The 56,230-nt window shown below is 74.8% G+C and carries 54 protein-coding genes and 1 pseudogene (1 of these 55 cut by a window edge); 36 read left to right on the top strand and 19 right to left on the bottom strand.

The window, feature by feature from the left end; translation table 11 throughout:
• On the bottom strand, window positions 1-294 hold the beginning of the coding sequence (locus AB2L27_RS01975) for a PAC2 family protein (protein ID WP_370439788.1). It extends 591 nt beyond the left edge of the window; 294 of the gene's 885 nt are visible here — the first part of the coding sequence; the start codon lies at window positions 292-294; its stop codon lies beyond the left edge, outside the window.
• Window positions 295-319: 25 nt separating this feature from the next.
• Between AB2L27_RS01975 and AB2L27_RS01970 the strand changes: the two genes are divergently transcribed.
• Window positions 320-1,054 (top strand): HAD family hydrolase, encoded by a 735-nt coding sequence (locus tag AB2L27_RS01970; protein ID WP_370439787.1) that lies wholly within the window; start codon window positions 320-322, stop codon window positions 1,052-1,054.
• 343 nt (window positions 1,055-1,397) lie between these two features.
• Here AB2L27_RS01970 and AB2L27_RS01965 read toward each other — a convergent pair whose 3' ends face one another.
• Together AB2L27_RS01965 and AB2L27_RS01960 are read right to left on the bottom strand one after the other, a co-directional pair.
• Complete coding sequence (locus AB2L27_RS01965; RefSeq protein ID WP_370439786.1) at window positions 1,398-1,838, bottom strand: hypothetical protein; 441 nt, start codon at window positions 1,836-1,838, stop codon at window positions 1,398-1,400.
• Between the two features lie 355 nt (window positions 1,839-2,193).
• Complete coding sequence (locus tag AB2L27_RS01960) at window positions 2,194-3,042, bottom strand: RecB family exonuclease (protein ID WP_370439785.1); 849 nt, start codon at window positions 3,040-3,042, stop codon at window positions 2,194-2,196.
• A gap of 104 nt (window positions 3,043-3,146) precedes the next feature.
• Here AB2L27_RS01960 and AB2L27_RS01955 point away from each other — a divergent pair, with 104 nt between their 5' ends.
• A complete protein-coding gene (locus AB2L27_RS01955) occupies window positions 3,147-4,283 on the top strand; it encodes a M50 family metallopeptidase (protein ID WP_370439784.1) in 1,137 nt (378 codons plus the stop codon).
• A gap of 25 nt (window positions 4,284-4,308) precedes the next feature.
• The gene (locus tag AB2L27_RS01950) at window positions 4,309-5,346 is read left to right on the top strand and encodes a tRNA (adenine-N1)-methyltransferase (protein ID WP_370439783.1); all 1,038 of its coding nucleotides are present in this window, start codon (window positions 4,309-4,311) and stop codon (window positions 5,344-5,346) included.
• 42 nt (window positions 5,347-5,388) lie between these two features.
• On the opposite strand, the gene AB2L27_RS01945 is transcribed toward AB2L27_RS01950, so the two are convergent.
• From AB2L27_RS01945 to AB2L27_RS01930, 4 genes are read right to left on the bottom strand one after another with little or no spacing between them, the layout of a single operon-like run.
• Window positions 5,389-6,117 (bottom strand): ThuA domain-containing protein, encoded by a 729-nt coding sequence (locus AB2L27_RS01945; protein WP_370439782.1) that lies wholly within the window; start codon window positions 6,115-6,117, stop codon window positions 5,389-5,391.
• Window positions 6,114-7,199, bottom strand: coding sequence for a Gfo/Idh/MocA family protein (locus AB2L27_RS01940; RefSeq protein WP_370439781.1), 1,086 nt, complete (start codon window positions 7,197-7,199; stop codon window positions 6,114-6,116). Before AB2L27_RS01940 ends, AB2L27_RS01945 begins: the two co-directional genes overlap by 4 nt.
• Before the next feature lie 10 nt (window positions 7,200-7,209).
• Window positions 7,210-8,151, bottom strand: coding sequence for a phosphotransferase family protein (locus tag AB2L27_RS01935; protein ID WP_370439780.1), 942 nt, complete (start codon window positions 8,149-8,151; stop codon window positions 7,210-7,212).
• Complete coding sequence (locus tag AB2L27_RS01930; RefSeq protein ID WP_370439779.1) at window positions 8,148-8,990, bottom strand: sulfurtransferase; 843 nt, start codon at window positions 8,988-8,990, stop codon at window positions 8,148-8,150. The genes AB2L27_RS01935 and AB2L27_RS01930 overlap by 4 nt, the downstream gene beginning before the upstream one ends.
• Before the next feature lie 66 nt (window positions 8,991-9,056).
• Here AB2L27_RS01930 and AB2L27_RS01925 point away from each other — a divergent pair, with 66 nt between their 5' ends.
• Together AB2L27_RS01925 and AB2L27_RS01920 are read left to right on the top strand one after the other, a co-directional pair.
• Entirely contained in the window at window positions 9,057-10,418 is a 1,362-nt protein-coding gene (locus AB2L27_RS01925; protein ID WP_370439778.1) for a M20/M25/M40 family metallo-hydrolase, read from the top strand.
• 10 nt (window positions 10,419-10,428) lie between these two features.
• Window positions 10,429-11,415 (top strand): bile acid:sodium symporter family protein, encoded by a 987-nt coding sequence (locus AB2L27_RS01920; RefSeq protein ID WP_370439777.1) that lies wholly within the window; start codon window positions 10,429-10,431, stop codon window positions 11,413-11,415.
• Here AB2L27_RS01920 and AB2L27_RS01915 read toward each other — a convergent pair.
• The 4 genes from AB2L27_RS01915 to AB2L27_RS01900 form a co-directional block, all read right to left on the bottom strand.
• On the bottom strand, window positions 11,326-12,372 hold the full coding sequence (locus AB2L27_RS01915) for a YihY/virulence factor BrkB family protein (protein ID WP_463605042.1): 1,047 nt from the start codon (window positions 12,370-12,372) through the stop codon (window positions 11,326-11,328). The two genes, AB2L27_RS01920 and AB2L27_RS01915, sit on opposite strands and share 90 nt — an antisense overlap.
• A gap of 77 nt (window positions 12,373-12,449) precedes the next feature.
• Window positions 12,450-13,613, bottom strand: coding sequence for an alpha/beta hydrolase (locus tag AB2L27_RS01910; RefSeq protein ID WP_370439775.1), 1,164 nt, complete (start codon window positions 13,611-13,613; stop codon window positions 12,450-12,452).
• The gene (gene kynA / locus AB2L27_RS01905; RefSeq protein ID WP_370439774.1) at window positions 13,613-14,485 is read right to left on the bottom strand and encodes a tryptophan 2,3-dioxygenase; all 873 of its coding nucleotides are present in this window, start codon (window positions 14,483-14,485) and stop codon (window positions 13,613-13,615) included. The genes AB2L27_RS01910 and kynA overlap by 1 nt, the downstream gene beginning before the upstream one ends.
• A complete protein-coding gene (locus AB2L27_RS01900) occupies window positions 14,482-15,777 on the bottom strand; it encodes a kynureninase (protein ID WP_370439773.1) in 1,296 nt (431 codons plus the stop codon). The genes kynA and AB2L27_RS01900 overlap by 4 nt, the downstream gene beginning before the upstream one ends.
• A 165-nt stretch (window positions 15,778-15,942) precedes the next feature.
• On the opposite strand from AB2L27_RS01900, the gene arc reads away from it, so the two are divergent.
• Window positions 15,943-17,628: a proteasome ATPase gene (arc, locus tag AB2L27_RS01895; RefSeq protein ID WP_370439772.1), complete on the top strand. Its 1,686-nt coding sequence runs from the start codon at window positions 15,943-15,945 to the stop codon at window positions 17,626-17,628.
• Between the two features lie 60 nt (window positions 17,629-17,688).
• Here arc and AB2L27_RS01890 read toward each other — a convergent pair whose 3' ends face one another.
• Window positions 17,689-18,213 carry an NUDIX hydrolase gene (locus AB2L27_RS01890; protein WP_370439771.1) on the bottom strand — a complete coding sequence of 175 codons (525 nt, stop codon included), beginning with the start codon at window positions 18,211-18,213 and terminating at the stop codon, window positions 17,689-17,691.
• Window positions 18,214-18,352: 139 nt separating this feature from the next.
• Here AB2L27_RS01890 and AB2L27_RS01885 point away from each other — a divergent pair, with 139 nt between their 5' ends.
• The 10 genes from AB2L27_RS01885 to AB2L27_RS01840 all read left to right on the top strand — a co-directional run bounded on the left by AB2L27_RS01885 (window position 18,353) and on the right by AB2L27_RS01840 (window position 28,263).
• Entirely contained in the window at window positions 18,353-19,780 is a 1,428-nt protein-coding gene (locus AB2L27_RS01885; protein ID WP_370439770.1) for an efflux RND transporter periplasmic adaptor subunit, read from the top strand.
• Window positions 19,777-20,538 carry an ABC transporter ATP-binding protein gene (locus tag AB2L27_RS01880; RefSeq protein WP_370439769.1) on the top strand — a complete coding sequence of 254 codons (762 nt, stop codon included), beginning with the start codon at window positions 19,777-19,779 and terminating at the stop codon, window positions 20,536-20,538. The genes AB2L27_RS01885 and AB2L27_RS01880 overlap by 4 nt, the downstream gene beginning before the upstream one ends.
• Window positions 20,535-21,731 carry an ABC transporter permease gene (locus tag AB2L27_RS01875; protein ID WP_370439768.1) on the top strand — a complete coding sequence of 399 codons (1,197 nt, stop codon included), beginning with the start codon at window positions 20,535-20,537 and terminating at the stop codon, window positions 21,729-21,731. Before AB2L27_RS01880 ends, AB2L27_RS01875 begins: the two co-directional genes overlap by 4 nt.
• 33 nt (window positions 21,732-21,764) lie before the next feature.
• A complete protein-coding gene (gene dop, locus AB2L27_RS01870; RefSeq protein WP_370439767.1) occupies window positions 21,765-23,351 on the top strand; it encodes a depupylase/deamidase Dop in 1,587 nt (528 codons plus the stop codon).
• Window positions 23,352-23,481: 130 nt separating this feature from the next.
• Complete coding sequence (locus AB2L27_RS01865; RefSeq protein ID WP_370439766.1) at window positions 23,482-23,691, top strand: ubiquitin-like protein Pup; 210 nt, start codon at window positions 23,482-23,484, stop codon at window positions 23,689-23,691.
• Window positions 23,692-23,736: 45 nt separating this feature from the next.
• Entirely contained in the window at window positions 23,737-24,630 is an 894-nt protein-coding gene (gene prcB, locus AB2L27_RS01860; protein WP_370439765.1) for a proteasome subunit beta, read from the top strand.
• A 3-nt stretch (window positions 24,631-24,633) separates the two neighbouring features.
• Complete coding sequence (gene prcA / locus AB2L27_RS01855; RefSeq protein ID WP_370439764.1) at window positions 24,634-25,347, top strand: proteasome subunit alpha; 714 nt, start codon at window positions 24,634-24,636, stop codon at window positions 25,345-25,347.
• A 59-nt stretch (window positions 25,348-25,406) separates the two neighbouring features.
• Window positions 25,407-26,768, top strand: a complete 1,362-nt coding sequence (gene pafA, locus AB2L27_RS01850) for a Pup--protein ligase (protein ID WP_370439763.1) — start codon at window positions 25,407-25,409, stop codon at window positions 26,766-26,768.
• A gap of 94 nt (window positions 26,769-26,862) precedes the next feature.
• Entirely contained in the window at window positions 26,863-27,834 is a 972-nt protein-coding gene (locus AB2L27_RS01845) for an FKBP-type peptidyl-prolyl cis-trans isomerase (protein WP_370439762.1), read from the top strand.
• A gap of 51 nt (window positions 27,835-27,885) precedes the next feature.
• Window positions 27,886-28,263 carry an FKBP-type peptidyl-prolyl cis-trans isomerase gene (locus AB2L27_RS01840; protein WP_370439761.1) on the top strand — a complete coding sequence of 126 codons (378 nt, stop codon included), beginning with the start codon at window positions 27,886-27,888 and terminating at the stop codon, window positions 28,261-28,263.
• 48 nt (window positions 28,264-28,311) lie between these two features.
• On the opposite strand, the gene AB2L27_RS01835 is transcribed toward AB2L27_RS01840, so the two are convergent.
• Window positions 28,312-29,409, bottom strand: a complete 1,098-nt coding sequence (locus tag AB2L27_RS01835) for a DUF3866 family protein (protein WP_370439760.1) — start codon at window positions 29,407-29,409, stop codon at window positions 28,312-28,314.
• 56 nt (window positions 29,410-29,465) lie between these two features.
• Between AB2L27_RS01835 and AB2L27_RS01830 the strand changes: the two genes are divergently transcribed.
• From AB2L27_RS01830 to AB2L27_RS01800, 7 genes are all read left to right on the top strand, one after another.
• Entirely contained in the window at window positions 29,466-30,503 is a 1,038-nt protein-coding gene (locus AB2L27_RS01830; protein WP_370439759.1) for a helix-turn-helix transcriptional regulator, read from the top strand.
• Window positions 30,500-31,474 (top strand): helix-turn-helix transcriptional regulator, encoded by a 975-nt coding sequence (locus AB2L27_RS01825; RefSeq protein ID WP_370439758.1) that lies wholly within the window; start codon window positions 30,500-30,502, stop codon window positions 31,472-31,474. The genes AB2L27_RS01830 and AB2L27_RS01825 overlap by 4 nt, the downstream gene beginning before the upstream one ends.
• A 141-nt stretch (window positions 31,475-31,615) precedes the next feature.
• Window positions 31,616-31,954 (top strand): hypothetical protein, encoded by a 339-nt coding sequence (locus AB2L27_RS01820; protein ID WP_367638837.1) that lies wholly within the window; start codon window positions 31,616-31,618, stop codon window positions 31,952-31,954.
• 212 nt (window positions 31,955-32,166) lie between these two features.
• Entirely contained in the window at window positions 32,167-32,475 is a 309-nt protein-coding gene (gene tatA, locus AB2L27_RS01815) for a Sec-independent protein translocase subunit TatA (RefSeq protein ID WP_370439757.1), read from the top strand.
• Between the two features lie 82 nt (window positions 32,476-32,557).
• Complete coding sequence (gene tatC / locus AB2L27_RS01810; protein ID WP_370439756.1) at window positions 32,558-33,373, top strand: twin-arginine translocase subunit TatC; 816 nt, start codon at window positions 32,558-32,560, stop codon at window positions 33,371-33,373.
• A gap of 5 nt (window positions 33,374-33,378) precedes the next feature.
• Complete coding sequence (locus AB2L27_RS01805; protein WP_370439755.1) at window positions 33,379-34,299, top strand: diacylglycerol/lipid kinase family protein; 921 nt, start codon at window positions 33,379-33,381, stop codon at window positions 34,297-34,299.
• 34 nt (window positions 34,300-34,333) lie between these two features.
• Window positions 34,334-37,147, top strand: a complete 2,814-nt coding sequence (locus AB2L27_RS01800; protein ID WP_370439754.1) for a DEAD/DEAH box helicase — start codon at window positions 34,334-34,336, stop codon at window positions 37,145-37,147.
• A 77-nt stretch (window positions 37,148-37,224) separates the two neighbouring features.
• Here the strand turns inward: AB2L27_RS01800 and AB2L27_RS01795 are convergent, their stop codons facing one another.
• Entirely contained in the window at window positions 37,225-38,139 is a 915-nt protein-coding gene (locus AB2L27_RS01795; RefSeq protein WP_370439971.1) for a 5'-3' exonuclease, read from the bottom strand.
• Window positions 38,140-38,320: 181 nt separating this feature from the next.
• On the opposite strand from AB2L27_RS01795, the gene AB2L27_RS01790 reads away from it, so the two are divergent.
• The 4 genes from AB2L27_RS01790 to AB2L27_RS01775 all read left to right on the top strand — a co-directional run bounded on the left by AB2L27_RS01790 (window position 38,321) and on the right by AB2L27_RS01775 (window position 43,521).
• Window positions 38,321-39,220 (top strand): SCO4651 family lipoprotein, encoded by a 900-nt coding sequence (locus AB2L27_RS01790; RefSeq protein ID WP_370439753.1) that lies wholly within the window; start codon window positions 38,321-38,323, stop codon window positions 39,218-39,220.
• A 131-nt stretch (window positions 39,221-39,351) separates the two neighbouring features.
• Complete coding sequence (locus AB2L27_RS01785; RefSeq protein WP_370439970.1) at window positions 39,352-40,899, top strand: amidohydrolase; 1,548 nt, start codon at window positions 39,352-39,354, stop codon at window positions 40,897-40,899.
• A gap of 415 nt (window positions 40,900-41,314) precedes the next feature.
• On the top strand, window positions 41,315-42,961 hold the full coding sequence (gene lnt / locus AB2L27_RS01780; RefSeq protein ID WP_370439752.1) for an apolipoprotein N-acyltransferase: 1,647 nt from the start codon (window positions 41,315-41,317) through the stop codon (window positions 42,959-42,961).
• On the top strand, window positions 42,958-43,521 hold the full coding sequence (locus tag AB2L27_RS01775; protein ID WP_370439751.1) for an FxsA family protein: 564 nt from the start codon (window positions 42,958-42,960) through the stop codon (window positions 43,519-43,521). The genes lnt and AB2L27_RS01775 overlap by 4 nt, the downstream gene beginning before the upstream one ends.
• Before the next feature lie 79 nt (window positions 43,522-43,600).
• Here the strand turns inward: AB2L27_RS01775 and AB2L27_RS01770 are convergent, their stop codons facing one another.
• The 4 genes from AB2L27_RS01770 to AB2L27_RS01755 form a co-directional block, all read right to left on the bottom strand.
• Window positions 43,601-43,948, bottom strand: coding sequence for an RNA polymerase-binding protein RbpA (locus AB2L27_RS01770; protein ID WP_370439750.1), 348 nt, complete (start codon window positions 43,946-43,948; stop codon window positions 43,601-43,603).
• A gap of 167 nt (window positions 43,949-44,115) precedes the next feature.
• Window positions 44,116-45,477: an MFS transporter gene (locus tag AB2L27_RS01765; RefSeq protein ID WP_370439749.1), complete on the bottom strand. Its 1,362-nt coding sequence runs from the start codon at window positions 45,475-45,477 to the stop codon at window positions 44,116-44,118.
• 18 nt (window positions 45,478-45,495) lie between these two features.
• Complete coding sequence (locus AB2L27_RS01760; protein WP_370439748.1) at window positions 45,496-46,293, bottom strand: glycerophosphodiester phosphodiesterase family protein; 798 nt, start codon at window positions 46,291-46,293, stop codon at window positions 45,496-45,498.
• Window positions 46,293-47,603: a M15 family metallopeptidase gene (locus AB2L27_RS01755; protein ID WP_370439747.1), complete on the bottom strand. Its 1,311-nt coding sequence runs from the start codon at window positions 47,601-47,603 to the stop codon at window positions 46,293-46,295. Before AB2L27_RS01755 ends, AB2L27_RS01760 begins: the two co-directional genes overlap by 1 nt.
• Before the next feature lie 262 nt (window positions 47,604-47,865).
• On the opposite strand from AB2L27_RS01755, the gene AB2L27_RS01750 reads away from it, so the two are divergent.
• From AB2L27_RS01750 to AB2L27_RS01720, 7 genes are all read left to right on the top strand, one after another.
• The gene (locus tag AB2L27_RS01750) at window positions 47,866-49,044 is read left to right on the top strand and encodes a PucR family transcriptional regulator (RefSeq protein ID WP_370439746.1); all 1,179 of its coding nucleotides are present in this window, start codon (window positions 47,866-47,868) and stop codon (window positions 49,042-49,044) included.
• 233 nt (window positions 49,045-49,277) lie between these two features.
• Window positions 49,278-50,216, top strand: coding sequence for a TerC family protein (locus AB2L27_RS01745; protein WP_370439969.1), 939 nt, complete (start codon window positions 49,278-49,280; stop codon window positions 50,214-50,216).
• A gap of 93 nt (window positions 50,217-50,309) precedes the next feature.
• Window positions 50,310-50,633 carry a hypothetical protein gene (locus tag AB2L27_RS01740; RefSeq protein WP_370439745.1) on the top strand — a complete coding sequence of 108 codons (324 nt, stop codon included), beginning with the start codon at window positions 50,310-50,312 and terminating at the stop codon, window positions 50,631-50,633.
• Complete coding sequence (locus tag AB2L27_RS01735; protein ID WP_370439744.1) at window positions 50,633-51,448, top strand: nitroreductase family protein; 816 nt, start codon at window positions 50,633-50,635, stop codon at window positions 51,446-51,448. The genes AB2L27_RS01740 and AB2L27_RS01735 overlap by 1 nt, the downstream gene beginning before the upstream one ends.
• A gap of 9 nt (window positions 51,449-51,457) precedes the next feature.
• Window positions 51,458-52,408, top strand: coding sequence for a nucleoside hydrolase (locus tag AB2L27_RS01730; RefSeq protein WP_370439743.1), 951 nt, complete (start codon window positions 51,458-51,460; stop codon window positions 52,406-52,408).
• A gap of 52 nt (window positions 52,409-52,460) precedes the next feature.
• Window positions 52,461-53,216 (top strand): CDP-alcohol phosphatidyltransferase family protein, encoded by a 756-nt coding sequence (locus AB2L27_RS01725; protein ID WP_370439742.1) that lies wholly within the window; start codon window positions 52,461-52,463, stop codon window positions 53,214-53,216.
• 5 nt (window positions 53,217-53,221) lie between these two features.
• On the top strand, window positions 53,222-54,772 hold the full coding sequence (locus tag AB2L27_RS01720; protein WP_370439741.1) for a glucose-6-phosphate dehydrogenase: 1,551 nt from the start codon (window positions 53,222-53,224) through the stop codon (window positions 54,770-54,772).
• A gap of 27 nt (window positions 54,773-54,799) precedes the next feature.
• Here AB2L27_RS01720 and AB2L27_RS01715 read toward each other — a convergent pair whose 3' ends face one another.
• Complete coding sequence (locus tag AB2L27_RS01715; RefSeq protein WP_370439740.1) at window positions 54,800-55,015, bottom strand: hypothetical protein; 216 nt, start codon at window positions 55,013-55,015, stop codon at window positions 54,800-54,802.
• Window positions 55,016-55,249: 234 nt separating this feature from the next.
• Between AB2L27_RS01715 and AB2L27_RS01710 the strand changes: the two genes are divergently transcribed.
• Window positions 55,250-56,050: a sugar phosphate isomerase/epimerase family protein gene (locus AB2L27_RS01710; RefSeq protein WP_370439739.1), complete on the top strand. Its 801-nt coding sequence runs from the start codon at window positions 55,250-55,252 to the stop codon at window positions 56,048-56,050.
• A gap of 44 nt (window positions 56,051-56,094) precedes the next feature.
• Window positions 56,095-56,230: pseudogene (locus AB2L27_RS01705) on the top strand (Gfo/Idh/MocA family protein); the annotation flags it as partial.

The raw sequence follows: 56,230 nt of genomic DNA, 5'->3' as shown, positions 1-56,230 counted from the left end.
GGGGCCGTCGGGCAGGCGCACCGCAGAGATGCGGGTGGTGGGCCAGGTGAGGCGGCGGCGGCCGTCGTCGTCGAAGTGGACGGTCGGGCGGTTGACCTGGAAGTCGTGGTACAGCTCGGGGTCGAACTCGGTGAGCTCGTTGGCGTCCCAGACGTCGTGCAGGTGCGCGACGGCCTGGCTGGCGGACTCGCCGGCGTCGTTCCACCCCTCGAAGGCCGCGATGACGACGGGGTTGCGCAGGACGACGTCGTGCGTCGTGTCGTCCGTCGTGGGGTCGGCAGGCTGCTCTGGCACGGCTCAACCCTAGACTCCGGGGCTGATGAGTCCCCACGAAGCGCCCGCCGGACACGCCTCCGAGACACCCGTCCAGCTCCCCGCAGCCGTGCTGTGGGACATGGACGGCACGCTGGTCGACACCGAACCGCACTGGATCGCGGCCGAGACGGCGCTGCTGGGCCGGTACGGGGCGTCGTGGAGCCACGAGCAGGCGCTGGCGCTGGTGGGCAGCGCGCTGCCGGAGTCCGGGCGGATCCTGGCCGAGCACGTCGAGCGCACCACCGGGGTGCGCCTGGACGCGGCCGCGGTGGTGGACGAGCTCATCGAGGCGGTCATCGCGCAGGTGGCCGCGGCGGTGGCCTGGCGGCCGGGGGCGCTGGACCTGCTGGCGGCCCTGGGGGAGGCGCAGGTCCCGTGCGCGCTGGTGACGATGTCGTACCGGAACCTGGCCGGGACGGTCGCGGCGATGGTGCCGGGGGCGTTCGCGGTCGTGGTGGCCGGGGACGAGGTGGAGCGCGGCAAGCCGGCGCCGGACCCGTACCTGCGGGCGGCCGAGCTGCTGGGGGTGGACCCGGGCGACTGCGTGGTGGTGGAGGACTCCCCGACGGGGGTCGCCTCGGGGGAGGCGGCCGGGGCCCGCGTGCTGGCCTGCCCCCACATGGTGCCGATCCCGCCCGCTCCCGGGCGCAGCCGCGTCGTGTCGCTGGCGGAGGTGGACGTGGCGGCGTTGGGCCGCATCGCCGCGGGGACGCCGCTGGACACCGTCCCCGCGGGCTGACCTCGCGGGCTGACCTCGCGGGAGGCCGGTGAGTCCGGCACCGCCGGCCGGTCACCGGCGCGTGACGACGCTCGAGGTGCAGACGGTCCAGACGGTGCACGGCCCGCCGGTGAGCGAGCGCACCCCGCGGGGTGACCGCGAGATCGGAACAGCGATGGGAACGGCCCGGTGGAGGTCGCAGCGACGCCCTCGCCGGCCCCACACGTGCACCCACCTCGGACCGGCCGTGGGGACGGCACCGCGTCGTGCGCGACGGACACGAGATCGTGGAGTGAGCTGTGAGTGTTCCCAGGGCATCGCCGCGACGGGACACTCACCCACCGAGCACGACCGTGCGCTGTTCTCAGGCCGTGGGCGTCCGCCAAGGACGCAGGAAGTGGGCATCGCCTGGCGCCACGCCAACCTCCACGCGGGTGCCGTCGTCGAAGACCACGGTCCACACCTGAGTCCACGGGTCGAGCCAGGCCAGTTCACGACCCCGTGGCTTGCGCGCCTCCGCGTCTTCGAGGCGGCCACCGGCCAGGACCCTGCCGCGCCACCGGAGGTCACCGCTGTCGGTGATGACTGCCCCTGCAGAGCATCCCCAGGCCCGGCTCAAGCCGTGCGGGGAGCGGGCCAGTGACCTGACGCTGGCTTCGAAGACACCTTGGCCGTGGAGGCCGCGTTGAGCACGACGGCGCAAGCGGGGGGCGACGAGGCCGATGGCCGTACCGGTCACGACGGCGATGACGATCCAGTTCCAGTGCGACATGCCGCTCCCGAGCGTCGTGATGGAACCCGGCACCTCAGGCTCCCATGTCGGCTGGCAGGGGGGCCCGCACGCGGGATGACCGGGTCGTCGCCGGTGCGCTGTGACGAAACGTGCTGCACCGCGGAACTGGTGCGTTGCAACCCGTTCACCGCGAAGAAACGGGATGGAACGTACCACTCCAGCGGTGCTCCGTCGCCCCGCGCGTCGCCACGACCGGGCGTTCCGCTCCTCGGCACGAGTCCGACGCCGTGGAGGGCGGTGCGGGTGTCTTCAGCACGTCGTCCGGGCGACCGCGGCAGGACACCCACGGCTCACCCCACGTGGTGACACCGGTGGGTGTCCCGCCGCGGTCGGGCGGGCCGTCACCGGCGCGGGGCGCCGGCACGGCTCAGGCCTGCGGCAGCGGTGGCGGGGTGCCGCCGAAGCTGGGGCACAGCGCCTTGTGGTCGCACCAGGTGCAGGTGCGCCCGGGTCGGGGCGGCCAGTCGCCGGTGGCGCGGTTGCGTTCGATGGCATCGGACAGGGCGCGGACCTTGCGTTCGGTGGCGAGCAGGTCGGCCTCGTCGGGGGCGTAGCGCAGCACGTCGCCGGAGCCGAGGTAGACGAGCTGCAGGAGGCGGGGGACCTCCCCGCGCAGCCGCCACAGCACGAGGGCGTAGAACCGCATCTGGAACAGGGCCTTGGACTCGAACAGCTCCGAGGGGGCCCGGCCGGTCTTGTAGTCCACCACGCGCATCCGCCCGTCGGGGGTGACGTCGAGGCGGTCGACGATGCCGCGCAGCCGCAGGCCCTCACCGAGGTCGATCTCGACGGGCATCTCCCGGGCGGCCGGTTCCAGCCGGGTCGGGTCCTCCAGGTCGAAGTAGCGCTGCAGCAGGCGCCGCGCCCCGGCCAGCCAGGTGGCGAGCCCGTCGGTGGTGCCGGGGTCCGGTGCCTCCTGCGCGAACAGCTCACCGACGCGGGGTTCGCGCTCGAGCAGGGCGCGCCACTGGTCCTCGACCATCGCGCCCGCGCGTTCGGGGGTGCGGTCGTGCGGGGGCAGGTCGAAGAGGCGTTCCAGCACGGCGTGCACGAGGGTGCCCCGCACGGCGGCGGGGGTGGGGGCCTCGGGGAGCCGGTCGATCGTGCGGAAGCGGAACAGCAACGGGCACTGCATGAAGTCCGCGGCCCGCGAGGGGGACAGCGGGCGGCGGGACGCGACCGGGGAGCCGTCCAGCTGCGGCGCACCGGTGGTCATCGGACCACTGTAGGCGGCGGGGGTGCTGCTCGCGGCGCAGGCGCGGGCGCCGCCTAGGATCGGTGGATGCGCGTGGTGTGGTCCCGGGTCCTCGGCGGAGTCTCGTGAGGGGCGGCATCTCCCTGGGCCGCCCGTTCGGGGTGCCGCTGCTGCTGGCCCCCTCGTGGTTCCTGTTCGCCGCGCTCATCGTCGTGGTGTTCTCCCCGGTCGTGCAGCTGAGCGTGCCCGGCCCGGCGTCCTACGTCGTGGCGTTCGGGTACGCGGTGCTGCTGCTGGTCTCGGTCCTGCTGCACGAGATCGCGCACGCGGTGGCGGCCAAGGCGACCGGGCAGAAGGTCACCGGCATCGTGCTGAACGTCTGGGGTGGGTTCACCTCCCACGAGGGGCGGACGAGCCCGGGTGGCAGCCTGCTCATCGCGGTCGTGGGCCCGGTCGTCAACGGCGTCATCGCCGTCGCGGCCTGGCAGGTGCGGGAGGGCACCCTCGACCGGCCCGGCGGTGGTGGGGTCGTGTGGCTGCTGCTGTCGGCGCTGATGCTGTCCAACGCGCTGCTGGCGGTGTTCAACCTGCTGCCGGGCCTGCCCCTGGACGGCGGGCACGCGCTGGAGGCGGTCGTGTGGAAGCTGAGCGGGGACCGGGCCACGGGGACCGTGGCGGCCGGCTGGGTGGGCCGGGCGCTGGCGGTGCTGGTGTTCGCCGGTGGGCTGCTGGTGCCGCGGCTGCTGGGCTGGGGGTCCTCGATCACCGACGTGGTGTGGGCCGCGCTCGTGGGGGCGCTGCTGTGGCAGGGCGCCTCGGAGGCGCTGAGGTTCGCCGCGGTGCAGCGGCGGGTGCCGGCGCTGTCGGTGCAGGCGCTGCAGCGGCCGGCGATCGCGGTGAACGCGCGGGCGACGGTGGAGGAGGTCGTGCGGGCCGCGCGCGCCGCGATCGACGCCGGGGCCACCGCGGGGTCGGGCCGGGACCTGGAGGTCGTGCTCGTCACCGACGACGGGGTGCCGGTGGCGGTGGTGGACACCGCGGCGCTGCGGCAGGTGCCGGAGGGGCGGCGCCCGTCGCTGGGGGCCGGGGCGACGGCGCGGGCGTTGCCGCCGCGGTCCTGGCTGCCGGAGGGTCTGAGCGGTGAGGAGCTGCTGGAGGCGGTGCAGGCGCGGCCGGGGGAGCACGTCGTGGTGGACACTGCTGGGCGGGTCCGTGGACTGCTGCACACCGGTGACGTGATCGCGGCGGTCACGGCCCGCTGAGACGGACGAACGGAAGAGGGACCCTGTGATCGACCCTGCCCACCCGCCGACGGGTGCGAGCACCCGCCGTGGACCGCTGCGTGAGGGTGAGCGGGTGCAGCTGACCGACCCCCGGGGCCGGATGCACACGATCACCCTGACCGCGGGCGCGGAGTTCCACACCCACCGCGGCAAGTTCCTGCACGACGAGCTGATCGGCCGCCCGGACGGGACGACCATCGTCAACACGGCGATGATCGAGTACCTGGTCGTGCGGCCGCTGCTGACGGACTTCGTGCTGTCGATGCCGCGCGGGGCCGCGGTGGTGTACCCCAAGGACGCCGGGCAGATCGTGCAGATGGCCGACGTGTTCCCCGGGGCCGTGGTCATCGAGGCCGGGGTGGGCTCGGGGGCGCTGTCGATGTCGTTGCTGCGGGCCGTGGGCGATGCGGGGCAGGTGCACTCCTTCGAGCGGCGCGAGGACTTCGCCGACGTGGCGCGCGGGAACGTGGAGACGTTCTTCGGCGGTCCGCACCCGGCATGGACGGTGCGGGTCGGTGACCTGGTGGAGACGTTGCCGACGACGGACGTGCTGGCCGACCGGGCGGTGCTGGACATGCTGGCGCCGTGGGAGTGCCTGGACGTGGTGGCCGACCACCTCGCCCCCGGCGGGGTGCTGATCTGCTACGTGGCGACGGCGACGCAGTTGTCGCGGGTGGCCGAGGCGATGCGGGCCGCGGGGCGGTGGACCGAGCCGGAGGCGTGGGAGTCGATGGTGCGCGGCTGGCACCTGGAGGGGCTGGCGGTGCGCCCGCAGCACCGGATGATCGGGCACACGGGGTTCCTCATCACCTCCCGGCGCCTGGCCGACGGGTACACCCCGCCGCTGCGCAAGCGGCGCCCGGCGCCGGGGGCGTACCCCGTGGACGGGGAGGGTGCCGGTGAGGGCGCGGAGGTGGAGGTCGTGGAGGGCACCGAGTACGGCGACCGCCCGATCTCCGACCGCAAGGTGCGGCGGGCCGCGCGGGAGGCCGCGCGCGGGGCGCAGGCCTCGGCGGGCACGGACGAGCTCCCCGGGCGGTGACGGTCACGGGTGGGGCGCTGCGGGGCCCCACCCGTGCTCAGGTCACAGCAGCCACTGCCGGGGCGGGTTCGTCACGTCGGGGACGTCGCGGCGGTCCGTCGTGGGGGCGGCCCACCGCACGCCGTTGGCCAGCACCTGCTGGATCTCGGGCTGGTGGTACACGGGGTACTCCTGGTCGCCGGGGGAGAAGTAGAAGATCCTCCCCCGGCCGCGGGTGAAGGTGACCCCGGAGCGGAAGACCTCACCGCCGGCGAAGGAGCTGATGAAGACCAGGTCGTCGGGGTCGGGGATGTCGAACAGTTCCCCGTACATCTCCTGGCGGGGGATGACGACGGGGTGCGGGACGCCCTGGGCGATGGGGTGCGACGGCTTGACCGTCCACACCAGTTCCTGTTCGCCGTCGTTGCGCCAGGCCAGCGAGCACGTCGTGCCGAGCAGGCGCCGGAAGATCTTCGAGAAGTGCCCCGAGTGCAGGACGAGCAGGCCCATGCCGCCCAGGACGTGCCGCTCGACGCGGTCCACGACCGCGTCCTGCACCCGCTCGTGGGCGGCGTGGCCCCACCACAGGAGGACGTCGGTGCGGTCCAGGACGTCGGCGCTCAGGCCGTGCTCGGGGTCGGCCAGGGTGGCGGTGGAGACCTCCGCGTCGGGCAGGAGGCGGCGCAGGCCCGCGGCGATGGCGCCGTGCATCCCCTCGGGGTAGTACTCGGCGATGTTCGGCGGCGAGCCGTTCGCCTCGTGGACGCCCTCGTTCCAGACCAGGACCCTCATGCGACCGTCCCTCCGACCTGTTCCACGGGTTCGACCTTCCCGGAGGCCGCGGACCGGGCGGCGGCCTCCATGAGCGCGACGCTGCCGAGGTTGGACCGGCCCGTCACGTCGGGGGCGGCGCCGCCGCGGACGGCGCGGGCGAACTGCCGCAGGCCGGCGGACCGGCCCCACACGTCCACGGCCGGCAGGTCGACGGGTTCGGCGGTCTTCCCGCCCAGGCCCAGGCGCACCTCGTCGTCGCCGGGGCCGTCGTTGCCGCGGCCGGTGAGGGTGAGGTACCCGTCCTGGCCCTCGAAGACCCACTCCCCGTCCCAGTGGGTCTGCGGGGCGCGGGAGACCCAGCTGCCGCGGTAGCTGCACACGAGCCCGCCCTCGAGCTCGATGACGAGGACGGCGGCGGCCTCCTCGCTGTACTTGCTCCAGGAGGGGTCGGTGACCTTGGCGTAGACGCTGAGCGCCTCGCGGCCGGTCGTCATGCGCAGCAGGTCGACGTGGTGGATGGCCATGTCGTAGATGAGCGGGTGCGGGAACCGGTAGTGCCGGTACGTCTCGGCGGGGGCGTCGTGGTCCCAGCGGCGGAAGTCGACGTGGACGACCGACAGGTCCCCGACCGCCCCGGCGGACAGGAGCTCGCGGACCTTCTGCGGGCCGGGGTAGAAGCGGTAGTTCTGGCTGACCTGCAGGACCAGGCCCAGCTCCTCGGCGCGCTCGACGGCCGTGCGGGCCTCGGCGACGGTGCCGGCGAAGGGTTTCTCGACCAGGACGTGCAGCCCGGCCTCCAGCGCCTCCAGCGCCACGGGCACGTGGAAGTCCATCGGGGCCGTGACGAGGACACCCTCGGCCGGGACGGCCTGCGCGGCCTCGGTCAGGGAGGTGAAGCAGCGGTCGTCGGGCAGGCCGAGGGTCTCCTGGGCGGCCCGCAGGGTCGGTTCGTGGGCGTCGACGACGGCGACCCGTTCGACCTCGCCGACCGGGGGGATCGCGTTGCGTTCCCAATCCCCGCCCCACCCGCCGAGCCCGACGTGGATGATCCTCGTCGTCGGTGCGTCGGTCCGGTCCGGGGGGATGTCAGCAGCGACCACGATCACGACGCTACACGCTGGCCGGTGGGCCGGGCAGGGGGCCGGGGGGTGCCTGCCCGGGATCGTCCCAAGCCCGCACCGGCCCCGTCGCCCGCGCTGTTCCCGGGCCTTCACCGGCGAGGAGTTCCCGCAGCCGCGCCACCCGGTGCCGCACCTGCGGGTGGGTGGCGGGCAGGTCGCGCGGCGGCCCGACCCACCGGCACAGCTGCCGCAACCCCAGCAGGACCGCGCTGCGCCGCAGAGCGTCCGCGCCGACGGTCGGTCCGTCACCGCGCAGCAGGTGCGGCAGGAGACCGCCGGGCAGCGCCTCCCCGTCGTGCAGGAGGAAGTGGGCGAGGTCGAACCAGGGTTCGGCGCCGCGGGCCTCGCCGAAGTCGATGAACCCGGTGAACCGCGACCCGAGGCAGAACACCGGGGTCACGTCGAAGTCCCCGTGCACCAGCGCGGGCGCGACGTCGAGGGCCACCTGCTCGGCCACGAGGGTCGCGAACTCCTCCAGCTCCTCCGCCGTGAACAGGGCGGTGAGCCGCCCGGGCCAGGGGGCGGGCAGGTACGAGCGCACGAACTGCTCGTGGGTGGCGAACTCCGCCCGCAGGGGCCACCCGGGCCCGCGACGGAGCACGAAACCGAACCCCTCGACGGGGGAGGAGTTCACCGTCCGCAGGTGCCGGCCCGCCGCCTCGAGCACGGCGGGCGCGTCCGCCACGTCCGTCAGGGGCCCGCCGGGCACCTCGCTCGTGAGGGCGGCCCAGCGGTCGGCCTCCGGCACCCGGGTGACGGCGACGAACCTCGGGACGGGGACCCCGGCGGCCAGCAGCCGCGCGTGCAGCTCCGCGTCGGTCCACAGGTCGTCCCCGGGTTCCTCCCCGAACCGCAGGTACCAGGTCCTCCCCCGGGTCCGGACGCGGTGCACGACCGTGGAGATCCCGTCCTGCACCCGTTCGACGATCACCCCGGGTCGGCGCCGGTCGCCACCGGCCGGTCGGGGTCGGTGACCCACTCCGACCACGACCCCGGGTACAGGGTCCCGGCCAACCCCGCGACCTCCAGGGCCAGCAGGGTGTGCGCGGCGGTCACCCCGGACCCGCAGTAGACGCCGACGGGTCCGGCCGCCCCGGCCCCCGCGGCGGTGAACCGGGACCGCAGGTCGGCGGCCGGGGCGAACGTGCCGTCGGCGGTGACGTTCGCCGTCGTGGGGTGGTTCACCGCGCCGGGGACGTGCCCGGCGACGGGGTCCACGGGTTCGACGTCGCCGCGGTAGCGCTCGGGGGCGCGGACGTCCAGGACGGTGCCGGTGCGGGCGAGGTCGGCGACCTGCGCGGCGTCCAGGACCGGCAGGGCCCCCGGCGTGACCTCGACGTCGCCGGGGTCGGGCAGCGGCACGTCGGTGCTCAGCTCGAACCCGGCCGCGGTCCACGCGGCCAGCCCGCCGTCCAGGACGCGCACGTCCGCCAGCCCGGCCCAGCGCAGGACCCACCAGCCGCGCGCCGCGCTCGTGGAGGTGGCCGCGTCGTAGAGGACGACCCGGGAACCGGAGCGGACCCCGGCGTCGCGCAGCACCTCCCGCAGCGCGGCGGGGTCGGGCAGCGGGTGCCGGCCCTCCCCGTCGCGGCGGGGTCGGGACAGCTGGGTGTCCAGGTCGACGTAGACGGCGCCGGGCAGGTGCCCGGCGGCGTACTCGGCCGCGCCGTCGGGACCGCCGAGGGCCCAGCGCACGTCGAGCAGGACGGGCGGGTCGTCCCCGGCGAGCTCGTGCCGCAGCGCGTGGACGTCGATCAGCGGACCGGTCATGGCGCCACTGTGCCGCACGCCCGGCACCGGGAACCCCACGGGCAGGAGGCCCGTAGCCTGCGCCCCGTGCTCCCCGAGGACCTGCGCCAGGCCGCCGACGCGTACGTCACCGGAGGCGGTTTCGAGGCCGAGCTGGCCCGCGCCGTCGCGCACCGCACGGTTGGCGGCGACCCGGCCGGGCGCCCCCACCTGCACGCGTACCTGACCGGTCAGCTCGCCCCGGCGCTGCGCGAGGACGGGTTCGAGGTGGCGCTGCACGAGCCGGGCCCGGCGCCGTTCCTGCTCGCCCACCGGCGGGAGGACCCCGCGCGCCCGACGGTCCTGCTGTACGGCCACGCCGACGTCGTGGACGTCTCGATCCCGTGGCGCCCCGACCTGGACCCGTGGACGCTGACGCGGGAGGGCGAGCGCTGGTACGGGCGGGGATCGGCGGACAACAAGGGCCAGCACCTGCTGAACCTGGCCGCGCTGCGCCTGCTCCTGGCCCACCGCGGGCGGCTGGGGTTCAACGTCACGGTGCTCGTGGAGTCCGCCGAGGAGGTCGGGTCCCCGGGGCTGGCCCGGTTCGCGGCCGGGCACCGCGAGGAGCTGCGGGCCGACGTGCTCGTGGCCTCCGACGGGCCACGGGTGGCCGCCGACCGGCCGACCCTGTTCCTCGGCACCCGCGCGGCCGCGCAGGTCCACCTCGACGTCGACCTGCGCCCGGACGCCCGGCACGCCGGGAACTGGGGCGGGGTCCTGCGCAACCCGGCGACGACCCTGGCCGCGGCCATCGCCTGCCTGGTCGACGGGGACGGCCGCTCGCTCGTGCCCGCCCTGGCGGCGCCGGCCGTGGAGGAGGACGTGCGGGAGGCGTTGCGGGCGGTCCCGGAACCCGACAGCTCCCCGGGCTGGGGGGACCCGCACCTGAGCGCGGCCGAGCGCCTGCACGCGGGCAACACCCTGGAGGTCCTGGCCCTGGGCGCCGGTGACGTGGAGCACCCGGTCGGGGCCATCCCCGGCCGGGCGCGGGCGGTCCTGCAGTTCCGGTACGTCGCCGGCACGGACGTCACCCGGGTGCAGGAGGCGTTGCGCGCGCACCTGGACGCCCGCGGGTTCGGTGCGGTGGCCGTGCGCGCCGCCGGGGAGGCGGCGAGCCGGACCCCGCTGTCCGACCCCTGGGTGCGGTGGGCTCGCGCGGTCCTGGAACCGGCCACCCACGGCCGGCTCGTCGTGCTGCCGAGCCTGGGTGGCACCCTGCCCAACGGGGTCTTCACCGACGTGCTGGGCCTGCCGACGCTGTGGCTGCCGCACTCCTACCCCGGGTGCGGTCAGCACGCCGCCGACGAGCACCTGCCGGTCGAGGTCGCCCGCGACGGTCTGCGCACGGTGCTGGAGCTGTTCGCGGCGCTGGGCGAGGACGGCGGACCGCGGCAGCAGTCCCAGTAGGGTTCCGCGGGTGCGCCGCTGGTCCGAGGTCCCCGTCCTGCGTCGTGTCGAACCGTTCGTCGTGGCGATCCTGCTCGCGGTGCTCGTCGCCGCGCTGCTGCCGGCCGGCGGGTCCGTGGCCACCGGTTTCTCCTGGGGCACCACGATCGGGGTCGGGGTGCTGTTCTTCGTCTACGGCGCCCGGATGGCCCCGGCCGAGGCCGTGGCCGGGTTGCGGAACTGGCGGTTGCAGGGGGCGGTGGCCGCGACGACGTTCCTGCTGTTCCCCCTCCTGGGGCTGGTGCTGTCCTTCGCCGTGGGCGGGGTGCTCGACGACGGCCTCGTCGCCGGGGTGCTGTTCCTGGCCGCGCTGCCCTCCACGGTCCAGTCGTGCGTGGTGTTCACCGCCATGGCCCGCGGGAACGTGCCCGGGGCGGTGGTCAGCGCCACGGTGTCCAACCTCGCCGGCATCGGTCTCACCCCGTTGCTGGCGGCGCTGCTGCTGGGGTCCTCCGGGGCCGGCCCGGACGCGGGCGCCGTCGGGCGCATCCTGCTGCAGCTGCTCGCCCCGTTCCTCCTGGGGCTGGTGGCCGGGCGCTGGATCGGGGACTGGCTGCGCGCGCACAAGCGGCGCCTGACCCTGCTGGACCGCGGTGTCATCGTCGCCGTCGTCTACGCCGCGTTCAGCCGCGGGGTCCGTCAGGGCGTGTGGGCCGAGGTCGGCGCCGGGGAGGTCGTCGTGGTGCTGGCGTGCGCGGCGGTGTTCCTGGCCGTCGTGCTCGCCGTGACGTGGTGGGCGCCGCGGCTGTGGGGGGCGAACCGCGCCGACCGGGTCACCATCGCGTTCTGCGGTTCGAACAAGTCGCTGGCCACGGGCCTGCCGATGGCGACGGTGCTGTTCGACCCGCACGTCGTGGGGCTGGTGGCGCTACCGGTCATCCTCTACCACCCGTTGCAGATCACCGTGTGCTCCTTCCTCGCCGGCCGCCTCGGCCGCCCGCCGCTGCTGCAGGGGTGAGGCGCCGAACTCCACGTGGACGCGCTCGAAGCCCTTGTGCCGCTGGGCCTCGGCGATGCGGGTGTAGGCGCGCTGGTCGCCGTCGGTGAGTTCGACGGCGTCGGTGAACGGGGTGAGCAGGGCGCGGGGGTACAGGCGGCGGCTGCGGACGACGTCGATCTCGATGCACAGCACGGCGCAGCAGGAGGTGAGGAACAGGAACGCGATGAGCCCCAGGACGGCGGTGAAGACCTGGTTGGACACGCTGCTGCGCTCGGCGACCAGCGCGACGAAGCCTCGCCCGAAGTACTGCAGGACCTGCCAGAGCACGGCCATCGTCAGCGCGCCGGGCAGGACCTGCTGGACCGGGGGCCGGTGGGCCGCGGCCAGCCAGAACGCCATGGTGAACCCGACCCCGGCCAGCACGGTGTACCCCGCGCGGCTGGCCGCGTCGGCCCAGAACCCGGCGTCCCCCACGACGTCCCCGAGGACGACGTTCAGCACCGTCGTCCCCACGACGAACAACCCGGCGGTCACGACGAGCTGCAGGCTGCGCACCCGCGCCCGGAACGGGTTGGGGCGTTCGTTGCGGGGGATGCCCCAGGCGATGTTCACGGCGTTCTGCACCGCCAGCCCCACCCCGAGGGAACCGTAGAGCGCGCCGGTGATGCCGATGGCCAGCCCCAGGCCGCCGCCGCCGAGCGTGCCGGGGTTGCCGATCTCGTCGCGGATGACGGGGATCTGGGAGACGGCGGAGTCGACGATCGCCGCCTGCGCCCCGGGGTTGCCCCGCAGGACGAACCCGAGGATGGTCGAGAGCAGCAGCAGGAGCGGGATGAGGCTCAGCAGGCCGTAGTAGGTGATGATGACGGCGAGGTAGGCGCCCTGGTCCTCGAAGAACTTGTAGACCACCGCCAGGGGGTAGCCGACGACGGGGTGCCGGCGCTGGAACCCGTCGATCCTGGAGACCGGCGACACCGGCGACATCGACCCGCTCCCGTCCTCCGCCGACCGACCGTGGTCCGGTCGTGCGCCCCGAGGGTACGGACAGGCCCTCAGCCGCGCACGTCGTCCCGCAGCAGGGGGGTGAGCAGTTCCACGACCCCCGCCCACACCCTCGAGGAGGGGTCCACGACGGAGAAGTGGTCGCCGTCCTCCTCCACGACGTGCACCTGCTCTCCCGCGGCCCGCGCCGCGTCGGCGAAGCGGCGCGAGGCGTCGAGCAGGTCCGGGTCGTCGCCGCGGCAGCACACGACCGCCACGGGCGCCCCCAGGGGGAGGCGCGCGATCGGTGAGGACGCCGCGTAGACGTCCGGCAGCTCCTGCGGCGTCCCGCCCAGGGCCCCGGCCACGGCGTGCTCGGACAGGGCGCGGGCGTGGATCGAGTGCAGGTCCAGGCAGCCGGCCAGCGACACCGTCAGCGCCGGTTTGCCCCGTGCCGGCAGGTCGGCGGTCAGGCGCGTCACGAGCTGGCCGCCCGCGGAGTGCCCGAGCGTGACCGTCCGGGCGACGTCCAGCGGACCGGCGGGGTCGGCGAGGTCGGCGAGGTCGGCGAGGTCGGCGAGCGCCGCGTACCCGGCGGCGACGTCGCCGGTGGTGGCGTCCCAGCCGTGCCGGTCGGGACGGCGGTACTCCAGGTTCCAGGTGGCGAAGCCGCGGGCGGTGAGGTCGGTGGCGGCGGCCTGCAGGGTGTCGTTCTCCCACCGCGAGCGCCAGTACCCGCCGTGGACGAGGACGGCGACGGGGTGGGGGCCGGGGCCGTGGACGTCGGGGTCGGGCAGGCGCAGGTGGGCGTACTGGTCGGGGTCGGGTCCGTAGTCGTGGCGGGCGGCGGGGGAGGTGCGGGCGAAGTACCAGTCGTCGACGGCGAAGCGCAGGCCGGCGGTGCCGCGCCAGCGGACGTGGCGGCGGACGCGGCGGGAGGGGTCGGGGTCGCGGGCGTCGAGGTCGACGCGGACGACGCTCGTGCCGGGGTCGGGCAGGTGGGCCAGGAGCTGGTCGGCGGGGGTGTCGTCGCCGGTGAGGAGGAGGAACTCCCCGGTGCGGGCGGCGGTGGTGCTCGCGGCGCGGAACTCCTCGGCGTCGTGGGTCAGGACGAGGGAGCCGAGCAGGCCGCGGGCGCGCAGGGCGGCGTCGAAGACCTCCCGGGCGGTGCGGGAGCCGGTCAGGACGCCGGGGGTGGCGACGGCGACGAGGCCGGGCAGGGTGGGGGTGGGCATCAGGACCCGATCTCGGTGCGGACGGCGTACAGCTCGGGGAAGAAGGTCAGGTCCAGGGCCCGGGCGAGGAAGTCGACGCCGGTCGACCCGCCGGTGCCGCGTTTGAACCCGATGGTGCGTTCGACGGTCTTGAGGTGCCGGAAGCGCCAGAGCTGGAAGTTCTCCTCCAGGTCGACGAGTTCCTCGCACGCCTCGTACTCGGTCCAGTGCTCCCGCGCGTGCTCGTAGATGCGCCGGAAGACGGGGACGAGGTCGGGGGTCATCACGTGGGCGCGGGTGACGTCGCGCTCGAGCAGGACGGGCGGGACGGGGTGCCCGCGGCGGGCCAGGAAGCGCAGGAACTCGTCGTAGAGGCTGGGGGCGTGCAGCAGCTGCGCCAGTTCGGCGTGCCGGGGGCCGTCGTGGGCGAAGACGTCGAGCATCGCGGCGTTCTTGTTGCCCAGCAGGAACTCCACGGCGCGGTACTGGTGGGACTGGAACCCCGAGGAGTTGGCGAGGAACCCGCGGAACTGGGCGTACTCGGTGGGGGTGAGGGTGGCCAGGACCGACCACTGCTCGGTGAGGGTGCGCTGGATGTGCTTGACGCGGGCGATGTTCTTCAGCGCGGTCTGCAGGTCGTCGGCGCCGATGGCGGCCACGGCCGAGCGCAGTTCGTGCAGGACGAGCTTGAGCCACAGCTCGCTGGTCTGGTGCTGGACGATGAACAGCAGTTCGTCGTGGTGCTGCGGCACGCTCAGGGGGTGCTGGGCGGACAGCAGCTCGTCCAGGTGCAGGTAGGCGCCGTAGGACATGTCGCGGGTGAAGTCGGTCGTGACCCCGGCCTCGATCTCGCGCGTGTTCTCGCCGGTGTTCCCGCCGGTGTTCCCGCTCACGCCGAGCGCACCAGGTGTTCCAGGGCGGTGATCCCCTCGAGGACCTCGCCGAAGCTGGTGGACAGGGGGGCCAGGCCCAGGCGGATGCCGTCGGGGGTGCGGAAGTCCGGGACGACGCCGCCGGCCCACAACCGGGCGGTGACGGCGCGGAAGTCCGCGCCGCTGGTGCCGGCGCGGACGGTGAGGTGCCCACCGCGCCGGTCGGGGTCGCGGGGGCTGACGACCTGCACCCCGTGCGGGGCCAGGAGGGCGTCGGCCAGGTCCAGGGCGAAGCCGGTCAGCAGCAGGGACTTGCGGCGCACGGCCTCGATGCCGGCCCGGTGCAGCTGCTCGACGCCGACGCGGACCGGGACCATGCCCAGGATCGGCGGGGTGCCGGAGATCAGCTGGCGCACGCCCGGTCCGGGGTCGTAGCCGGTGCCCATGGCGAAGGGGTCGGCGTGGCCCATCCAGCCCTGCACCGGCTGGCGCAGGATCCCGTGGTGGCCGGCGGCGAGGTAGGCGAAGGCGGGGGCGCCGGGACCGCCGTTGAGGTACTTGTACGTGCAGCCCACGGCGGCGTCCACGCCCCAGGCGTCCAGCTCCAGCGGGACCGACCCGACGGAGTGCGACAGGTCCCACAGGACCAGGGCGCCGGCGCCGTGGACGGCGGACGTGATCCCCGGGGCGTCGGCCAGGTGCCCGGAGCGGTAGGCGACGTGGCTGAAGGTGGCCAGCGCGGTGCGGGGCCCGACGGCGGCGGCGACCTGTTCGGTGGTGATGCCGGCGGCCGGGTCGGTCTGGATCCAGCGCAGCCTCAGGCCGCGTTCGGCGGCGACGCCTTCCAGGACGAAGCGGTCGGTGGGGAAGTTGTCGGTGTCGGCCACGACCTCGTCCCGGCCCCGGGCCAGGCCGTGGTCGGCGGCCGCGCGCACGAGCTTGTAGAACAGGACGGTGGTGGAGTCGGCCACGACGGTCTGCCCCCCGGCGGCGCCCAGGGCGGCGCGGGCGATGCGGTCACCGAGGTCGACCGGCCAGTCCATCCAGCCGCCGTCCGGGACGTGGGTGTCCTGCCCCCAGCCCTGGATGAGCCGCCCGCCCCACTCGTGGTGGACGAAGCGGTCCACGGCGGCGGCGGTGGCCTTCAGGGGCCGGCCCAGGGAGTTGCCGTCGAGGTAGGCGGACACGGCCGGGGCGGCCTGGAGCAGGAACTCCTCGCGGTGGGCGGCGAGGGGGTCGGCGGCGTCCAGGGCGGCGGCCCGGGCGGCCCAGTGCGCCAGGTCCTGCGTCGGATCCTGCTCGGTGGCGGTCACAGGGGTCCTCCGGGTCGGCGCGGTGGCGGTGTGTCCGGCACGTTGCCGGGAGGTCACGTTCTACCGCAACGGGGCACCGGGTGCGGCGCGCGGTGCCGGTACCGCCGCGCGATCGGGGGTGCGCGGGTTAGGGTCGAATGCACCACCCAGGACGGGAGATGCGCCATGACGGAGCCCACACGCCGCTTCGGCGGTGGCGGTGAGCGGGACGCCCGCCACCTCGCCGCGCTCGAGGAACAGCTCGGGGCCGCCCGCACCCGGCTCGCCCAGGTCAGCGCCCAGAACGACCGGCTGGCCTCCACGCTGCGGGAGGCCCGCGACCAGATCGTCGCGTTGAAGTCCGAGGTCGACCGCCTCGGCCAGCCCCCGGCCCAGTTCGCCACCTTCCTGCAGCCCGGCGGGCAGGACGGGACGGCCGACATCGTCTCGGCCGGCCGGCGGATGCGGGTGGCGGTGAGCCCGGCCGTGGACCTGGAGGCGCTGCAACCGGGTCAGGACGTCATGGTCAACGAGGCCATGAACGTCGTGGCCGCGTTCGACTACGAGCGCACCGGCGAGCTGGCCACGGTGAAGGAGGTCTTGACGGACGGGCGGGCCCTGGTGCTGGCCCGCGCCGACGAGGAGCGCGTGGTGCGCCTGGCCGGGCCGCTGCTGGACGGGCCGTTGCGGGTGGGGGACTCCCTGACCGTCGACACCCGGTCGGGGTTCGCGTTCGAGCGCATCCCCAAGGCCGAGGTCGAGGAGCTGGTCCTGGAGGAGGTGCCGGACATCGACTACGAGGACATCGGTGGTCTGGGACCGCAGATCGAGGCGATCCGGGACGCCGTCGAGCTGCCGTTCCTGCACGCGGACCTGTTCCGCGAGCACGGGCTGCGCCCGCCGAAGGGGATCCTGCTGTACGGCCCGCCCGGGTGCGGCAAGACGCTCATCGCCAAGGCGGTGGCGAACTCCCTCGCCAAGAAGGCCGCCGAGCTGCGCGGGCAGACGCAGGCCAAGAGCTTCTTCCTGAACATCAAGGGCCCGGAGCTGCTGAACAAGTACGTCGGGGAGACCGAGCGGCACATCCGGCTGATCTTCGCCCGGGCGCGGGAGAAGGCCAGCGGCGGGACGCCCGTGGTCGTCTTCTTCGACGAGATGGAGTCGTTGTTCCGCACCCGCGGGTCGGGGGTGTCCTCGGACGTGGAGACGACGATCGTGCCGCAGCTGCTCTCGGAGCTGGACGGGGTGGAGCGGCTGGAGAACGTCATCGTCATCGGGGCCTCCAACCGCGAGGACATGATCGACCCGGCGATCCTGCGGCCGGGGCGGCTGGACGTGAAGATCAAGATCGAGCGGCCCGACGCCGAGAGTGCCGGGCAGATCTTCTCCAAGTACCTGACCCCGGAGCTGCCGCTGCACGCCGACGACCTCGCGGCCAACGGCGGCAGCACGCAGTCCACGGTGGACGCGATGATCCGGGCGACGGTGGAGCGGATGTACACCGAGACCCCGGAGAACGAGTTCCTGGAGGTCACCTACGCCGGGGGCGACAAGGAGGTCCTGTACTACAAGGACTTCAACTCCGGGGCGATGATCCAGAACATCGTGGACCGCGCCAAGAAGATGGCCATCAAGGACCTGCTGACGTCGCAGCAGCGGGGTCTGCGGGTCGAGCACCTCATGAGCGCGTGCGTGGACGAGTTCAAGGAGAACGAGGACCTGCCGAACACGACGAACCCGGACGACTGGGCGCGCATCTCGGGCAAGAAGGGGGAGCGGATCGTCTTCATCCGCACCCTCATGCAGGGCAAGAAGGGCACCGAGGCGGGCCGCTCGATCGACACGGTCGCCAACACGGGCCAGTACCTCTAGCCCCGACCCCCGGACCCGTGGGCCGCACCGCGCCGGGGCGGGGTGCGGCCCACGGTGCGTTCAGGGGCGGGCCGGGTCCTGCCACCACCGCGGCCAGTGGGTCAGGAGCTCGCGGGTGTCGGGCACGAACGGCCAGGCGGGGTCGGCCAGGTGCCGGCGCAGCGCGGCCGGGTCCTCCCACCACGCCTCGGCCACCTCGCTGGGCTGCAGGACCAGCGGGGTGCCGTCCCAGCGGGCCTCGTGGACGAAGGCGAGGTAGTGGGTGGTGCCGTCGCGGTACCAGCGGGTCAGGACGGGGGACAGGGGCAGGTCCAGGCCGAGCTCCTCGCGCAGTTCGCGGCGGGCGGCGTCCAGGGGTTCCTCCCCGGCGTCGACGACCCCGCCGGCGAGGCAGTCGTGGGCGCCGGGGTTGAGGTCCTTGACGTCGGTGCGGCGGTGGACCAGCACGCGCCCGTCGGGGTGGCGCAGCAGGACGCCGGTGGCGGCGTGGGGCAGGTTGCGGGCGCGGACCTGCGCGCGGGGGGCGCTGCCGGTGACGCGGCCGGTGGCGTCGGCCGGGTCGTACAGGGCGACGATCTCACTCACCGTCGCCAGGGTAGGAGCAGGAGGTGCGAGGGCACGTCGGAGATCGCGGGTCGCGTGCGACGCACGGTGGACGTGAGGTGCCTCCCACCTGCGCCCTGCGGGGGATTCCCCGGGCCTGGTGAGCGCTTAGTGTGACCGCGTGCGAGCCCTCACCCACCCCCGAACCCCGCCCAGCCCCCGGCGAGGCGCCCGGCGCGCCGCCCGGGGCCTGTCCCTCGCGGCGGCCGGGGCGGTGGCCGCGCTGGTCGTGGCCGGGTGCAGCTCGGGCGAGGACGAGGTGAGCATCGGTACCGGTGAGGTCACCCGTGGTGACGTGCGGCAGGTCGTGGACGCCGCCGGTCAGGTCCAGCCGCGGGCCTCGGCGGTCCTGACCGCCCCGGCGGCCGGCACGGTCGCGACGCTGGCGGTCACCGACGGCCAGGAGGTGCAGGCCGGGCAGGTGCTCATGACGCTGGAGTCCCCCTCGGCCGTGCAGGCGCTGGAGCAGGCGCGCTCCGCCGACGCCGACGCGGCCGGCGGCGGGTCGACGGCGAGCGCGGCGGTGACGCCGAAGGAGCTGGCCGCCCAGCAGCGCGCGGCCCAGCGCGACGCGCAGGCCCGCTTCGCCGCCGCCGAGGACCAGGCCCGCGCGATCGCGGACCCGGCGGCCCAGGCGGCGGCCCTGGCGGCGGTGCAGTCCTCCCGCACGCAGTACGAGCTGCTCGCCTCCCAGACGCAGGCCCTCCTCGACCAGGTCAACGCCGGGCTCGGCAACCTGGACAGCGCCGTCGGGTCCCTGGCCTCGGCCCAGCGCGTGCAGACGCGGGCCGCGGTCGCGGCCGCGCAGGCCAGGGTCGACGCGCTGACGGTGACGGCGCCGATCTCGGGCCGGGTCTCGCTGGGGTCCTCCGGCGGGGGCGGCGGTTCGTCGCTGCCGCCGGGGGCCGAGCAGCTCCTGGCCGGCAGCGGCGTGCAGCTGCCGGGCGTCGGGGGCGGCGCGGGCACCTCGGCCGCGGGGACGCCCGTGCTGGCCCAGGGGGCCGCGGTCTCCCAGGGCGCGACCCTGGTCACGGTCGTCGACGCCTCCACCCTCAGCCTGACCGCCGACGTCGACGAGACCGACGTGCTGCAGGTGCAGCCGGGGGTCACCGCCGACGTGGCGGTGGACGCCGTGGACGGCGCGACCTACCACGGGACCGTGACGAGCGTGGACCCCACCGCGACCAGCGGCAGCGGTGGCGGGGTCACGTACACCGTCCGCCTCAGCTACGACGGCGGCACCGGCCCGGACGGGGCACCGGCGGCGACGCCGCTGCCGGGCATGAGCGCCACCGTCTCCCTCCTGGTGCGCAGCGCGAGCGGCGTCGTGCAGGTCCCCGCCTCGGCGATCCTGCGCGCGGGCTCCGCGAACGGGTCGAAGGACTCCGACAGCGTGTGGGTCGTCCGCGACGGGCGCGCCGAGCGGCGCGAGGTGACGATCGGGGTCCGCGGGGACGCCGAGGTGGAGATCGCGCAGGGGCTGCGCGAGGGCGAGACGATCGTCACCGACGGCGCCGCCGACGTGACCTCGGGGCAGCAGGTCCCGTGACCCACGGCACCACCGACCGGACCGGTCCCACCGGCCCGCCGCGACCAGCGCCCACCCCGGCCGCCATCGAGGCCGTCGACGTCACCCGCTCCTACCGGTTCGGGGACACGACCGTCGAGGCCCTGCGCGGGGTCAGCGTCACCCTCACCGAGGGGGAGTACGCCGCCGTCATCGGCCCCAGCGGGTCGGGCAAGTCCACGCTCATGCACCTGCTGGGCTGCCTGGACCGCCCCACCTCCGGGGTCCTGCGCGTCGGCGGGCGCGCGGTCGCCGAGCTGTCCGACACCGAGCTGGCCGAGCTGCGCAACCGGGAGATCGGCTTCGTGTTCCAGGCCTTCCAGCTGCTGCCGCGCTCCAGCGCCCTGGACAACGTCGGCCTGCCGCTGCTGTACCGCGGGGTGAAGGCCCCCGAGCGCAAGGAACGCGCGGCCGCGGCCCTGCAGGCGGTGAACCTCGGGCACCGCCTGACCCACCGCCCCACCCAGATGTCCGGCGGGGAGCAGCAGCGGGTGGCCATCGCCCGCGCCCTCGTGGGCGAACCGCGGATCCTGCTGGCCGACGAGCCGACGGGGAACCTGGACTCCCGCAACGGCGCCGAGGTCATGCGGATCCTGGAGGAGCTGAACTCCGCCCGCGGTGTCGCGGTGGTCCTGGTGACCCACGACGACGAGGTCGCCGCCCGCGCGCGCCGGCAGGTGCGGGTGCGCGACGGCCTGGTCGAGCACGACTCGGCGGTCGGGGCGGTGGGGTACCCGTGAAGGGCTGGGAGGCGTTCCGCGTCGCCCTCGACGCGTTGCGCGGCAACCGGGTCCGCAGCCTGCTGACGATGCTCGGCATCATCATCGGCATCGCCGCGGTCATCGTGGTGGTCTCCATCGGCTCCGGGGCGCGCCAGCAGATCGAGCGGCAGGTCGAGGGCCTGGGCTCCAACCTCATCCTCGTCGTGCCCGGGCAGTTCGACACGAACAACCTCGGCAACAACGCCGCCGCGACCTCCACCATGCAGATCAGGGACGGTCAGGTCCTCGCCGACGTCGTCGGCGACCCGCGCGCCGTCACGGCCCGCGTCACGACCGGGGCGCAGGTCCGGGCCGGTACCCGCGAGCAGTTCACCACCGTCCAGGGCGCGGACCAGAACCTGCCGCAGGTCCTGAACCGCGCGGTCGCCGACGGTCAGTACTTCACCTCCGTCGACGTCGACTCCCGCCGCCGCGTCGCGGTCCTGGGGGCGACCGCGGCCCGGAACCTGTTCCCCGGGACCGACCCGGTGGGGCGGCAGGTGACGATCTCGGGCACCCGCTTCGAGGTGATCGGGGTGCTCACCGAGCAGGGCGAGAGCTTCGGGGTCTCCCTGGACAACGAGGTCCACGTCCCCGTCACCACCGCGCAGCGGCTGTTCTCCCTGGACCGCGTCGACGCGTTCGCGGTCAAGTCGCCGTCGGCCTCGCAGGTGCCGGACCTGTCCGAGCGGTTGTGGCAGGCCATGAAGGCGCAGTACCCCGACCAGACGTTCTCGGCGGTGACGCAGACGCAGATCCTGGGCGTCATCGGGCAGATCCTGGGGCTGCTGACGGCGGTGCTGGCCGCGATCGCGGGCATCTCGCTGCTCGTCGGCGGGGTGGGCGTCTCCAACATCATGCTCGTCTCGGTGCGGGAGCGGACCCGGGAGATCGGGCTGCGCAAGGCCCTGGGGGCCCGCCAGCGCGACGTCCTCGTGCAGTTCCTCGTCGAGGCCGTCCTGCTGACCAGCGTCGGCGGGGTCATCGGCATCCTCATCGGGGTCGCGGTCTCGGTCGGGGTGAACGAGGTGTCCCCGCTGCCGGCGGTCATCGAGTGGTGGAGCCCCGTCGTCGCCTTCGTCGTCTCCGCCGCGGTCGGGATCTTCTTCGGCGTCTTCCCCGCGCGCCGGGCCGGGCGGCTGGACCCCGTGGTGGCGCTGCGGTCCGAGTGAGGGGCGGCGCCGGTGCCCACGTAGGGTCGCGGCATGACGGTGCGCCGCGTGGTGGGGATCGAGACGGAGTACGGGATCTCGGTCCCCGGTGACCCGGGGGCGAACCCGATGCTGCTGTCGGCGCAGGTCGTCAACGCCTACGCCACCGCCACGGCCGGGGGCCGGTCGCGGCCGCGCTGGGACTACGAGGACGAGGCCCCGCTGCGCGATGCGCGCGGGTTCGAGGTCGACCGGGCCCGCGCACACCCCTCCCAGCTCACCGACGCCCCGCGCCGGGCCACCCCGAACGCCTCGGACGTGGTGAGCGCGGAGACCGAGGACCCGACGATGGCCAACGTCATCCTCACCAACGGGGCCCGCTTCTACGTCGACCACGCCCACCCGGAGTACTCCTCCCCGGAGGTGCTGACCCCCCGCGACGCGGTGCGCTGGGACCGGGCGGGGGAGGCGATCCTGCTGGAGTCGCTGCGCCGGGTGGCGGGCACGCCGGGGCTGACGCCGGTGACGATCTACAAGAACAACACCGACGGCAAGGGCGCCTCCTACGGCACCCACGAGAACTACCTCATGAACCGCTCCACGCCCTTCGGCGACGTCGTGCGCCACCTGACGCCGTTCTTCGTCTCCCGGCAGGTCTTCACCGGCGCCGGGCGCGTGGGCCTGGGCCAGGACTCGCGCGAGGCCGGCTTCCAGATCAGCCAGCGCGCCGACTTCTTCGAGGTCGAGGTGGGCCTGGAGACGACGATGAAGCGGCCCATCGTCAACACCCGCGACGAGCCGCACGCCACCGTGGACAAGTACCGGCGCCTGCACGTCATCGTCGGGGACGCCACGATGTGCGAGGTCGCCACCCTGCTGAAGGTCGGCACCACGTCCCTGGTGCTGGCGATGCTGGAGGACGGCTGGCTGGAGGGTTCCCCCGCGGGGGACCTGCTGCTGTCGGACCCGGTGCGGGCGCTGCACGAGGTCTCCCACGACCCGGGCCTGAGGCACCTGGTGCGGCTGCGCGACGGGCGCCGGATGACCGCGGTGCAGCTGCAGCGGGTCTACCTGGAGGCGGCGCAGGCGTACGTGGCCGACCGCTACGGCACCGACGTCGACGCCGACACCGCCGAGGTCCTGGACCGCTGGGAGCAGGTGCTGGGGCGGCTGGAGACCGACGTGTTCTCCGCGGCCCGGGAGGTGGACTGGGTCGCCAAGCTGCGCCTGCTGGAGGGGTACCGCTCCCGCGACGGGCTGGACTGGGACCACGCCCGGCTGCAGGCGGTGGACCTGCAGTGGTCCGACGTGCGCCCGGAGAAGGGGCTGCACCGCAAGCTCGTCGAGCGCGGGCAGGTCGAGACGCTGCTCACCGAGGAGGAGGTGCGGCACGCCGTGGACCACCCGCCGACCGACACCCGCGCCTACTTCCGCGGGGAGTGCCTGGCCCGCTACGGCGCCCGCGTCGCCGCCGCGAGCTGGGACTCGGTGATCTTCGACGTCGCCGGGCGCGGGGCGCTGCAGCGGGTGCCGACGCTGGAACCGCTGCGCGGGACCCGCGAGCACGTCGGGGCGCTGCTGGACCGCTGCGAGACCGCCGAGGACCTCGTCGCCGCGCTCACCGGGACGCGCCAGGGGTGAGGCTCCCGGGTGGGGCTCCCGGGTGACGTGCCCCGCAGATCGGGCCGCGGCCCCGGGTGCGGGGTTAGTGTCGTGGCAGGAACCGCACCGGCTGGTCCGGTGGGGCACGACACGTCAGGGGGAGCCAGCCATGCCTGGACAGGAGCAGCAGCGCCCGAGCCGGCGCGAGGACGAGACCGAGGACGTCCCCGCGGTCCCGGCCCAGGGGGCCGGACAGGCCTCCGCCACGAGCTCCGAGACCGACGCCGACGTCGACGCCCTGCTCGACGAGATCGACGAGGTCCTGGAGTCCAACTCCGAGGAGTTCGTGCGCGGCTTCGTGCAGAAGGGCGGCCAGTAGCCGTCCCCTCACCGGCCCGGCGCACCGTCCCGGCGGGCCCGCGGGGTGCCGGGTAGGGTCGCGAGGGTGAACCACTCCAGCGACCAGTCGGGACGGTTGCCGGCCGCGTTCCTGCGGCCCGGGTCGTCGTCCTTCACCGAGTTCGTGCGCGAGTACTCGCCGGACGTCCTGCCCGCCGCCCGCCCCCTGCCGGCCGGTGCGCTGCCCGGTGGCGGCCCCGGGGCGGGGGAGGCCCCGCACGCCACGACGATCGTGGCGATCGTGTTCGCCGGCGGGGTCGTCATGGCCGGGGACCGCCGCGCCACCGCGGGCCCGGTGATCGCCCAGCGCGACATCACCAAGGTGTTCCAGACCGACGAGCACTCCTGCGCCGGGATCGCCGGCGTCGCGGGGCTGGCCGTGGAGATGATCCGGCTGTTCCAGGTGGAGCTGGAGCACTTCGAGAAGCTCGAGGGGACGCTGATGTCCTTCGAGGGCAAGGCGAACCGCCTCTCGACGATGATCCGCGGGAACCTGGGCCTGGCCATGCAGGGCCTGGCCGTCGTCCCGCTGTTCGCCGGGTACGACCTGCACGCCGGCCGCGGGCGCATCGTCGGCTACGACGTCACCGGCGGCCGCTCGGAGGAACGCGACCACCACACCGTGGGGTCCGGCTCGATCTTCGCCCGCGGGGCGCTGAAGAAGCTGTACCGGCCCGGCATGGACGAGGCGCAGACCGTACGGGTGGCGCTGGAGGCCCTGTGGGACGCCGCCGACGACGACTCCGCCACCGGCGGCCCGGACCTGCTGCGCAGGATCTGGCCCGTCGTGGGGGTCGTCACCGCCGCCGGGTTCCGCAAGGTCCCCGACGCCGAACTCGAACCCGTCGTGGAGGCCGTCGTGGCCGGCCGGCGGGGCAACCCCGGGGGCAACCCCGGCATCACGGGACAGGAGGCCTGAGCGATGAGCGTGCCCTTCTACGTCTCGCCCGAGCAGTTGATGAAGGACAAGGCCGACTACGCGCGCAAGGGCATCGCGCGCGGACGGGCCGTCGTCGTCGTCGCCTGCGCCGACGGCATCGTCTTCGCCTCGGAGAACCCCTCCCGGGCGCTGCACAAGATCTCCGAGATCTACGACCGCGTCGCCTTCGCCGCCGTCGGGAAGTACAACGAGTTCGAGAACCTGCGGGTGGCCGGTGTCCGGTACGCCGACGTGCGCGGGTACTCCTACGACCGTTCCGACGTCACCGCCCGCGGGTTGGCCAACGCCTACGCCCAGACGCTGGGGGCGATCTTCACCACCGAGTCCAAGCCCTACGAGGTCGAGATCGTCGTCGCCGAGGTGGGCCGGGACCCCGAGACCGACCAGGTCTACCGGCTCACCTACGACGGGTCCGTGGCCGACGAGCACGGCTTCGTCGCCATGGGCGGGTCGGCCGAGCAGATCACCGCCAAGCTGCGCGAGCGCTGGGAGCCGGGGCTGTCCCTGGCCGCGGCGCTGCAGCTGGCCGTGGAGGCCCTGGGCTCGGACGCGGCGGCCGAGGCCGCCGGCCAGGGCCCGCGGCCCATCGCCGCCGACCAGCTCGAGGTCGCCGTCCTGGACCGCAGCCGCGAGCGCCGCACGTTCCGCCGCCTCACCGGCCCGGTCCTGGCGGGGTTGCTGGCCCCCGTCGGCTGAGCGGGGGAGTCCGCGCGTCTCGCTGCGCCGCACGGCGCCGGTGTGCCTAAGGTGGGGAAATGGATCGCCGGATCTTCGGGCTGGAGACGGAGTTCGGCGTCACCTGCGCCTTCGAGGGTCAGCGCAAGCTGTCCCCGGACGAGGTGGCGCGGTACCTGTTCCGCAAGGTCGTGTCGTGGGGCCGTTCGAGCAACGTGTTCCTCAAGAACGGGGCCCGTCTGTACCTGGACGTGGGCTCGCACCCGGAGTACGCCTCGCCCGAGTGCGACGACGTGCGCCAGCTCGTCGTGCACGACCGGGCCGGTGAGCGGACCCTGGAGGGTCTGCTGACCGACGCCGAGCGGCGGCTGGAGGAGGAGGGCATCGCCGGGGAGGTGTTCCTGTTCAAGAACAACACCGACTCGGCGGGCAACTCCTACGGCTGCCACGAGAACTACCTGGTGTCCCGGCACGGGGAGTTCGGGCGCCTGTCCGACGTGCTCATCCCGTTCCTGGTCTCCCGCCAGCTCGTGGTGGGGGCGGGCAAGGTGGTGCAGACCCCGCGCGGGGCGGTGTACTCCCTCTCCCAGCGGGCCGACCACATCTGGGAGGGCGTCTCCAGCGCGACGACGCGCAGCCGGCCGATCATCAACACCCGCGACGAGCCGCACGCCGACGCCGAGCGGTACCGGCGCCTGCACGTCATCGTGGGCGACTCGAACATGTCCGAGACGACGACGATGCTCAAGGTCGGCGCCACCGACCTGGTCCTGCGGATGGTCGAGGAGGGCGTGCCGCTGCGGGAGATGACGATGGAGAACCCGATCCGGGCGATCCGGGAGATCTCCCACGACCCGACGGGCCGCAAACCGGTGCGGCTGGCCAACGGCCGCGAGGCGTCCGCGCTGGAGATCCAGGGGGAGTACCTGGAGCGGGCCAAGGAGTTCGTCGAGCACCGCGGGCTGCAGACCCCGACCGTGAAGCGAGTGCTGGACCTGTGGGAGCGGGCGCTGCGGGCGGTGCAGACGCAGGACTTCTCCCTGGTGGACCGCGAGGTCGACTGGGTGATCAAGAAGAAGCTGCTGGACCGGTACATGGCCAAGCACGACCTGCCGTTGACGTCGGCGCGCATCGCGCGGCTGGACCTGGCCTACCACGACATCCACCGGGGCCGGGGGTTGCACTACCTGCTCGCCCAGCGGGGGATGGCCGAGCGGGTGTGCTCGGACATCGAGGTCTTCGAGGCGCTGAGCGTGCCGCCGCAGACGACGCGGGCCAAGCTGCGCGGGGACTTCGTGCGCGCCGCGCAGGAGAAGCGACGTGACTTCACGGTCGACTGGGTGCACCTGAAGCTCAACGACCAGGCCCAGCGGACGGTGCTGTGCAAGGACCCGTTCAAGGCCGTCGACGACAGGGTGGAACGGCTCATCGACAGCATGTGAGGGACGGTCGGCGCGGGCCCGGGGTGCGCGGTTACGCTGACCGGGTTCGACCCGTCGATGAGTGAGGTCCTCCGTGCGCCGCCGTACCGCCCTGATGTCCGCCTCCGCCGTCCTGGCGATGTCCCTGCTGGGCGCGTGCGCCTCCGAGGCCGACAGCCCCACCCCGAGCGAGCAGTCCGCCTCGGCGTCCGCGTCGGCTGCCGCGATCGAGCCGGCGGTGACCGACGAGGAGCTGCCGGTCGACGTGGCCGGGGAGGTGGGGACGGCCGTGAAGCCGACGGTGACGTTCACCCCGCCGCTGACGGTCTCGGAGACCTCCCGCAAGGTCGTGGTGCCCGGCGACGGGCCGGAGGTGGCGGCCACGGACACCATCGCCTTCGCCTACACCCTGTACGCGGGTTCGACCGGTGAGGAGCTGGACTCCAACTACGGCCGGACCGCGGCCCGCTTCGAGCTGTCGAACATCACGATGGGGCTGGCGCGCGGTTTCGTGGGGACCCACGTGGGGGACCGGGTGGTCATCGCCATCGCCCCCGACGACGGTTTCGGTGAGGCGGTGCAGCAGTTCGGCAAGGAGAACGTCGACGCGACCACGACGATCGTCGTCGTCGCCGACGTGGAGAAGATCGTCCCGACGATGGCCGAGGGCACGCCGGTGACCCCGCCGGCGGGGCTGCCGACCGTGGTGACGGACGAGGGGAACGTACCCACCGGGTTCGAGATCGCCGATCCGACGCCGCCGGCGGACCTCGTCGTGCAGCCCCTCATCGAGGGCACCGGCCCGGCGGTGACGCCCGGCATGAACCTGACGGTGCAGTACCTGGGGGCCCGGCTGGCCGACGGTGAGGTCTTCGACCAGTCCTGGACCCGGCCCGAGCCGTTCGAGTTCGTCATCGGCCAGGGCAACGTCATCCCGGGCTGGGACAACGGCCTGGTGGGCCAGAAGATCGGCAGCCGCGTCGAGCTGGTCATCCCCGCCGAGCAGGCCTACGGGGAGGAACCGAGCAACCCCAGCGCCCCCGCCGGTGCGCTGGTCTTCGTCGTGGACGTCCTCGACGGGTACTGAGCCCGCCCCCGGGGCCGGGGGACGGACGGGGCCGGTGGGTAGGGTCGGGGCATGAGCGAACGCACCAAGCCCGACGTGGACTTCCCCGAGGGCGAGCCGCCCACCGACCTCGTCATCACCGACGAGATCGTCGGTGACGGGGCCGAGGCGACGCCCGGCAAGACCGTCAGCGCGCACTACGTGGGGGTGGCGTTCAGCACCGGTGAGGAGTTCGACTCCTCCTGGAACCGCGGGCAGCCGCTGGACTTCCCCGTGGGGGCCGGCATGGTCATCCAGGGCTGGGACCAAGGCCTGCTGGGCATGAAGGTCGGCGGCCGGCGCAAGCTGGTCATCCCCCCGCACCTGGGCTACGGCGACCGCGGCGCCGGCGGGGCCATCAAGGGCGGGGAGACCCTGATCTTCGTCGTGGACCTCGTCGACGTGAAGTGAGCTGACGCCCTCCGAGACCCTCTGCGCCGCACGGCGCAGGGGGTCTCGTCACGTCCGGGGCAGGAGGGTGGCGGCGTGCCGGCCGGCGGCCGCGGCCGCCACGAAGCTGGCCCGGTCCTGGTCGACCCCGCGGCCCATCGTGGACAGCCGCACCGGGCTGGTGGCCAGGGCCTCGTCCAGGCCGGCCGCGGGGACCTCGACGTAGCGGTGCCGGTCGGTGCACAGGCCCCGCGCCTGCTCGCGCACGCCGTCGGCGAACGCTCCGGGGGTGTCGGGCACGGGCACGTCGACGGGGGCCAGGGCCACGCGCCCGACCGCGGTGAGGGAGTGGTGGGAGACCCCGCGGTGCCGGGGGCGGGCGTCGGCCTCGGAGACCCGCAGCGCCGCGACGGGCCGCCCGCCGAGCACCGCGGCGGCGTTCAGCGCCTCCCCGGCGGCGACCCCGGAGAACCCCCACCGCGAGCCGGTCCCGAGGTTGCCCGGGCCCTGGGCGACGACGACGACGTCGGCGCCGGTGACCAGCCGCGCGGCCAGCAGCCCGGTGTGCACGGTCGCGGTCTCCAGGTCCCCGCCGAAGGCCTGCCCCGTCGTGATGCACGCGGCGATCCACCCCGCCTCCCGCAACCCCGCCACGGCGCGGGAGAACGCCGCCGGCAGCGCCCCGCCGTCGGTCATGACGTAGGCCACGCGCGCACCAGGCGCGGCGGCGCGCACGCCGGCCACGACCGCGGGCAGCGCCGAGTGCAGGTCGGCCACGACGACGGGCGTGCCGGCGAGGTCGTCGGCCTCGGCGAGCAGCCCGTGGTGCGCCGACTCCTGGTCGTCGGCGCCCAGGACCATCGTCTGCAGCGGGGTGTACCGCGCCTTGACCAGGTGCCCCGGGCCCGGTTCGGGGTCGGCGGGCAGCCGGTCCGGCAGCGCGACGACGAGCGCGTACCCGCCGGTGCCCAGGCCGCGGGCCAGCGCGGAGACGTTGAGCAGGACCCGGTCACCGGGCCGGGGGGTGCCGACGAGGTCGGGGTGGGCCAGGGCCTTGACCTGCGTCCCGGTCTCGGGCCCGCTGGTGAGGGTGGCGTGCAGCTCCACCGAGCCGGCCCACGCCGCCCCGAGCCGGTCGACCGTTGCAGAGCGCCACCTGATCGTCACGATCTGAGGGTACGCAGGCTGCGCGCGGGCGGGGTTCCGGTAGCGTCCACCGCACCATGACCAGTACCCCTGCTGCCAGTCGTGCTGCCGGACCCGCCCCCGGCGGGGCCGCCGCCGCGGCCCGGGGTGCCCGCCGGACCGAGCGGCTGCTGAACCTCGTCATCGCCCTGTCCGCGACGCGCCGCTGGCTGACCAAGGAGCAGATCCGCGCCGCCGTCCCGCAGTACGCCGACTGCGCCACCACGGTGGCCTTCGAGCGGATGTTCGAGCGGGACAAGGAGGACCTGCGCGAACTCGGCGTGCCGCTGGAGACCGGGGGCGAGGACGCGTTCTTCGAGGACGAGGCCGGCTACCGGATCGACCGGGAGGCCTACGCGCTGCCGGAGATCCGCTTCACCCCCGCCGAGCTGGCGGTCCTGTCCCTGGCCAGCCGCGTCTGGCAGCAGGCCAGCCTGGCCGGCCCGGCCACCCGGGCGCTGGTGAAGCTGCGCAGCCTGGGCGTGGAACCGGACGAGAGCTCCCTGGTCGGCCTGGAACCGCGGGTGCGCACGGCCGAACCGGCCTTCGACCCCCTCTACGCCGCCACCCGCGACCGCGCGCCCGTGCAGTTCACCTACCGCCGCGCCGGCGGGGAACCGGCCGTGCGGCACGTCGAGCCGTGGGCGATCGTGTCCTGGCACGGTCGCTGGTACCTCCTGGGGCACGACCGGGACCGGGCGGCCACCCGCGTCTTCCGCCTCTCCCGCGTGGCCTCGGCCGTCAAGCGGATCGGGCGGCCCGGCTCCTACGAGGTGCCCGAGGGCGTCGACGCGCGCGAGGTCGTCGGCCGCAGCGTCGGGCCGGTCCAGACCCGGCCGGCGCGGCTGCTCGTGCGCTCGGGGGCCGGGCTGGCCGTGCGCCGGCGGGCCCGGTCGGTCGAGACCGGGCACGGGCAGGACCAGGGGGAGGACCTGGTGGTCCTGGACGTCAGCGACGTGGAGGTGGCCGCCGACGAGCTGGCCGCCTACGGCGCCGACGTGCTCGTCCTGGAACCGGACGACCTGCGCGAGGCCGTCCTGCGCCGGCTGCGGGGAGCGGCGGGGGTGCGCGCGTGAGCGGCAACGCCTCCACCGAGCGGCTCTCGCGGCTGCTGGCGATGGTCCCCTACCTGCTGACCCACCAGGGCATCCCCGTGGCCGAGGCCGCCGAGCACTTCGGCATCACCGAAGACGACCTCGTCCACGACCTGGAACTGCTGTTCGTCTGCGGCACCCCCGGGCACCTGCCCGACGACCTCATCGACGCGCGGTGGGAGTCCGGGCACGTCTACCTGTCCAACGCCGACCCCATCGCCCGGCCCGCGCGGCTGGCCGTCGACGAGGCCGTCGCGCTGCTGGTGGGGTTGCGGACGCTGGCCGAGGTCCCCGGCCTGCACGACCGGGAGGCCCTGGAGGGGGCGCTGGCCAAGCTGTCGGAGGCGACCGGGGAGGCCGGGGGAGCCGCGCGCGCCGTGGCCGTCGACGTCAGCGACTCCTCCAGCGCCGCCGTCCTGGAGACCGCCCGCCGGGCGCTGCGCGAGCACCGCCGCCTGCACGTGAGCTACCTGGTGCCCAGCCGCGACGAGCGCACCGAACGGGACGTGGACCCCATGCGGCTGGTCAACGTGGAGGGCCACTGGTACCTGGAGGGCTGGTGCCACCGCGCCGAGGGCGTGCGGCTGTTCCGCCTCGACCGCGTCGAGACCGCGCAGGTCCTGGACGTCGACGGCACCCCACCGGTGCAGGCGGAGTCCCGGGACGTGGCCACCGACCTGTTCCGCCCCAGCCCCGAGGACCTCGTCGTCACCGTCGACCTGGCCCCCCAGGCCGCCTGGGTCGTGGACTACTACCCGGTCGAGTCCGTGCAGGAGGCCCCCGAGGACGCCTGGGAGCAGGCCACGGTGCGGGTGCGGGTGCGCACGGCGGACACGTCCTGGGTGCGCCGGCTGCTGCTGCGCCTGGGGGCCGGGGCCCGCGTCGTGGACCCCCCGGAGCTGGCCGTGCAGGTCCGCGAGGCGGCGGTCGCGGCCCTGGCCCGGTACGCCTGACCCGCCGCACGCACAGGCCCGCCGGGGCTGTCAAGGTCGGGCCCGAAAAGCCGTTCAAGGGATCGGTGGAGCGTGCCGAAGCAGTGGGTGTCGGACGGCGGGGTCGCCGCCGGACCAACACACGGACGAGAGGTGCACGACATGACCACGATCAAGGCTTCCTGCCCCTGCTGCGGCGACGTCGAGCTCACGCCCAAGCAGGTTCGCCTCGTGGTGTGCTCGGCCAAGGAGCGGTCCTTCTACGCGTTCGGCTGCCCCAAGTGCAAGGACGAGGTCCGCAAGCCCGCCGGTGAGGACGTCGTGGCCCTGCTGGTCTCCGGCGGTGTCGCCGTCGAGCGCTGGACCATCCCGGCCGAGGCCATGGAGACCCACACCGGCTCGACCATCGCCTGGGACGACGTCCTGGACTTCGCCCTCGTGCTCGACTCCTGCGACGACCTCGCCTCCCTGGCCGCACGCGGCCTGCGCACGGTGCGCTGAGCAGCCCCCACCTCTCGCAGAGCCGCCCCGCGGACGCCCCGGCGTCCGCGGGGCGGCTCTCGTGCTCCCGGGGAGGGCGCCGGGAGTTCACCGGGAATCCACCTGCTTTCCCGGGACCGGTCACGATCAGCACGACTCGACGCGCATCCTTGTCCCACCAGCGGGCCTCGGAGACGTACGATGGCCGCGCAACGACCGACACTGGAGGACTGATGTTCCGCAACCTCGTCGACCACCCGTGGGTGCTCGTCATCCTCGTCGTCCTGGTCATCGCCCTGTTCGGCAGCAAGCGCCTGCCCGACGCGGCGCGTGGTCTGGGCCGCTCGATGCGCATCTTCAAGTCCGAGGTCAAGGAGATGAAGAACGACGGCAAGGAGGAGACCACGGCGTCCCCCTCCCCCTCCACCACCGCCACCGCTCCGACCCGCACCCAGGACAGCGAGCCCACCGCGCTCGAGGCCAAGCTCGCCGCCGAGGACGCGGCGCAGAAGAACGCCGAGCAGCAGTCGCGCGCCTCCTGACCCGCCGCCCCGAGCACCCGCCACCGACATGGCTGTGACCACCGTCCGTCGACGCCGCACGCCCCGGGACCCCGAGGGGCGCATGCCCCTCCTGGACCACCTGAGGGAACTGCGGAACCGCTCGGTCAAGGCGGGTGTCTTCCTGGTCATCGGGAGCATCCTCGGCTGGTTCCTGTGGAACGGTTGGAGCGAGGCGTTCTGGCGCGTCCCGTCCTTCCGGGGCGGCATCTTCGGCCTGCTGCAGGACCCGATCCTGGCCGAGGCCGAGCGGCGCAACACCCTGGTCTCGATCAACTTCGGCCAGGTCGGGTCCGCCTTCGACTTCGCCGTCAAGGGCGCGATCTGGGTCGGGGTGCTCATCTCCAGCCCGTTCTGGCTGTGGCAGTTCTGGGCGTTCATCACCCCGGGCCTGACCCGCAAGGAGAAGCGCTACGCCGTCGGCTTCATCAGCGCGGCGGTGCCGCTGTTCCTGGCCGGTGCGGCCATCGCCTACTCCGTCCTGCCGACCGCCATGGCGTTCCTCATCGGGTTCACCCCCGAAGAGGGCTCGAACGTCATCGACGCGCAGATCTACCTCAGCTTCTGCATGCGCATCATCCTGGCGTTCGGGCTCGGGTTCCTCCTGCCCGTCGTCCTCGTGGGCCTGAACTTCGCCCACCTGGTCTCCGGCAAGACGATCGTGAAGCAGTGGCGCATCAGCGTCTTCCTCAGCTTCCTGTTCTCCGCGCTCGTGACGCCGACGTCCGACATCACCACGATGCTGCTGCTGGCGCTGCCGCTGCTGCTCCTGTTCGGCATCGCGATGATCATCTGCGTGCTCAACGACCGTCGGCGCCAGAAGAACTCCCCCGAGCCGGACTACGGGAACCTGTCCGACGACGAAGCCAGCACCATCTGACCCCGGTGGGATCCCGGGGGCGGGTCGGCCTCCTCGTGAACCCGACGGCGGGTCGCGGGGACGGCCGCGCCGCGGGCACCCGGGTGCTGCAGACGCTGCGGTCCCTCGGCCACGACGTCACCGACCTGTCCGGCCCCGACCTGGCGCACGTCTCCCGCACGGCCCGCGAGCGCACGGGCGAGTTCGAGGCCCTCGTCGTGGTCGGCGGGGACGGCATCGTGCACGCGGGGGTGCAGGCCGTCGCCGGGACGGGCACGGCGCTGGGGATCGTCCCGGCCGGCACCGGCAACGACATCGCCCGCGGTCTGGACCTCGCGCTCGGTGACCCGGTCGCGGCCGCGGAGGCGGTGGCGCACTCCCTGCACGCCGGCCGTCACCGCCGCCTCGACGCCGTGCGCGTCGAGCACGCCGGCGGGACGGGCTGGTTCGCCAGCATCCTGGCCTGCGGGGTGGACGCCCTCATCAACGAGCGCGCCAACGCCTGGCGCTGGCCGAGGGGCCCGGCCCGGTACACCCTGGCCGCGCTGCGGGAGCTGGCCGTGGTGCGGGGCCTGCCGGTGCGGCTCACGCTCGACGGCGTCACCCACGACCTGGACTCCCTGCTCGTGGCCGTGGCCAACACCCGCTGCTACGGCGGGGGCATCCTCGTGGCCCCCGACGCCGACCCCACCGACGGCCTGCTCGACGTGGTCGTCGTCGACCGCCTCAGCCCGGTCGCGGCGCTGCAGCTGTTCCCGCGGGCGCGCCGCGGCAGGCACGTGGGGCTGCCGGAGGTCACGGTGCACCGGGCGCGTTCGGTGCGCCTGGAACCGCTGGGGACCGGACCGCGCGGGGTGCGCCCGCGGCCCTACGCCGACGGGGAACCCCTCGGCGGGGCGCCGGTGAGCTGCGAGGTCGTGCCGGGGGCGCTGAGCGTCCTGGCATGAGCGGGGCCGGTGGCCACGATGTACTGTCGCGACCATGGCAAGCCCCGCGGAACGCTACGCGGCAGCGCGCCGCCGCACCGAGGAGTCCCGCACCGAGCTCTCGCAGTTCGCCGGCACCCTCGGGTTCGACCTCGACGGTTTCCAGCTGCAGGCGTGCCAGGCCCTGGAGTCCGGCCGCGGCGTCCTCGTCGCCGCCCCCACCGGGGCCGGCAAGACGGTGGTGGGGGAGTTCGCCGCCCACCTGGCGCTGCGCACCGGGCGCAAGGCGTTCTACACCACGCCCATCAAGGCGCTGTCGAACCAGAAGTACGCCGAGCTCGTCGCCCGCCACGGCTCCGGCGCCGTCGGGCTGCTGACGGGGGACAACTCGGTCAACGGGGAGGCCCCCGTCGTCGTCATGACGACCGAGGTGCTGCGCAACATGCTCTACGCCGGGTCCTCCCTGCTCGACGGGCTCGGGTACGTCGTCATGGACGAGGTGCACTACCTCGCCGACCGCTCCCGCGGGGCAGTGTGGGAGGAGGTGATCATCCACCTGCCCTCCGACGTCGTCGTCGCCTCGCTGTCAGCGACCGTCAGCAACGCCGAGGAGTTCGGCGCGTGGCTGGACACCGTGCGCGGGGACACCGAGGTCGTGGTCTCCGAGCACCGGCCGGTCCCGCTGTGGCAGCACCTGCTCGTGGGGACGCGGCTTTACGACCTGTTCACCGACCCCGACGGGGACCCGCTGGAGGGCGACGAGGGGTCCCTGGTGCCCGGGGCGATCGTCAACCCCGAACTGGTGGCGATGTCCCGCCAGCAGGTCCGCACCGACCGGCTCGCCTCGTACCCCGGTCGGGGTCGGCGGCGCGGTCAGGCCCGGCCCGCCCCCCGGGGTGGCGGTGGGGGGCGGATCGGCGGGGGTCAGCGCCCGGCCTCGCGGGCCCAGGTGCTCGACACCCTGGACCAGGCCGGGTTGCTGCCGGCCATCACGTTCATCTTCAGCCGCGCGGGCTGCGACGCCGCCGTGGAGCAGTGCGTGGCGTGGGGGCTGCGGCTGACCACGCCGGAGGAGGGCAAGGAGATCCGCGCGGTCGCCGAGGAGCGGTGCGCGGAGATCCCCAGCTCCGACCTGGCCGTCCTGGGCTACTGGGGCTGGCTGGAGGGCCTGGAGCGCGGCTTGGCCGCCCACCACGCCGGGATGCTGCCGGTGTTCAAGGAGACCGTGGAGCACCTGTTCGCCCGCGGCCTGGTCAAGGCCGTGTTCGCCACCGAGACCCTGGCCCTGGGCGTGAACATGCCGGCGCGCTCGGTGGTGCTGGAGAAGCTCGTGAAGTGGAACGGGCAGACCCACGTCGACGTGACCCCGGGGGAGTACACCCAGCTCACCGGCCGGGCCGGCCGGCGCGGGATCGACGTGGAGGGGCACGCCGTCGTCGTGTGGTCCGGCAGCACCGACCCCGAGGCCGTCGCCGGCCTCGCCTCGCGGCGCACGTGGCCGCTGCGCTCCAGCTTCCGCCCGACGTACAACATGGCCGTCAACCTCGTCGAGCAGGTGGGCCGCGACCGGGCCCGCGACATCCTGGAGACGTCGTTCGCGCAGTTCCAGGCCGACCGCGCCGTCGTCGGGCAGGCCCAGCAGATCAAGAACCAGACCGAGGCCCTCGCCGGGTACACCGAGGCGATGACGTGCCACCTGGGGGACTTCGGGGAGTACTTCGCGCTGCGGCAGGCCATCAGCGACCGGGAGAAGGACCTGTCCCGCGCCGGGGCCGCGTCCCGTCGCGCCGAAGCCCGGGCCAGCATCGAGAACTTGTCCCGCGGTGACGTCGTGCGCCTGCCCGGTGGCCGGCGCTCCAGCTTCGGCGTCGTCCTGGACCTGGTGGCGGGCAAGGGGTTCGACGGCCCCTCTCCCCGGATCCTGTCCCAGGACCGGCAGGTGCGGACCATCGAGGCCCACGACTTCACCGGCGCCGTCGACCCGGTCGCCCGGGTCCGCGTCCCGAAGGGCTTCAACTGGCGGTCCCCGCAGGAGCGGCGCGACCTCGCCTCCTCCCTGCGCAACGCCCTCGCCGAGACCGGCGGGGGAGACCCGCCGCCGCGGCGCCGGCAGGGGACGGGCGCGCAGGAGGACGCCGAGCTGGTCCGGCTGCGCGAGGCCGTGCGCGCCCACCCGTGCCACGGCTGCGCCGACCGGGAGGAGCACGCCCGCTGGGCCGTGCGGGAGGAGAAGCTGCGCCGGGACACCCAGGGGTTGCAGCGCAAGATCGAGGGCCGCACCGGCACCATCGCCCGGACCTTCGACCGGGTGTGCGACCTGCTGGCCGAGCTGGGGTACCTCACCGCCGACGGCGGCGCCGTCACCGACGCCGGGCGCACCCTGCGCCGGATCAACGCCGAGACGGACCTGCTCGTCGCGCAGTGCCTGCGCGAGGGCGCCTGGGCGGGGTTGCCGCCGGCGGACCTGGCCGCGGCGGTGTCCACCCTCGTGCACGAGTCCCGCCGCGACGAGGGCGGGCGGCCCGAGCGCATCCCGCGCCGCACCGAGAACGCCATCGCCACCACGCACCGGCTCTGGAGCGACCTCACCGACCGCGAGGACCACCACAAGGTGCCGATGACGCGCGAACCGGACCCGGGTCTGGCCTGGGCGGTGCACCGGTGGGCCAGCGGGCACCGCCTGGACGCGGTGCTGCGCGAGGCCGACCTGGCCGCGGGCGACTTCGTGCGCCGCTGCAAGCAGCTGGTGGACCTGCTCGACCAGATCGGCGCCGCCTCGCTGGACCCGGGGGTCCGCTCGGCCGCCCGCGACGCCGTCGACGCCGTCCGCCGCGGCGTCGTCGCCCACACCTCCCTCACCGAGGCCTGAGCGCGGCGGGGTCCGCCTCGTTGCCTCCCCGCGGCCGATGATCGGCCGCGGAGAGGCAACGAGGCCGCTGGGCCCGGTCAGGTGCGGGCGTCCCGCAGAGCGGCCAGGACGCGGTCGACGCTGGAACGCAGGCCCCAGCGCTGCGCGAGCTCCTCGAGCCGCTCGGCGTCGGCGGGTGCGGCCGGCAGCGCGTCGTCGACCTCGCCCAGCGGCACGTCGCGCACCGTCTGCACGACGACGGGCGCGGCGGCGAGGTAGTCCCGCGCGGTGAGCAGCTTGGTGCGCCGGCCCGCCGTCAGCCCCGCACCGGGATCGTCGGCGGCGGCCAGCAGGTCCTGCAGCGTGCCGTAGCGGGTGATGAGCGCCACGGCCGTCTTCTCCCCGACGCCGGCCACCCCGGGCAGCCCGTCGGAGGGGTCCCCGCGCAGGACGGCCACGTCGGCGTAGGCCTGACCCGTCCCGACGCCGTACCGGTCCTGCAGCCACCCCTGGGTGACGGCCTCGGCCTTGCGGACCCCCTTGCCGCAGTACAGGACCCGCACGCCGGCGGTGTCGTCGACGAGCTGGAACAGGTCCCGGTCGCCGGTGACGACGTCGACGGGGTCCCCGCTGGTCGCGGTGCAGCGCGTGGCCAGGGTGGCCATGACGTCGTCGGCCTCGTAGCCGGCGGCACCCACCCGCGCGATCCCCAGCGCGGCGAGCACGTCGACGATGACGTCCACCTGCGGCAGCAGCAGGTCGGGGGCGTCCTCGGCGCCGTCCGCGCCGACGCGGTGGGCCTTGTACGAGGGCAGCGCCTCCACGCGGAAGGCCGGGCGCCAGTCCTCGTCCCAGCACGCCACCACCCGGGTCGGGCCCCACGCGGTGATGAGGTGGGCCAGGGCGTCCAGGAAGCCGCGCACCGCGTTGACGGGGGTGCCGTCGGGGGCCGTCACCGAGGCCGGCACCCCGTGGAAGGCCCGGAAGTAGAGGGAGGCGGAGTCGAGCAGCATGAGCCGACCGGTGGGGTGGGACACGCGGGGGAGTCTGGCAGAGGGCGGCGGAGCCCGTGGGGAGGTCATCCGGACGGTTCGCCAGGACGCGCCGTACGGGTGACGCCGACGGGCGCCGACGGGCGCATCCTGGTGGGGTAGTCCACGGATCTCGTCCACAGCCTGACCAGGGGGGAACACCATGACCACGCACTCGACCACTCGCCCGACCTCGCGGCGCCGGCGCCGCATCGGGGCGCTGGCGGCCGGCGGTGCGGTCGTCCTCGCGCTCGGCCTGGGGGCCTGCGGTGGTGGGGACGACTCCGCCTCCGGCACCTCCTCGCAGGGCACGTCGACCTCCTCGCCCGCCACCCAGCTCACCGCCTTCGAGGCCGTGAAGGCCTCGGCGCAGAACTCCAAGGAGGCCGGCAGCGCCAAGTTCGCGCTGACGATGACGGGCACCGGGGAGGCCGCCTCCATGGGTGACGTCTCGGCCGAGGGGTCCTTCGACTCGACCGCGAGCGCCGTCGAGATGACGATGACCCTGCCGCAGCAGGCCGGTGGGTCGAAGGTCACCATGCGCGTCGTCGACGGCTCGGCCTACCTGTCGGGCGCTCCGCTGACCGCCGAGGGCCAGTGGGTGCAGGTGCCGCTGGACCAGATGGGCGCCACCGGGCTGGACACCGCGCAGATGGACCCGAGCAAGCAGCTCGAGCAGCTCGACGCGGTGGCCGACGACGTCCGGGAGCTGCCCGCCCAGGACGTCCGCGGCGTGCAGGCCAGGGGCTACTCCGGCACGATCGACCCCGCCAAGGCGCTGGAGCAGCTCCCGGCCGAGCAGCGGACGGAGGAGGCCGAGCAGGCCGCCGCGCAGGTCGGGCCGATCCCCTTCACCCTCTACGTCGACGACCAGGACCGCCCGGTCCGCCTGACCCAGGAGGTCACGGTCGAGGGCTCCACGCTGAACGTCCAGATGGACTTCTTCGACTGGGGCACCGACGTCGACGTGGCGGCTCCGGACCCGGCCAGCGTCACCCAGATGCCCGGTGGGGGCGCCATGACCGGTGGGGCCACCGAGGGGACCACCCCGGCCGCCGCCTGAGGCACCTGACGAACGGTCCACGCCGGGCGGCTCCTACGCTGCCCGACGTGGACCGTTCTGCTGCCCGCCCGGCTCGTCGGCTCTACCGGGGCGGGGCGGTGTACTCCCCGGCCGACCCGTTCGCCACGGCGATGCTCGTCGAGGGCTCGACCGTGGCCTGGGTGGGCCCGGACGAGGCCGCCGCGGCGTGGACGCGCGAGGGCGACGAGGTCGTCGAGCTGCAGGGCCGGCTCATCACCCCCGCCTTCGTCGACGCCCACGTCCACCTCACCGAGACCGGGCTGCGGCACACCGGCCTGGACCTGCACGGCGTCCCCGGCCCGCGCGTGCTGCTGGACGCCGTCGCCGCGCGGGCCGTGCCCGGTGAGCTGCTGGCGGGGTTCGGCTGGGACGAGTCGGTCTGGGGCGGGGCGCCGGTCCCCACCCGGGCCGAGCTGGACCGGGCGGCCCCGGGCACCCCCGTCGTGCTGTCCCGCGTCGACGGGCACAGCGCCCTGGTCAGCACCCCTCTCGCGCAGGCCGCCGGACTGGCGGACCTGCCCGGCTGGGACGAGGACGGCCGGGTGCGCGGCCAGGCCCACCACGCGGCCCTGGACGCCCGCTGGGCCGCCCTGAGCCCCGCGGCCGCCGACGAGGCCCGGCGCAGCGCGCTGCGGGCGGCCGCGGTGGCCGGCATCGGCACCGTGCACGAGATGTCGGGCCGCTGGCTGGCCCCGCCCGGGGACCTGCCGGCCCTGCAGCGGCTGGCCGCGACCGAACCCCTCCCGCACGTGGTCGGCTACCTCGCCGAACGCGTCGGCACCCCCGAGCAGGCCCGCGAGGTCCTGGCGCAGGCGGCCCGGGCCGGGGCCGACGTCGCCGGGCTCGGGGGCGACCTCACCGTCGACGGGGCCCTGGGCTCGCGCACCGCGGCCCTGCGCGCGGACTACGCCGACGCCCCCGGCTCGCGCGGCTCCCTGCACCTGGACGCCACGGCCGTGGCCGACCACCTGCACGCCTGCACCCTCGCCGGTGTGCAGGCCGCGTTCCACGCCATCGGCGACGCCGCGCTCGACGTCGTCGTGGACGCCCTGGAGTCGGTCGCGGCCGACCTGGGGGTCCCGGCCCTCGCCTCGGCCGGGCACCGGGTCGAGCACGCCGTCGTGGCCGACGCGGCCGTGGTGCGCGCGTTCGCGCGGCTGGGCACCGCGGTCAGCGCGCAACCGGCGTTCGGGGCGACGTGGGGCGGGCCCGGTGGGGTGTACGCGCAGCGGCTGGGGGAGCGGGCCGGGCACGTGCAGGACCTGGCCGCGTTCGCCGCGGCGGGGGTGCCGCTGGCGTTCGGGTCCGACACCCCGGTGACGCCGTTCGCGCCGTGGGCGGCGGTGCGCGCGGCGGGGTTCCCCGCGCGGGAGGAGCACGCGGTCTCGGTGCGGGCGGCGTTCCTGGCCCACACCCGCGGCGGACACCGCCTGGCGGGGCGCGCCCACCCCGGCGTGCTGCGGCCGGGGGCTCCGGCCACGTACGCGGTGTGGGACGTGGCCGACCTGCTCGTGCAGGCCCCGGACCGGCGGTTGTCGGGGTGGAGCACCGATGCCCGTTCGGGGACGCCGGGGCTGCCGGACCTGTCCCCGGGGGCGCCGGAGCCGGTGTGCCGGCGCACGGTCGTCGACGGTGCCCTCGTCCACGACGGCCTCTGACCCGGCGCCCGGGCCGACACGCCGGACGACACGCCGGGGACGGGCCCCAGAAGCTCTTCCCGGGCCCCGCCGTGACCTGCTGCGTTGAACGTTCCCGCAGGTCACGGGCTGGTTGACACGAGGCGACGACGGGGTAACTTCGAGATCGCAGTCCACGACGAACGATCCCGGCCGGACCCCCGGCCCGCCGCCGCCGCAGCCGCACCACCTGCGACGTCGACCGGGCGGGTGCCCGGCCGGTGTGGACCGGGTCGAGTCCGCGTGCCCCTAGACAACGGCGCGCACCTCGTGGCCGACGGGGGGCGCGACGGCCCGACGGGTGCGTGGACTCGACCGTGACCTCGACCCTGACTTCAGGACCCGGGCGGACGTGCGGGGGGAACCTGTGACCCGTCGCGGCGGTTACCCTCACGTGGTGCCTCCCCGCCCGGTCGATCCCGCCCCCGTGCGGCTGCCGCTGAGCCTGCTGCTGGCCGTCCTGGGCGGGGTCGCCGCCTGGGCGGCGTTCCCGGGCACGGTCTCGGCCGCGGGCTGGTGGTTCACCGCGGTCCTGGCCGTGGCGCTGCTGGCGCTGGCCACGCACCGCGTCCGGGCTCGCCGCGGCTTCGGCGCCGGTCTGCTGTTCGGCCTGGCGTTCATGTTCCCGCACCTGGCCTGGAGCGGGACGTACGTGGGTCTGCTGCCGTGGTCGGCCCTGACCGTCGCGTGCGCCCTGTTCTACGCCGTCCTGGGGGCCCTGCTGCCGCGGTTGCAGCGCGCCCGGTGGGGCCTGGCGCCGCTGGCGGTGGCCACGGGGTGGGTCGGGGTGGAGGCCGCGCGGGCCCGGGTCCCCTTCGAGGGCTTCCCGTGGGGCCGGCTCGCCTTCTCCCAGGCCGACGCCCCGACGCTGGGGCTGGCCGCGCTCGGTGGTTCCCCGGCGGTGACCTTCGGCGTGGCCCTGTCCGGGGCGCTGCTGGCCCGGGCCGTGCTGGCGCTGCTGCGGCTGCCGGCCCCGGCGGGGGCACCGCGCGGGGTGCCGCGGGCCCGGCCCGCGGCCCTGTTCGCGGTGGCGGCCGTCGCGGTCGCCGCGGTCGGGGCGCTCGTCCCGCGGCCCACGGCGGCCCAGGACGGCACGCGGTTCGTGGCCGCGGTGCAGGGCAACGTCCCCCGGGCCGGGCTGGAGTTCAACGCCGAGCGCCGCGCGGTGCTGGACAACCACGCCGGGGCGACGCAGGCGCTGGCCCGCTCGGTCCAGGCCGGTGCCCTCCGGCAGCCGGACCTGGTGCTGTGGCCGGAGAACTCCAGCGACATCGACCCCTACGAGAACACCGACGCGGCCGCCGTCATCGAGCGGGCCGCCCGCGCCGTGGGGGCACCCGTGCTCGTGGGCGCCGTCCTCGACGGGCCGGGCCGCTACGTCTCCAACACCGGGCTGGTCGTGACCCCGGAGGAGGGCCTGGCCGGGGCCCGCGACGACGACGCCCGCCACTACGTCAAGCAGCGGCCCGCCCCCTTCGCCGAGTACATGCCCCACCGGTCCTTCTTCCGGACCTTCAGCGACAAGGTCGACCTCGTCAGCCGCGACTTCGTCCACGGCGACCACGTGGGGCTGCTGCGGATGGACGGGGCCCGGGTCGGGGACGTCATCTGCTTCGAGGTGGCCTTCGACGACACCGTCCGCGACTCGGTGCGCGCCGGGGCGCAGTTCCTGGTGGTGCAGACGAACAACGCGACGTTCGGCTACTCCGACGAGGCCGTGCAGCAGCTGGCGATGTCGCGGCTGCGGGCGGTGGAGTCGGGACGGGCGGTCGTGCAGATCTCCACGGTCGGGGTCAGCGCGATCATCACCCCCGACGGGGTGGCCCACCAGCGGTCCTCGCTGTTCACCACGGACGTGCTCACCGGTGACGTCGCCCTGCGCTCGACGCAGACGGTCGCCACCCGGGTCGGGCAGGTCCCGGAGCTGGTCCTGACCGGGGTGGGGCTGCTCCTGCTGCTGACCGCCCGCCGGGGGGAGCGGCGCCGCCCCCGCGGTGGCCGTCCGGTGCCGGTGCGCTCGGCCGACCCGGTGCCCACCGCGTGAGCCCCCGGGAGGCAGGGCCCGGGCCCTCGCCCCGGCGTCGGCGTCGCTGGACGACGTGGATCCCGCTCGCGGCGGTCGTGCTCGTCGTCCTGGAGGTGTGGCTGCTGGTCCAGCTCGCCCACCTCCTCGGGGGCGGCTGGGTGCTCCTGCTGCTGCTGGCCGAGACGGCCGGTGGGCTGCTCGTGCTGCGCCGTGCGGGCCGGCGGGCCCTGGAGGCGTTCCGGCAGACCTCCTCGGTGCCCTTCGGGGCGCCGGTGCCCGGGCAGGACCCCGGGGTGGTGGGCGATGCCGTCCTCACCGGCCTGGGCGGGGTCCTGCTCGTGGTGCCGGGGGTGCTCAGCGACGTCCTGGGGCTGCTGTGCGTCCTGCCGCCCACCCGGCGGCTGCTGCGGCGCGCGTTCGTCCGCCTCGTGCGCCGGCGGGTCGAGCGGGTCGTCCGCCGGGCCGGGGGCACCGTGCCCGGTCGGGTCGTGCCCGGGGACGTGGCCGAGGGGGACGTGGTGGACGGCGAGGTCGTGGACGGCGAGGTCGTGGACGACCCGCGCGAGCTGGGCCGCTGAACGACGCCGGTGAACGGCGCCGCGGAACGACGGAGGCCGGCCCACCCGTGGAGGGTGGACCGGCCTCGTCGTGCACGCCTCAGGCGCTGCGTTTGATCAGCTCGCGGCTGCGGAGCAGCTCGAGCCTCTCGTCCAGCAGCACCTCGAGCTCGGCGATGGAACGCCGCTCCAGGAGCATGTCCCAGTGCGTGCGGGCCGGTTTGCCGGCCTTCTTCTCCGGGGCGTCGGTGTCGGCCCGCAGCGCCTCGGCCCCGCACCGGCACTCCCACAGCGGAGGCACGTCGGCCTCCAGCGACATGGGCACCACGACGGTGTGACCGTTCGGGCAGTGGTACGTGACCTGCTGGCGCTCGGCCGGCTCGACGCCGGACTCGCTCTCGAGGCTGGCGCCTCCGAGGCGGGACCCTCGTAGGTTGCGCTCGCTCATGTGACCTCCCCACCGTCCCCTCCGTACGGCGGCCCCCGGGGATCCGAGGGGGTGAAGGGGACTCGTTGGTTGAACGCAGTGCCGACCGCGGCTGTTCCCGTGGCCCGCTCGACCGGACGGTGCCGGTCGTGGGCGGGCGCGGGTCGGGCCCGGGTGGACGGCGTCGCTCAACGTACTGGATCGAAACCCCGCTGTGCCTGCTGAACACCGGCCGCCACGTCCACCCGGGTGAGCAGGACCGCCCCGAGGACGAAGAACGCCAGCAGCGCCACCAGGGCCGGGCGGTAGGACCCGCTGAGCTGCGCCACCAGCCCGAACAGCAGGGTGCCCAGCCAGCTCGTGCCCCGCTCACCGGCCTGGTACAGGCTGAAGTACTCCGCCTCGGCGCCCCGGGGCACCAGTCGGCTGAACAGCGACCGGGACAGGGCCTGGGTGCCCCCGAGCACGAGGCCGATGAGGACCGCGAGCGCCAGCCAGGTCCCGAAGGCCCCGCGGGGCACGGCGAAGGCGGCCAGGACGACGACGATCCACAGGCCCAGACCGCCCAGGACGGTGCGCTGGGCGCCGAAGCGGCCGGCGACGCGGCCGAAGACGAGCGCGCCGACGAAGGCGACGGCCTGGACGAGCAGGACGGTGGTCAGCAGCTGGGCCGGGGTGAAGCCCAGCTCCTCCTGGCCGTAGACGCTGGAGGCGGCGATGACGGTCTGGATGCCGTCGTTGAAGATCAGGTAGGCGAGCAGGAAGCGCAGGACCTGGGGGTGGTGGCGCAGTCCGCGCAGGGTGCGCAGGAGCTGGCGGAACGGGGCGGCGGGGGAGCGGGCCTGGTCGGGGGCCAGGTCCAGGACCGGGCGCGGGGGCAGGGGCCGCAGGCCGAGGACGGGGACGACGGTGAACAGCCCCCACCACAGACCGGCCGAGGCCAGGGACAGGCGCACGGCCCACTCGTCGGTGAGGCCGAAGGTGGTGGGGCTGGAGACGAGGAGCAGGTTGAGCGCGAGGAGGGTGAACCCGCCGAGGTAGCCGGCGGCCCAGCCGCGGGAGGAGACCGCGTCGCGCTCCTCGGGGGCGGAGACGTCGCACAGCAGGGCGTCGTTGACGACGAGGGAGCAGGTCAGGCTGATCACGGCGACCAGGGCGAGCAGGACGCCCAGCCACCAGCGGTCCCCGCCGAGGGCGACCATGGCGGTGGCCGCGCCGGCCCCGACCCAGGCGAACCCGCCGAGGAGGCGGTGCCGGTGCCGGGTGCGGTCGGCGAGGGCGCCGACGAAGGGCAGCAGGACCGCGGACAGGAACGTGGCCAGGGTGATGGTGTACAGGGCCAGGGAGCCGGGAGCCACGGGCAGCCCGAGGACGGACAGGGCCCGGGTGCAGCCGGTGGGCTGGTCGGGGCAGGCGGCCCGGCGGGCCAGGACGGTGAGGTAGGGGGAGAACAGGACGGTCTGCGTGGTGGTGACGAAGGCGGAGTTGGCCCAGTCGTAGACGTACCAGGACCGGCGGGCCCGCCGCAGGGTCGGGTCGAGGGTGCTCACCGGGGGCTCATCACGGGATCAAGCGTGCCACTGCCCGCGGGCGGACAGGACGTCCTTGAGGACGTCGGCGCGGTCGGTGATGATCCCGTCGACGCCGAGGTCGAGCAGGGCCCCGATCTGGGCGGGGTCGTCGACGGTCCAGACGTGGACCTGCGCCCCGGCGCGGTGGACGGCGTCGACGAAGCGGGCCGAGACGACCTCGAGGCCACCGTGGCGGGCCGGGACCTGGACAGCGTCCAGGCCGGCCAGGGCACGGCGGGTGAGCGCGGGCAGGTGCAGCCGGCTGCCGACCAGGGCCAGCGCGGTGCCGAGCGAGCTCGCCGAGGTGGCCTCGTCGGTCCCGGTGGCGGCCAGGGCGGCGCGGCGGCGGCGGTCGTCGAAGGCGGTGACCAGGACGCGTCCGTGGGCGCGGGTGCGGGCCAGCACGTCGCCGAGCCCGGCCACGGCGGTCCGTGTCTTGACGTCGAGGTTGAACCGGGCGGTGGGGAAGGTCCCCAGGACGTCCTCCAGGCGGGGGACGCCCTCGCGGCCGGCCACGCGCAGGCGCCGGACCTGCGGCCAGGTGAGGGCGGACAGGTCGCCGTGGCCGTCGGTGACGCGGTCGAGGTGCTCGTCGTGGAAGGCGAGCAGGACGCCGTCGGCGGTGGCCCGCACGTCGGTCTCCAGGTAGGTGTACCCGAGGTCGACGGCGGCGGCGAAGGCCGGCAGCGTGTTCTCCAGGCCGGCCGTGGGCCCGGCCGCGAAGCCGCGGTGGGCCATCGCGATCGGCCCGTCCCACGCGCAGAAGGCGTGCCGGGCCGGCGGCCGGGGCACCATCAGCCGGTGAACTCCCAGTGCCAGGGCTCGAACTGCCCGCCGCGGTTCTGCGCCCAGGCGGGGTTGATCCAGCCGTAGAGGGCGGCGTTGCGGTCCATCCACTGGTGCTGGGGGGTCGTGGCGCTCTGGATGCCGCCGCCGAGGTCGACGGCGATGCCCAGGCCGTGCCGGCTGGTGCCGGGCCGGGCCGCGAGGGTGGGCTTGCGGGCCTTGACGTCGATCTGCTCGGCCAGCGTGCGGTAGGAGTCGGTGATCGCGATGTTGGACCCGAACTCGGCGGCGTAGGCCTGGTTCAGGGCGGCGAAGGCGTTGGCCGCGTCCGAGCGCAGGACGTGGCGGGGTGCGCTGGCCAGCGGGCACAGGGCGTTGCGGGGGATGAGGCCGTTGGCGAAGCCGGACAGGTTGATGCCGGTCTCGCAGTCGCCCACAGCGGTGAACCCGCCGGCGGTGGCGGCCGCGGCGGCCTGGGCGGCCTGGGCCTGGGCGGCGGCGAGGTTGGCGGCGAGGTCCTCGGCGCGGGCGGAGTCGGAGGTGGCGGTGCCCGAGGCCGCGGCCTGCAGGACGGCCAGGGACTCGACCTGGCTGCGCTGCTGGGCGACGAGGGTGTCGGCCTGCTGCTTGGCGGCCACGGCGATCCCGGCCTGGCGGGTGGCCTCGGCGGCGGCGTCGGCGGCGCGGACGGTGGCGTCGGCCTGGACGCGCTGGGCCTGCTCGAAGGCCTCCACGGCGTTGGTGCGCCCGTCCCCGATGCGCCGGGCCGAGGCCACGGCACTGGCCGTCTCGTCGGTCGCGCCGCCCTTGAGGACGGAGACCAGCCCGGAGTACGGCTCCAGGGACCCGCCGCCGCGGTAGGTCTGGGAGGCCCACTGCCCGAGGTCCTTGCGGCCCTGCTCCAGGGTGGCCTCGGCCTCGGCGAGGCGCTGGCGCTGCACGGTCTCCTCGTTGGCGGCGGCCCACTGGGCCTCCATGGCCTGCTGGTAGGCCTCCAGCGCGGTGGCGGCCTGAGCGGCCAGGGCGTCGAGCTGGGCCTGGGCGGCGACGAGGTCGGCCTGGGCCTGGGTGAGGCGGGCGGAGGACTCGGCCGCCTGCCGGCGGGCCTCGTCAACCTGCTCCTGCGTGGGGGCCTCGGCGGCGGGGGCGGCGGCGGGTGCGGCGGCGGGGACGACGGTGGCCGCGGGCAGGGGGGCGGCGGTCGCGGCGGGGGTGAGGACACCGAGGGTCAGGGCTCCGGCGCCGGTGGCGGCCGCCAGCAGGGCTGCCGCGCGCACGCGGGCGGGTCGGGCGGTGGTGCGGGCCGTGGGGGAGAGCACGTCGTGCACATCCAGAGCGGTCGGGGGCGCTAGCCCGGATCGGCTGTCGGTGACGCGTGGGGCACGCGGAGGGGGTGGTGCGGTCGGGTCCGGTGGAGGTCCTGTGGTGACGTCCTCGCCGGACCCTACCCTCCGCTTGCTCGGCACCGGGAGCAGCAACACGTAGGTGGGGACAGCGATTGTGACGAGCATCACGCACCGCGCCGTTCATCACCCGTCACGTTCCGTCTCCCCCCGCCGGTGCCGGTGGCATCATCCGGCGGTGCCCGAACCCCGCCCGACCCCACCCGACGAGACCCGGTTGCAGGCGGTGGCCGAGGACGCCGCCCGGGACGCCGGCGGCGTCGACCCCGCGCTGCTGGGGGACTTCCTGGAGGCGGTCTGGCGCGCCGTCGTCTCCGGCCGGCGCCTGTCCACCGCGCGCACCGCCCGCTACCGCGCGGTCGGGGAGGAGGCCGCCGCCTCCGGGGTCGCGCTGCGGGCCCTGCTCGACCTCTACCTCTCGGCGGCCTGGCGGCTGTGGCGGTCCCTGCCGCCGGTGCGCGGGGCCGCCGCCGACCCCGCCGGGGTCGTCACCGCCGGGGAGGTCGTCCTGCGCGCCAGCGACGACGCCGTCGCCGCGCTGACCGAGGGCTACCAGATCGCCCGCCGCCAGCTCGTGCGCCGCGAGGAGTCCGACCGCCGCGAGTTCGTCGACGACCTGCTCGCCGGCACCTCCGACCTGCCGGGGCTGCTGCGCCGGGCCCCCCGCCACGGCCTGGACCTCACCGGCCCGCACGCCGTCTGCGTCGTGCGGGCCCGGGCCCCCTTCACCGACGGCACGGCCCAGGTCGCGGCGATCGAACGGCGGCTGCAGGGGGCCCAGGCCGACGCCGACGCCCTGGTGGCCACGAAGGACGGTGCCCTCGTCCTCGTCTTCGCCGCCCCCGACCGCGACGCGGTCACCGAGGTCCTGGACCGGTTGCGCGAGGTCCTGGGCAGCCCCCAGCGCACCGGCTGGCGCGCCGGGGTCGGGCGGCCGGGCCCGGGCGCGGGCGGCGTCGTCGGCTCCTACGAGCAGGCGCGCCGGGCCCTGGAGCTCGGTGACCGGCTCGCCGTCACCGACCCGGTGGCCGACTCGGCCGACCTGCTCGTCTACGAGGTGCTGCTGCGCGACCGCGACACCGCCGTGGACCTGGTGGAGTCGACCCTGGGGGGTCTGCGGGGCGTGCGCGGGGGTGTGGACCCCTTCCTGCTGACCCTGGAGACCTACCTGGCCGCCGGCGGCAACGCCACCGAGGCCGCGCGCCGGCTGCACCTGTCGGTGCGGGCCGTCACCTACCGGCTGGCCCGCGTGCGCGACCTCACCGGCCACGACCCCACCCGGCCGGGGCAGCGGTTCGGGGTGCAGGCCGCCGTCCTCGCCGCCCGGGCCCTGGGCTGGCCCGGCACGGCCCCCTGAGGGTCCCGGGGTCCTCCCGTCGTGCCGTCGCGCCGTCCCCGTCTTGCCGGACCCCGGCAGGAAACGGCGCAGAACCCGTCACGTCCTCACCAGGGCACTGCCCGGTCCCGGCAGCCATCATGGACGAGGGCGGCAGCCGCCGCCCGATCCTCCACCTCCGGGAGCACGCAGTGGGTCTGGACCTCAACGTCCCCTTGTGGGCCTGGATCGCCCTGGGCGTCGTCATCGTCGTCATGCTTGCGATCGACCTGCTCGGTCACCGCGGCGCCCACGTCATCCAGTTCAAGGAAGCCGCCGTCTGGAGCGGCGTGTGGGTCGCCACCGCCCTCGTCTTCGGCGGCATCATCTTCTGGGCCTACGGGGCCGAGGCCGGGACGGCGTACACGACGGCCTGGCTGCTGGAGAAGAGCCTGTCCGTCGACAACCTCTTCGTCTTCGCGCTGATCTTCGCCTACTTCAAGGTGCCCCGGGAGTACCAGCACCGCGTGCTGTTCCTCGGGGTCCTGGGCGCGCTGCTGTTCCGCGGCATCTTCCTCGGCGTCGGCGTGGCCGTCGTCGAGCGCTTCACCGCCATCCTGTTCGTCTTCGGCGCGGTCCTGCTGTGGTCGGCCTGGAAGATGCTCAAGGACGACGACGAGGACATGGACCCGGGCAAGAACATCGGCGTCCGGATGCTGAAGAAGGTCGTCCCGCTCAAGGACGAGTACCACGGCACGAAGTTCTTCATCAAGGAAGCCGGCAAGCGGTACGGGACCCCGCTGCTGGCGGTCGTGGCCGCCATCGAGGCCGCCGACCTGATCTTCGCCGTCGACAGCGTCCCGGCCGTCCTGGCGGTCACCGACGAGATGTTCATCGTCTACTCCTCCAACGCCTTCGCCATCCTGGGGTTGCGTGCCCTGTACTTCATGCTCTCGGGGCTGCTGGAACGCTTCCACCTGCTGAGCAAGGCGCTGGCCTTCATCCTGGCCTTCATCGGCGTCAAGCTGTTCTTCCAGGCCGGTCACGAGGTCATCAGCCCCTCGATCCCGCACATCCCGACTTACGTCAGCCTGGCCGTCATCGTCGTCTCGCTGACCCTGGCGATCGTCCTGAGCCTGCGCCGGCCGGCGCCGGCCGGCGCCGACGCAGCGGACGGCGACCCGCACCGCGAGGTGGACTCCACCCAGCGCTGACCCGCCCGCCCCGCCCCACCCCGGCGCCCGTCCCCGCACCCCGCGGGGGCGGGCGCCGCGGCGTCGCGGGGGGCCTCGTGGTCCACTGTGGCCGTGCCCACCCCGCCCCCTCCGCTGCTGGTGGCCGCGACGAGCGCCTACCTGGCCAACTGCGCCCTCGGCACCGCGGTGGCGACCGGCCTCGTCGACACCTCCGGGGCCCGCTGGGTGCACCACGCGGTGTTCGTGGCGACGGCGACGCTGACCGCGGCCGCCGGGGCCGACCTCGCCCGCCGCCGCTCCGGCGCCTTCTGGCGGCTGGCGCCCGTGGCCGCCCCCCTGCTGGCGATCCCTTCCACCCCCGCCCGTTCGGGCTGGCACCCCGTGATCGCCCTGACCGCGGCACCGGCCTACGCCGCGGCCCTGCGGGGGGCGTGATGGACCTGCGCGAGGCCATCGCCGCCCGGCGCACCACGAACGGGGCGTTCCTGCCCGACCCGGTCAGCCCCGAGCACCAGCGCACCCTCGTCGAGGTCGCCGCCCGGGCCCCCTCCCAGCTGAACAGCCAGCCCTGGCGGTTCGTCCTCGTCGAGTCCCGGGCCACCATCGAGGAGGTGGCCCGGATCAGCGGGGCCTCGATGGCCACGGCCATGGGCAACGGCACGTTCTTCGAGCGGTACAAGAGGTACTTCCGGTTCAGCGAGCAGGAGATGGCCCGGCGGCGCACCGGGATGCTGTTCGACCGGATGCCGGCCCCGTTGCGCCCCTTCACCCGCAGCGTGTTCACCCGCCGCGGGCAGTGGGCGATGAACGCCCTGGGCGTCCCGCGGCGCCTGGGGGCGCAGAACCGCGAACTCGTGGCCGGTTCCCCGCTGCTGATGGGCGTCATGCTCGACCGGGCCGAGTACCGGCCCGGGGAGCTGTCCGGGTTCTACTCGCTGTTCTCCATGGGCGCCGCGATGGAGAACGTGTGGCTGACGACGACCGAACTGGGGCTGGGGCTGCAGTTCGTGAGCTTCCCCATGGAGGTCCCCGGGGCCTGGGAGCGCATCGTGGAGCTGCTGGGGGTTCCCGACGACCTCGAACTCATGGCCGTCTACCGCCTCGGGTACGTCCCGCGGACGGCCCGTCGTCCCACCATCGACTGGACCAGTTCCGAACGGCTCCCGGTGTCGCGGTACGTGTTCCGCGAGACGTGCGCGCAGCCGCAGACGGGCTGGGACGGCCCGCCGGCGCCGGGGGCCCAGCCCTAGACTGCCGCGGTGAGCACCCCGTTCTTCCTGGACTGCGACACCGGCATCGACGACGCCATGGCCATCGGCTGGCTGGTGGCCTCACCCGGGGTCGACCTCGTGGGGGTCTCCACCGTCAGCGGCAACCTCGACGCCGCCGGCGGGGCCCGGAACACCCTGGACCTGCTCGCCCTGCTGGGCCGTCCCGACGTCCCGGTCAGCGTCGGCGCGCACGACTTCCTCGACCACCCCTACAGCGGCGGGGCCCCGCACGTCCACGGCCCCAACGGGATCGGCGGGGTGGACCTGCCCCGCGCCGCCGCCGGGCCCACCGGGCGCAGCGGGGCCGAGGCGATCGTGGCGGCCGCGCGGGCCCACCCGGGCGACCTGCACCTGCTGGCCATCGGCCCGTTCACCAACCTGGCCCTGGCCCTGGACCTGGAACCCCGGCTGCCCGAACTCCTCGGGCCGGTGACCGTCATGGGCGGTGCCGCGGCGGCGCCGGGCAACGTCTCGGCGCTGGCCGAGGCCAACGTCGCCAACGACCCGCTCGCGGCGCACCGGGTGTTCACCGCCGGGTTCGACCTCACGATGGTCGGGCTGGACGTGACGATGCGGCACGTGTTCGAGGAGTCGCACCGCACGGCGCTGCTGGCCGCCGGCACCCCGGGGACGGTCGCGGTGGCGCGGATGCTGGAGTTCTACTTCGCCTTCTACGCCGAGCGGTTCGGGCGCCCGTGCGCCGTCCTGCACGACCCGCTCGCGGCCGCCGTGGCCACCGGCGACGTCACCCCCGCGCTGGCGCCGCGGGTGCCCGTCGTCGTCGACCACACCGACGGCCCGGGCCGGGGCCAGACCATCGCGGACCTGCGCGACCTGTACCAGGGGTTCCCGCACTCCCACCCGGGCGGCACCCGCGTCCTGCTGGAGGTCCCCGGCGACTTCGCCGGGGACCTGCTGGCCCGGTTGTCCACCCTCTGACCCGCCGCGACCGCTCGCCGCACCCCGGGCGCGGCCGTACGGTGTGCCCACCATGGGGACGGGGTTGCGGGACGCCGGAGCGAGTCTCGCCCTGGCCGCCCTCGGGTGCACGGCCCTGACGGTGGCGCACGGGGTCCTGCCCGAGCACGGCGCCGCCACCGTCGCGGGCACCGCGCTGGTCGGCTGCGCCGCGGTGGCCGTCGTGGCCCGCCGGGACCGCTGGTGCGGTCCGGCCGACCGCGTGACGCTGGCCCGCACGGTGCTCGTCGGTGGTTGCGCGACCGTGGCCGTGCTGGCCCTGACCGGGGTCACCGGCCCGCGGCCGTGGTCGCTGGTCGCCCTGGCCGTGCCCGCGCTGCTGCTCGACGGCCTCGACGGGTACGTGGCCCGCCGGACCGGGACGAGCTCCCCGGCCGGGGCCCGGCTGGACATGGAGGTCGACGCGGCCCTATTGCTCGTCCTGTCCGCCGTCGCCGTGCTCACCCAGGGGCCGTGGGTGCTGGCGATCGGGCTCATGCGGTACGCCTACGTCGCCGCGGGCTGGTGCTGGCCCCGGTTGCGCCGCAGGCCGCCGCCGCGGTTCTCGCGCAAGGTCGTGGCCGTCGTCCAGGCCCTCGCGCTCGTGCTCGCGCTGCTCCCCCCGGTGCCCGCCGGGGTCGGGGCGGTGGCCCTGGGCGTCGCCCTGGCCGCACTGGTGCTCTCCTTCGGCCGCGACGTGCGCACGCTCGCCCGTCGTCCCGCCCGGCTGCGGCCCCGTGCGCGGGTGCGGGCGCCGTGGTGCGGGCTCGGCCGGTGGCGGGCAGGGTGATCGTCGTGAGCGGTGCAGACCAGGAGCAGACGCAGGAGCCGACGCAGCAGCCGGCACAGGGGTCGGCGGGGGAGGAGAACCCCGCCACGGGCGGCACCGAGACCGGCGGGCACGGAGCCTCCGGCGCGCGGCAGGAGGGCCGGTCCGGGGGTGACCCGGTCGCCACCCTGCTGGTCCTGGGGGCCAGCGGGGACCTCGCCTCCCGGCTGCTGCTGCCGGGACTGGCCCGGCTGCTCGTCTCGGACCGGCGCGATGACCCCGGCCACGGCCACGGCGCCACCCTGGACCTGGTGGGGGCCGGGGCCGAGGACTGGGACGACGACCGGTGGCGGGAGGTGGTGACGCGCTCGTTCTCCGGCCTGGAGGAGCACGGGGACACCGCCGCGGCCGACGCCGTGCGCGACCGCAGCCGGTACGCCCGCGTCGACGTCACCGACCCCGACGCCCTGGTGGACCTGCTGGACTCGTGCGCGGCCCCCGTCGCCGTCTACTTCGCCCTCCCGCCCGCGGTGACGGCCCGCGCCTGCCGCGGGCTGGTGGGACGGGACCTGCCGCCCAGCACGCGCCTGGTGATGGAGAAGCCGTTCGGTTCCGACGAGGAGTCCGCGCACGACCTCAACCAGGTCGTCGCCCAGCTCGTGCCCGAGGAGCACGTCCACCGCGTCGACCACTTCCTGGGCACCTCCACCGTGCTGGGCACGCTGGGGGTCCGGTTCGCCAACCGGTTGTTCGAGCCGACGTGGAACTCCGGGCACGTCGAACGGGTGGACGTGTTCTACGACGAGGACCTCGCCCTGGAGGGCCGGGCCCGGTACTACGACCACGCCGGCGCGCTGGTGGACATGGTGCAGAGCCACCTGCTGCAGGTGCTCGCGGTCCTGGCCATGGACGCCCCGGCCGCGCTGGACGAGCGGGAGTTCCGCGACCGCAAGGCGCAGGTCCTGCGCGCGACCCGGCTGGCCGGGACCCCGGCGCAGGCCAGCCGCCGCGCCCGCTACGGCGCCGGGCGGATCGGGGACCGCGACCTGCCCGACTACACCGCCGAGGACGGGGTCGACCCCTCGCGCGGGACCGAGACGCTGGCCGAGGTGGTCCTGACCATCGACACCTGGCGCTGGGCCGGGGTGCCGTTCCGGCTGCGCTCGGGCAAGGCGCTGGGCCGGGCCCGCAAGGAGGCGGTCATCACCTTCAAACCCGTCCCGCACCTTCTCACCGGGTTGCAGGGGGAGCCCGCCCCCACGCGGTTGCGGCTGGGGTTCAAACCCAACTCGGTCAGCGTCGACCTCAGCGTCAACGCCACCGGGAACCCGTTCGAGCTGGAGGGGACGACGGTCTGGACCCGGCTGGCGGACTCCGAGCTGCCCGCCTACGGCGAGGTCCTGGCCGGCGTCCTCGACGGGGACCCGCTGCTGTCCGTGCGCGGTGACACCGCCGAGGACTGCTGGCGGATCCTGGCCCCGGTCATCGCGGCGTGGCAGGCCGACGAGGTCCCCCTGGAGACGTACGCGGCCGGCAGCGACGGCCCCGCGCCGACGGAGACGTTCCCGCAGGTGTGAGGGGTCCGGGCCGACCCCGCCGTGCGCTCAGCCGCGCCGGGCGTGCTTCTGGTGGACGGACTGCTTGGTCACGCCCAGTTCGGCCGCGATGTCGGCCCACGACCAGCCCAAGGCCCGGGCGCGGTCGACCTGCAGCTCCTCGAGCCGGACCTGGAGACGGGCGAGGGCGGCCACCGCCCGCAGGCCGGTCCGCGGGTCCCCGTCGGCGCCCCGGGCCAGGAGGGTGTCGACGTCCTCGTCCACGCCTCGACCGTGCTCGGCGTCACCGTCGTGGTCAAGGCTCGTTGACGGCCGACCGGCGGCGGGGCGACACCGCGACGTGTCCGGATCGCGATGAGAACGGGTCTTGCGGGGGCTGGTGTTCTCCCCTCCGGTCGCCTAGGGTCCACTGAACCGGTTCGGCCCACCGTTCCGGTCGGCAGGGGTCGAGGACGACCCTGCGCACGCCGCTCATCGACGAGAGGACGCGCTCCACCCATGACTTCCCCCTCCACCGCCGGGCCCCAGCTCGACGTGTCCCGGATCTCGGTGCAGCTCTACACCGTCCGCCAGGACCTGGCCGCCGACCCCGAGGCCACCCTCGCCCGGCTGGCCGCGATCGGTTTCACCCACGTCGAACCCTTCGCCCTGGCCACCTCGGCCCCGACCCTGGCCCCCCTGCTGGCCGCCCACGGCCTGGACGCCCCCACCGCCCACGCCTCCGTCGTCGGTGCGGACCTGGACGCGGTCCTGGCCGCCGCCGCCACCACCGGCACCACCCTGGTCATCGACCCCCACGTCGACCGCGCCCGCTGGAGCACCGAGGAGGACGTCGCCGCGATCGCCGCCGAGCTGAACGCCGCCGCCGCCCGGGCCGCCGACGCCGGCGTCACCATCGGCTACCACAACCACGAGTTCGAACTGGAGACCCGCATCGGCGGGCGCCCGGCCCTGGAGGTCCTGGCCGGGCACCTGCACGAGAGGGTCGCCCTGGAGGTCGACACCTACTGGGCCGTGGTCGGTGGCGTCGACGTGCCCGACCTGCTGGACCGCCTGGGCTCGCGGGTGAGCGCGGTGCACCTGAAGGACGGCGACGGCTCCCGCGACGACAGCAAGCAGGTCGCCTTCGGCACCGGGGACATCGACACCGCCTCGATCCTGGCCGCCTGCACCCGCGCCGGGTCCAGCGTGCAGTGGGGGGTCGTCGAACTGGACGACACCACCGGGGACATGTTCACCGCCGTGCAGGACAGCTACACCCACCTCGCCGGGGCCCTCAGCAGGGGAGCGGCGGCGTGAGCGCCCGCACCGAGACCGGCACCCAGACGCGCACCGGGACCCGCATCGAGACGCGCACCGGGCCGGTGGGGATCGGGATCATCGGCGCCGGCGTCATCTCCGGCACCTACCTGGACAACCTCACCTCCTTCCCCGACGTCCACGTCCACGCCATCGGCGACCTGGTCCCCGCCGCCGCCG

This window comes from Kineococcus halophytocola (genome assembly GCF_041276425.1).
In the GTDB taxonomy this organism is placed as follows: Bacteria; Actinomycetota; Actinomycetes; order Actinomycetales; family Kineococcaceae; genus Kineococcus; species Kineococcus halophytocola.
This window is presented reverse-complemented; position numbering and strand designations above follow the sequence as displayed.

What these genes read in the sequence shown, in the direction of transcription:
- AB2L27_RS01970 (WP_370439787.1), top strand. Translation starts at nt 320, where the DNA reads ATGAGTCCCCACGAAGCGCCCGCCGGACACGCCTCCGAGACACCCGTC.
- AB2L27_RS01960 (WP_370439785.1), bottom strand. Translation starts at nt 3,042, where the DNA reads ATGACCACCGGTGCGCCGCAGCTGGACGGCTCCCCGGTCGCGTCCCGC.
- AB2L27_RS01945 (WP_370439782.1), bottom strand. Translation starts at nt 6,117, where the DNA reads ATGAGGGTCCTGGTCTGGAACGAGGGCGTCCACGAGGCGAACGGCTCG.
- AB2L27_RS01930 (WP_370439779.1), bottom strand. Translation starts at nt 8,990, where the DNA reads ATGACCGGTCCGCTGATCGACGTCCACGCGCTGCGGCACGAGCTCGCC.
- AB2L27_RS01910 (WP_370439775.1), bottom strand. Translation starts at nt 13,613, where the DNA reads ATGCCCACCCCCACCCTGCCCGGCCTCGTCGCCGTCGCCACCCCCGGC.
- arc (WP_370439772.1), top strand. Translation starts at nt 15,943, where the DNA reads ATGACGGAGCCCACACGCCGCTTCGGCGGTGGCGGTGAGCGGGACGCC.
- dop (WP_370439767.1), top strand. Translation starts at nt 21,765, where the DNA reads ATGACGGTGCGCCGCGTGGTGGGGATCGAGACGGAGTACGGGATCTCG.
- AB2L27_RS01865 (WP_370439766.1), top strand. Translation starts at nt 23,482, where the DNA reads ATGCCTGGACAGGAGCAGCAGCGCCCGAGCCGGCGCGAGGACGAGACC.
- prcA (WP_370439764.1), top strand. Translation starts at nt 24,634, where the DNA reads ATGAGCGTGCCCTTCTACGTCTCGCCCGAGCAGTTGATGAAGGACAAG.
- pafA (WP_370439763.1), top strand. Translation starts at nt 25,407, where the DNA reads ATGGATCGCCGGATCTTCGGGCTGGAGACGGAGTTCGGCGTCACCTGC.
- AB2L27_RS01845 (WP_370439762.1), top strand. Translation starts at nt 26,863, where the DNA reads ATGTCCGCCTCCGCCGTCCTGGCGATGTCCCTGCTGGGCGCGTGCGCC.
- AB2L27_RS01840 (WP_370439761.1), top strand. Translation starts at nt 27,886, where the DNA reads ATGAGCGAACGCACCAAGCCCGACGTGGACTTCCCCGAGGGCGAGCCG.
- AB2L27_RS01830 (WP_370439759.1), top strand. Translation starts at nt 29,466, where the DNA reads ATGACCAGTACCCCTGCTGCCAGTCGTGCTGCCGGACCCGCCCCCGGC.
- AB2L27_RS01820 (WP_367638837.1), top strand. Translation starts at nt 31,616, where the DNA reads ATGACCACGATCAAGGCTTCCTGCCCCTGCTGCGGCGACGTCGAGCTC.
- tatA (WP_370439757.1), top strand. Translation starts at nt 32,167, where the DNA reads ATGTTCCGCAACCTCGTCGACCACCCGTGGGTGCTCGTCATCCTCGTC.
- tatC (WP_370439756.1), top strand. Translation starts at nt 32,558, where the DNA reads ATGCCCCTCCTGGACCACCTGAGGGAACTGCGGAACCGCTCGGTCAAG.
- AB2L27_RS01800 (WP_370439754.1), top strand. Translation starts at nt 34,334, where the DNA reads ATGGCAAGCCCCGCGGAACGCTACGCGGCAGCGCGCCGCCGCACCGAG.
- AB2L27_RS01795 (WP_370439971.1), bottom strand. Translation starts at nt 38,139, where the DNA reads ATGCTGCTCGACTCCGCCTCCCTCTACTTCCGGGCCTTCCACGGGGTG.
- AB2L27_RS01790 (WP_370439753.1), top strand. Translation starts at nt 38,321, where the DNA reads ATGACCACGCACTCGACCACTCGCCCGACCTCGCGGCGCCGGCGCCGC.
- AB2L27_RS01785 (WP_370439970.1), top strand. Translation starts at nt 39,352, where the DNA reads ATGCTCGTCGAGGGCTCGACCGTGGCCTGGGTGGGCCCGGACGAGGCC.
- AB2L27_RS01770 (WP_370439750.1), bottom strand. Translation starts at nt 43,948, where the DNA reads ATGAGCGAGCGCAACCTACGAGGGTCCCGCCTCGGAGGCGCCAGCCTC.
- AB2L27_RS01760 (WP_370439748.1), bottom strand. Translation starts at nt 46,293, where the DNA reads ATGGTGCCCCGGCCGCCGGCCCGGCACGCCTTCTGCGCGTGGGACGGG.
- AB2L27_RS01745 (WP_370439969.1), top strand. Translation starts at nt 49,278, where the DNA reads ATGCTTGCGATCGACCTGCTCGGTCACCGCGGCGCCCACGTCATCCAG.
- AB2L27_RS01735 (WP_370439744.1), top strand. Translation starts at nt 50,633, where the DNA reads ATGGACCTGCGCGAGGCCATCGCCGCCCGGCGCACCACGAACGGGGCG.
- AB2L27_RS01725 (WP_370439742.1), top strand. Translation starts at nt 52,461, where the DNA reads ATGGGGACGGGGTTGCGGGACGCCGGAGCGAGTCTCGCCCTGGCCGCC.
- AB2L27_RS01710 (WP_370439739.1), top strand. Translation starts at nt 55,250, where the DNA reads ATGACTTCCCCCTCCACCGCCGGGCCCCAGCTCGACGTGTCCCGGATC.